The sequence below is a fragment of the Halobellus ordinarius genome (assembly GCF_031823395.1).
In the GTDB taxonomy this organism is placed as follows: domain Archaea; phylum Halobacteriota; class Halobacteria; order Halobacteriales; family Haloferacaceae; genus Haloquadratum; species Haloquadratum ordinarius.
The window spans coordinates 503,536-559,158 of sequence record NZ_JAVQKJ010000002.1; the positions used below are offsets into that span (position 1 = coordinate 503,536).

Genomic DNA, 55,623 nt, shown 5'->3' on the forward strand with positions numbered 1-55,623 from the left:
GACGAGGCGCTGCTCGTCTCGACGCCGACCCGCGATGCGCTCGGCGACACCGACAAGACGCGACAGGTAGCGGATCGACTCAACGTGACTGTGGCGGGCGCCGCGCTCACCCGCGCTGATCCGTCGGCCGTCGACGACGATGCCGTGGTTGAACTGCTCGACGCCGCGGTCCTGGCGACGATTCCCGACGCGCCGATCGTCGCCCGCGCGTCGGACGCCGGCGAACCGCTCACGACCTTCGCACCGGGGAGCGAGGCGGCAGCCGCCTTCCGCTCGCTCGCCGCCGCGCTCACTGGCGAGAGCGTGGAATCCGACTCAGTTCCCGAGACCGGGACTGAATCGGCCGCGGCCGATGCCGAAAGCGAACCGGAATCGACGGAGTCGCCCGATGTCGAAGCGGCGGGGGCGTCGGCAGAGTCCGACGCACCTGGTGAATCGACGGGATCCGAACCTGCGGCCGCTGATGCTTCGGCTTCGGAAGACCCGGGTTCGGACGCTTCGGCGTCAGAAGAGCCCGCGTCGGAGGTAGATCCGAATGAGGATATCGTCGTTGCGGGCACCCACGAAGAGGACCTGCCGCCGGACGCCACCGCACCGGAAGACGAGGCAGGTGCTGAAGAGTCTCCGCCTGAGCCGGGTTCCGACGCCGAGGACGACGAAGACGCGGAACCCGCCGCCCCGGACGCGGAGCCAGCTTCCGAGGAGTCCACTGCCGACAGCGACGAAACGACAGAGGATATCGCGGCCGAGACTGACGACGATTCCGCAGCCGAGACTGACGACACGGCATCAGGCGAGGAGCTCATCAGTGCCGCCGCCGAGGCATCTGCTGTCACCGAGGCACCGGAAGACGAGGATCCGCTCGTCGAACCCGCCGACCCCGCCGAGGTGATGGCAGACGATCCGGGCGTCGGGGGTGCCGAGAGCGGTGTTTACACCACGTCGCTTGAGGATGCGGAATCGTCGGAGACCCCCGAATCTGACGATGTCGATGGCGAAGAGTCCGACCCCGATGACGAGTCTCCGGACGCTGAGACCGATTCCGGCGAGACCGACGACGACGCCGAAGCAGAGGCGGACGCGGACAACGGCGACGGTAAAAAGAAGAAAGGCCTGTTCAGCCGGTTTTTCGGTTGACACCTCGACGCGACGAAGCGGGAGCTTCTTTTATCCGGGTGTGGTGAGTCGTCGATATGGCAGCGAAAGATACGCGCGTTCCTTTCTGGTGGCTCGTGCTGTTCCTCATTTTGGCGATCGGCGCCGGTGTCGGAGCAGTGATGGCGGTCGGCGGTGATCTGATGGGAAGTATTGTCCTTCCCCTCGTGTAGCACCTGGCTGGAAAGCGCAACCGCTGAATCCGCCTACATCGATTCGGGAGCTTCGATCCCGAGTACGTCGAGTGCGTTCGCGACAGTGTGCCGGGACGCTTCGACCAGCGCCAGCCGCGCGGCCGCGACCGCCTCGTCGTCGGCGTTGAGCACCGAACACTCCCGATAGAAGGTGTTGAAGATCTCGGCGAACTCGCGGGCGAACGTCGCGACGACGTGCGGTTCCAGGTCCGCGGCGCTTTCTTCGATGACGCCAGGGAACCGCGCGATCTCGCGGAGGAGCGCGCGTTCGGCGTCGGTGTCGAGGACCGAGACGTCGACCACGGGCTCGATTCCGGCCTCGGCCGCCTCGCCTTCGATACCACAACAGCGTGCGTGAACGTACTGGACGTACGGGGCCGACTGCGCCTCGAAGTCGAGCGCGCGTTCCCACTCGAAGGTGATCCCCTTCGTCGGCTGCTTCGAGACGATATCGTAGCGGACGGCGCCGATCCCGACCTGCCGAGCGATGCGGTCGATGTCGTCCTCGTCGAGTTCGTCGTTCCGGATGCGCGACCCCAGCCGTGCTTCGACCTCCTCGCGGGCCCGACGGACCGACTCCTCCAGGAGGTCGTCGAGGTCGACGCCGGTCCCCTCGCGGGTCGACATTCCGCCCTCGGGGAGGTTGACCCACGAGTAGAAGGTCTGTCTGAGCTGGGCTGTGTCGTTGCCCAGGATCTCCAGCGCCGCTTCGAGCTGTTCCGCCTGGAGCTTGTGGTCTTCACCCAGCACCGTGACCGCCTCGTCGAAGTTCGCGAACTTCCACTCGTGGTGGGCCAGATCCCGGGTCGTATACAGCGTGGTGCCGTCCGAGCGCAGGAACACGAGGTTCTTCTCCAGCCCGAACGCCGAGAGATCCAGCTGCCAGGCCTCGTCCTCGTAGACGGCGTGCTCCGAGTCTTTCAGCCGCTGGACGACCTCGTCGGCGTCGCCGTTGCGGATGAATTTCGTCTCCTTGACGAAGCGATCGAACTCCGCGGGCAGTCGCCCGAGAGACTCCTGCATCCCTTCGAGGACCTGATCGACCACGGCAGCGACGCGCTCGAAGGTCTCCTCATCGCCCGACTCCAGTCCCTGCATAATGTCGGCGATCTCCGCTTCTGCGGCCTCGACTGCCGCCTCGTCGGCCGAGTCGAGGAAGGCGTTCCCCTTCCGATAGTAGCGCACGAGGTCGTAGTCGGCGCCTTCCCGTTCCGGCTCTGGGAGATCCGACTCCTCGAACGTCTCGTAGGCCCACGTGAAGACGGCCACCTGCCGCCCGGCGTCGTTGACGTAGTAGTGCGTCTCGACGTCGTTGCCGGCGTACTCCAGCAGGCGGGCGACCGCGTCACCGTAGATCGGGTTCCGGGCGCGACCGACGTGGACCGGGCCGGTCGGGTTCGCGCTCGTGTGTTCGACGACCACCGACTTCCCCGTCGCGGGGAGCGTCCCGTATGTCTCCTCGCGGGCCGTCGTCAGCGTGTCTGCGTAGTACGCCTCGGAGACGTAGAAGTTCACGTACGGACCCTGCGTGTCGACGCGGGCGACGTAGTCGTACGCTCCGGTGTCGATCTCGGCGGCGAGGTCCTCGGCGACCGCGGGTGGCGCTGCGCCGACGACGCCGGCCAGTCGGAACGCGACGCTCGACGCCAGCGTCGCCGGGACGTCCTCGGGCGGTTCCTCGACACCCAGGTCGTCGACCGGGAGGTCGAGGGCGGTCAGCGCCGCCTCGACCGCCGTCTCGACCTCCGAGCGGAAGGCTCTGAACATACTCCTCGTTCCGGAACGCCAACTAAAGGCCTTTCCGAACCACGCCGTCCGTTTTTGTTTTAATTTTACCACCGCCTTCCTCCTCAGGTGCCCGAAGCCGGAGTATGGACATCGCTCACGGTGTCTATCCGTCGTTCTCGCTATCCGGGATCGACACCGACGCTTTTAGGCTCCAGAGATCACAGATTCGAGATAGGTCCTGTACTCGTTACTCTCCGAGTGGTCCCGCCCACCTTCGTCTCAATTCTGATATGCGTTCCATAGCCGTTATCCTTAACACGGCCCCGGAACTACCCTCTCGTAATGTCAGAATCTGCAGTCTCCGCCGTCGGCAGTGACGAACTGACGGCACTGAAGTTCGTGGCTCTCGAGGGCGCCCGATCGGGCCCGGTCAAGATCTCCTGTTCCGGGCTCGCCGAGCGGCTCGACGCCTCGAACCAGACCGCTTCGCGCCGTCTGCAACGACTCGAAGACGCGGGCCATCTCGACCGGGACGTCGTCGCCGATGGGCAGTGGGTATCGCTGACCGAGTCCGGCGAGGCGGCGCTCCACCGCGAGTACTCACACTACCGTCGGATCTTCGAGGGGACCGATCCCTCGACGGTGGAACTGACCGGGACGCTCACGAGCGGGATGGGCGAGGGCCGCCACTACATCTCCCTGCCGGGCTATATGGAGCAGTTCGAAGAGCGGCTCGGCTACGAGCCGTTCCCCGGCACGTTCAACGTCGACCTCGACGAGGAGAGCGTCCGGGCCCGTTCGGCGATGTCGTCGCTTTCGGGCGTCGCGATCGACGGCTGGGAGGACGACGACCGGACGTTCGGCCCGGCCACCTGCTACGCTGCGACTGTTGCCGACGGGGAGACCGTCGCGGAACCGACGCACATCATCGTGCCCGAACGCACCCACCACGACGAGACGCAACTCGAGATCATCGCCCCCGTGCGGCTCCGGGACGAACTCGCCGTCGAGGACGGCGACGAGGTCACCATCTGCGTGGAGGCGGTTCGATGACGCGAACGACGACTGACGTCGCGGTCGACTCCGGGGCCGACGACGCTGTCGAGCGCGTGATTGCCGCGTTCGGTGCGGGGGAGCCGGTGCTGATCCACGACGCCGCCGACCGCGAGGGCGAAACGGACATCGTCTACCCCGCGGGCGCGGTCGATTCCGAAGCTGTCGCCCGACTCCGCCGTGACGCGGGCGGGCTGATCTGTACTGCCGTCTCCGACCCCGTAGCGGAAGCCGTGGGCCTGCCGTTCCTCGAAGACGAAATCGATCACCCGGCGGCAGCGGATCACGACCTCACCTACGACGACCGCTCCTCGTTTTCCCTGCCGGTGAACCACCGCGAGACGTTCACGGGGATCACCGACGACGACCGGGCGCTCACGATCCGGCAGCTGGCTGCCGCAGCCCAGACAGCCCGAACCCCCGGCGTCGAGTACGACTCCTCGGACTTCGCCGCTGAATTCCGGACGCCCGGCCACGTCCACGTCCTCCGTGGCGCGCCCGGACTGCTTGCGGACCGCCGTGGCCACACTGAACTTGGGTTGGCGCTCGCGGACGCTGCCGACCTGCCACCTGCGGTGGTCGTCTGCGAGATGCTCGACGCCGATTCCGGAGGTGCTCGGACGCCCACGAGCGCACGCGAGTACGCCCGCCGCAACGACCTCGTCTACGTCGAGGGCGCAGACCTCATCGAGCGACTCGGCTAACCCCATTGTCGCTTCCCGCTGTCCCCCCGTCGCCGCCCCCTTGCTGCCCGGTACACCGCCCGAGACGCTCCTGTAGGGTTTTATACCCCGGGCGGTAAATCTGGGCGTATGGGATTCGACGAGATGGACGTCGACACGATCTGGCAGGACGGTTCGTTCGTCGACTGGGACGACGCGACGGTCCACGTTCTCACACACGGTCTGCACTACGGCACTGGCGTCTTCGAGGGCGTCCGCTGTTACGACACCGAAAACGGGCCGGCGATCTTCCGCTGGGACGAACACCTCGACCGCTTCTATCAGTCGACGAAGCCGTACGATATGGAACTCCCGTACTCCCGGGAGGAACTCACCGAGGCGACGCTTGAGTTGCTCCGCCGACAGGAACTCGAGTCGTGCTACATCCGCCCGGTCGCGTTCTACGGTTACGGCTCGCTCGGCGTCAGCCCCAAGGAAAACCCGGTGAACGTCGCGATCGCGGCGTGGCCGTGGGGCGCGTACCTCGGCGAGGAAGCGCTGGAGAACGGCGTCGAGGTGATGATCTCCTCGTGGCGCAAGCACGCCTCCAGCCAGATCCCGACGAACGCGAAGACGACCGGCCTCTACGTCAACTCGCTTCTGGCCGGCGAGGAGGCCCGCCGGAACGGCTACACCGAAGCGATCGTCCTGAACAAGGAGGGCAACGTCGCCGAGGGCCCCGGCGAGAACATCTTCCTCGTCCGCGACGGGGAGATCTACACGCCCGGCCTCTCCGAGAGCATCCTCGACGGCATCACCCGCCAGACCGTGATCGAACTCGCCCGCGAGCGCGGCTACACGGTCCACGATCAGGCGGTCATCTCCCGCGGCGAACTCAACACCGCCGACGAGCTGTTCTTCTCCGGCACCGCCGCGGAGGTGACGCCGATTCGGAAGGTCGACAACGTCGTCATCGGCGACGGTTCGCGCGGCCCGGTCACCGAGGAGCTCCAGCAGGCCTTCTTCGATCTCGTCGAGCGGCGGACCGACGCCCACGACGAGTGGTTCACGTACGTCTAGGAACCCACCTTTTTGCTGCGTCGGGTGCGCCTGCGGCGCACCCTCCTTGCAAAAATCTGGACCAAAAAACTCCCGCTCGCTCGGCCTGCGGCCTCGCTCGCGGTACAATTCGGTGAAACAACAGTTGATCGGAACAGCGATGCGTACAAATTAGCGCCGTACGACGGCGAAACACGACTCGTCTGCGACTCCAAGTGTGAGGCTGCGACTCGATTTCAACGGCGGCTTTCGCGGCTTGCTATGCGTCGGTCGACGCTCAGTCCTCCGAGCGCGTGTCGATATCGATCGGCGACGGACGCTCCTCGTCGCCGAAACCCGCCGATAGCACCCGGGTCAGTGCCTCCTCGACGGTCTCGTCGGTCTCGACGATGTCGTCGGGGTCGACTTCCATCACGAACCCCGTGGTGATGTTCGGCGCGGTGGGCATAAACAGGACGACGCGGCCGTCCTCGGTGATCTTTCCCGTCTTGAACGCCGTCATCCGCATCCCGCTCCAGGGTTCGATCTTCACCGGCTTCTGGAGGTCGTCAGTTCCCGAAACGGCGGTCTCGACGGCCAGTTTCGAGGCGTTGTATAGCACCCGAATCAACGGGACACGGTTCATCGCGGCGTCGAGGTACGTCTCGAACAACCGGCCGACGGTCGTCCGCATCAGGTAGCCGACCGAGAGCACGAGCATCACGAAGACGAGGACGGCGACGAAGAAGCCGAACGGCTCGGCCAGCCGTCGGATGACCGGGAGGTCGACGATCTGCGAGTAGAGGTAGTTCAGAACGAACAGAATGACGAGGATCGGCGTCAGGACGACGAGCCCGCTGGCGAAATCGCGCCTCCACGAAGACATTTGTCAGGCGATACGTTCCCCGCTGGGATTAAAGTGACCGCTTTCCCGACAGTCGTGCGGCGAGACCGGCCACACTTTTGTCGCCGCCGCGGGACGGGCGAGTATGGTCTTCGATCTCGTTGCTGTCGCGTTCTGGGTGATGCTCCCCGCCTACGTGCCGAACAACATTGCGGTGCTGGCTGGCGGGGGCGCTCCGATCGACGGCGGCCGGACGATGGGCGGCCGTCGCCTGCTCGGTGACGGGAAAACGTGGCGTGGGACCGCGGTCGGCACTCTTGGCGGGGTGGCGCTCGCACAGCTCCTGAACTACGTCGAACCCGTCGTCGCCGATGCGATCGGTGTCCCCGTCCCCGCGTTCCCGCTCGCTGCCGCCGTCGGGCTCGCCCTCGGTGCGATGCTCGGTGATGTCGGCGCCTCCTTCGTCAAACGTCGTACGGGGCGAAAGCGCGGCGCGGCCTTTCCTGTCGTCGACCAGCTCGACTTCGTCGTCGGCGCGCTCGCGTGTGCTGCCCTTTTCGCTCCCGGGTGGTTTCTGGCGACGTTCACGCTGCCCGTCGTCGCCGTCGTCGTCGTTCTCACGCCCGTGCTCCACGTCGCGACGAACGGCATCGCGTACGTGTTGGGCCTGAAAGACGAGCCGTACTAACCAATCTTTATCTGCCCCGGGTCGCGCTGCGTGCGATCGGAAACTCCACTCGGATACCGCACACGCGACGCCGTTTTGCGGTTGTGCCGGTAGTCGAATACCGACAACTCAGAGCGGGAGCAAGGCGGAAGCCCACCCCTTTAGGAGTGGGTAGCTGACGCCTCCCCTGGCGGGACTGCGATCTCGATGACCGTACCGGTCGGATCGTTGTCGCTGAACCGCACTCTGCCGCCGAGGAGCTCGGCCCCCCACTTGATTATCCAGAGCCCGATCCCGCTGCCGTGTTTGAGCGACGATTCGGCACCAGCAGAAAGCACAGACAGTTCGTATTCGGATATCCCCGGCCCGTTGTCCCGGATCTCGACGGTGACCTGCTCGTCCGTGACGCCGGTGACAATTTCGATTCTGGGGTCGTCGCTGTCGTTGTGCTCGGCCGCGTTTTCGATGGCGTTCAGAAGTACCGAATCGAGGACGCTGTTGACCGACGCGTCCCGACCAGCACGTCGGTACTCGACTGTCACGTCCGGGAACCGCGATCTGGCCTCCCTGACACACTCTTCGCCGATCGTGTGCAACGATCGGAAATCGGATTCCTCCCGGGCCCGACTGAAGAGCCTGATCGCCTCGCGTCCTTTCTGCCCCAACTCGTCGATTCGGAGTACGCTTTCTTTCATTCGCTCCGCGTTCTCGCCCGACAGGTCATCGGCGTATCCGAGCAGCAGGTTCGTCTCCGTTTTGATGTTGTGGCGGAGGACGCGATTGAGGACCTCCAGGCGCTGTTCCTGTCGCAGAAACTCGGTGATCTCTTTGAACGTCACGACACGCCCGATCGTTTTTCCCCGGTCGGACGTGATCGGGGTGACTTCGACCTCGAAACTACGTTCACCCGACCGGGTCTCGACCCTGAGGAAGTCGCCGAACGATCCGGACTCGGGAAATTCCTCGTAGTCCGGGATCGTTTTCGGCGCCGGCGACCCGAGTACTTCGTCTCTCGTCTCCTGGAGCATTTCGAGCGCCGGTTCGTTGATGTCGATCACGGTATCACCGATGTCGAGGACGATCACACCCTCTTGAACTCCATCGAACACCAGCTTTCGGGCTCTGTTGTTCGGCGCCGGATTCGTCCGCAACAGGTCGAAATGCCGGAGCGCGAACAGGTAGATGACGCCGGAAAACGAGAAGGCGATCGGCGTCGGATCGATGGGCGTGGCGAGAATATCCGCGAGATACCCCAGGTTCGTGGCCCACGGGGCGATGAGCGCGCCGATGAGGGCGTACGCCTGTTTTCGAAACGTGAACATCTGGCTCAAAACCAGTTCGAGCAACAGGACGCCGCCCGCAGCACCCACCAGATACGTGTAGATCGCCACGATCCAATACCAGACACCACCGTTCTCGTTTTGGATGGTGCCGGCGTCTATAGAGCCGGTGATTCCGATTCGCAACAGGTCCTGATACGGCCCGAGAGCGACGAGGACGACTGTCACGACCGGAATCGCGGCGAGCGCCGCCACGTATCGCGGATACATATACCGATCCCGACCGGTGTACTCCAGCGCGAAGAGGATCCACCCGAGCGGGACTGCCACGACGCCGACCCACATTGCGTGCATCCAGAACAATTTCGCCTCGACAGTCGGTGCCTGGAGTCGGAAAATAAGCGTAATCGACCAGAATACCTGCCCACTCAATAGCAGCACGAGCGCTCTCGCTCCCGGCTTCGATCCTTCCCTCCACGCCAGGATGGCCGAGGCGGAGCCAAGCACGACCGAAAGGAGTAGCGAGAGGAGCAACGGGATTGGTTCCGACACAGTCTTCCAATTTTCCTCTTTGTATACGAAACTTCTGTCACCGAAAAAACAACTTGCGTGGGTGACCGCGAAAAATTGTTTCGGAGACAGCTAGGCGAAGAGCACAACCAGGAGTCCGCCGGCGACAACGACGTGGTTCATCTCGCCCAGCAGTTCCAGTCGACGGTAGTTCTCGCTGCGCCCGACGCGACTATTGAGGAGGACTGCAAGTGCGCGGCCGACGAGGAGGACGGAAGCGAAGAGCGCCGGCAGGTGTCCACCGACGTACGCCCAGATCACGACGAGCACCGACAGGGAGTTGATCACGTACAACAGGTGTCGAGTCCGCCGGATGCCCACGACCGTCGGGAACGTCGCGACACCGTTTCGAGCGTCGTCGCCGATGTCGCGGACGTTCGGGATCTCCGTATTGGCGAAGATGTCGATGAAGAAGTAGACGGCGAGCACGACGACGACAGGGGTGATCGTGGCCCCGGCGAACACGATGGGCAGGAAGACCATCGCTGTCGCCCACGCCAGCGCGACGAGAGTCGAGTTGAGGATGAAGACCGTCTTCAGCCGCTTGATCGGTACACTCGAGGATCCGGGCAGATCCACGGCATACAGGACCCACGTCGCGCCGGGAATCAAGGTGATCGCGAGTGCGAGCGGGCCACCGAGCGTGGAGATCGCGATTGCGAGTCCGTACGCCCCTGCGGACGAAATCGAGAGCAAACGCCTGTGCCGGCCGATGAAGGCGCTTCTATCGGACGTCGCTTCAGGGTCGTACTTCACATCGCTGATTCTGTCGCCGACGTACACGCCGTAGGCGACCAGTCCGACGACGACGGGCGCTGGATTCGGTGACAGCGAGAGCATCACCATCGTAATGAGCGTTCCAGCGACGCCCATCCCCACAATATCGAGTTGCGTGAAGATGCATACTTGTTTGATTCGTTGCCCCAGGCCGGAAGACGGCCAAAAACTTTGCCGATTTACGGTGGACGCCCCACCGGAGTTTATCGGTGACTCTGGTGTTTCACTTGACATAACTTCGGAATGGCACCCCGAGAGAACACGCGCTGTCCTCCCTCGGACGCCAAATACGGTTTATAGCCACCTGATAATAAACATCAACTGAAAATATCGGTTTGGTGACGACGGCTGGCAAGTCACCATTACCCCCGGACACCGGACACCTGCCGTCTCCGACGGTGGTGGTCGACCCTATAGTAGCGTTTGCAAGTCTTCACTCATCAGATCGCACGACTGCGTGCGATCGAATGAGCAATAAGTTGCAAACGCTACTATAGCGTGGACCGTCGTTTGCCTCGATGGGCCGCTGATTCACGATACCCGCCGCCGTTCCGGCAACCTGGGAGGTGTCCTTGGCGTGCTGCTTTCTCTCCGATGCGCTTCACGACGCTCCGGCTACAATCCCGTGTTGAACCGTCCCGTTTAAGCGCCTTCCGCGCGCTCGCTCACTTAATGACCAACGACGAACTCATCGCGGCGCTGCGCGACGCCGACGCGATCCAGTTCGGGGAGTTCGAACTCTCACACGGCGGCACCTCCGAATACTACGTCGACAAGTACCTCTTCGAGACCGATCCGGGCTGTCTCCGCCTGATCGCCGAGGCGTTTGCGGCGAAACTGTCGGGTGAAAAGCTCGCCGGCGTCGCCCTCGGCGCGGTCCCGCTCGTCGCCGTCACGAGCGCCGAGACCGACACGCCGTACGTCATCGCGCGGAAGGAAGCCAAAGAGTACGGGACCGGCAACCGGATCGAGGGCCGACTTTCGGCGGGTGAGGAGGTCGTCGTCTTGGAGGACATCGCCACGACAGGCAAGAGCGCGCTCGACGCCGTCGAGGCGCTTCGGGACGCGGGCGCCGTCGTCGACCGCGTGTTAGTCGTCGTCGATCGACAGGAGGGCGCACGCGAACGACTCGCGGAGGCCGACGTCGAACTCGACGCGCTCGTGACCGCCGCGGATCTCCTCGACGATACGGACGCGGAGGGCGCCTGACTCCGGCGTTTCACTGTCTGCCTCGGAGCTTCCCGACTACAATCCACGTTCGTGGTACTTTTGCCGAGTATACGTATCGATATATTCATACTTGCGTAACATCGCACATCGAAATATGAACAGAGCGGAGAAAGCGGCCCTCCAGTTGCAGGCGGTTGCAGTCCTGCGGATGCTCAAAGAGACGCGCACGTACGACCAACTCGCGGAGTTGACCGGTCTCCCCGCCGGCGATCTCAACCGGTACGTCAACGGTCACGTGCTCCCGGGCGCCGAGCGTGCCCGCGAGGTCGTTACCGGCGTCGGCCGCGACGCCCTCGCCTCGGAACTCCGCGACCGCGTCGAGTTCGACGACGGTGGCTATCTCGACAACTCGAGTGTCGTCTTCGATCAGTCGTTTCTGGACCTCGTCGCGCCCGTGGCGGCCAACTCGCTGGGATTCGAGCGCCCTGACGTCGTCCTGACCGCCGCGACCGACGGGATCACCCTCGGCGCCGCGATGGCGAGTTACTTCGACGCCCGCGTCGCCTACGCCAAGAAATCGAAGGAGACGGCCGTCGAGGAGTTCATCGAATCGCGGCAGCGGCTCGCCTCCGGAATCGAACTGACGTACTACCTTCCCGAGCGGGCGCTCTCGGGCGGCGAGCGCGTGCTGGTCGTCGACGACCTCATCCGCTCCGGCGAGACCCAGGAGTTGCTTTTGGACATCGCTATCCAGGCGAACGCGGACGTCGCGGGCGTCTTCGCGCTGATCGCCGTCGGCGACGACGGCATCGCGCGGGCCCGCGAACGCACCGACGCACCCGTCGGCGCGCTCTCGACGTTCGAGGCGTAATTCGCTGACCAGCCCCCTCGAGGCGTAATTCGCTGACCAGCCCCCTCGAGGCGTAATTCGCTGACCAGCCCCCTCGAGGCGCAGGTCGGCGACGTCCGCACAGTCGATGGAAACGTTTATCGACCGGATGTGTGATGTGCCGACGTATATAATGGGACTTTCGGACTCCCTGGGTGGATACTTCGACGTTCAGGCGCACGATTCGTCGGTCAGAACTGAACTGCTCGCCGGGCTGACGACGTTCCTGACGATGTCCTACATCGTCGTCGTCAACCCGGCGATCCTGGCGCAGGCCATCTCGATCGAGGGCATACCCTCGGGCGAGATCCAGTCGATGCTCGCGGTCGTGACGATCATCGCGGCGGCGACGGCGACGTTCGTGATGGCGGTGTACGCGAACCGCCCGTTCGCGCAGGCGCCCGGCCTCGGGCTGAACGCGTTCTTCGCGTTCACCGTCGTCGGCGCGCTCGGGATCCCCTGGCAGACCGCGCTCGCGGCGGTCGTCGTCGAGGGGATCCTCTTTATCATCCTCACGGCCGTCGGCGCCCGGGAGTACGTGATCGGGCTCTTTCCGGAACCGGTGAAGTTCGCCGTGGGGACCGGGATCGGGCTGTTCCTGGCGATCATCGGCCTCCAGGCGATGGGCGTCGTCGTCGACGACCCCGCGACCCTCATCTCGATGGGCTCGCTCGCGTCGAATCCGGTCGCGATCGTCTCGATCGTCGGCCTCTTTTTCACGTTCGTGCTCTACGCGCGGAACGTTCCCGGATCGATCATCATCGGCATCCTCGCGACGACCCTCCTCGGCTGGTGGATCACGGCGTTCGGCCCCGTCGCCCCGGACGCGGGACTCGTCGCTGGTGCGGCCACGGTCAGCTACGATATCACGCCGCTTGCGGGCGCATTCGTCTCCGGGTTCGCCGGCATCGAGGCGTTCACCTTCGCGCTCATCGTGTTCACGTTCTTCTTCGTGGACTTCTTCGACACCGCCGGCACGCTCGTCGGCGTCGGTCAGGCGGGGGACTTCCTCGACGAGGACGGGAACCTCCCCGGCATCGACCGGCCGCTTATGGCCGACGCGATCGGCACGACCGTCGGCGGGATGCTCGGGACCTCGACTGTCACCACGTACATCGAGTCGGCCTCGGGCGTCGAGGAGGGCGGTCGGACCGGCCTGACGGCGCTCACCATCGCGGCGCTGTTTGTCGCCTCGCTGGCGATCGTCCCGCTCGCGACGATCATCCCGCTGTACGCCTCCCACATTGCGCTGGTCGTGATCGGCGTCCTGATGCTCAAGAACGTCGTGGACCTCGACTGGGACGACATCACGAACGTGATCCCGGCGGGGCTGACGATCCTGGTGATGCCGTTCACGTACTCGATCGCCTACGGCATCGCCGCGGGCATCGTCTCCTACCCGCTCGTCAAACTCGCCGCCGGCGAGCGCGAGGACGTTCGGATCGGCCACTGGGTGCTGGCGGGTGCGTTCGTCCTCTACTTCGTGGTCCGGACGGGCGGCATCCTGACCGCGCAGGTGTAGCGCCGCGCTGCCGGCGCCGCTTCCCTTCCCCGGCGCATCGCTCTCCGCGGACCGCAAGAGATTCATCGATGACCCGCTCATCATTCGGGTGTGACTCTTCCGCCCCTCTCCCGCGCGAACGCGGTTCGGCTCCTGGCACTCGTCGTCGTCATCTCCCTCCTTGCGCCCTCAGTCGTCTCGGCGGTGACGTACGATCCCGCTGAGGACACGAGCCTCGAACAGGGGACGATCACGAGCCCAGCGAACGACTCGACGGTCGTCAGCGTCCAGGGCTTCACGTTCCAGGGGCAAACGAACGCGAAAAAGCCCGCCCGCCTCGTCTCGATCGGCCCGCGCGGGGACCTGGAGTGGATACACAACGACACCGTGGGCGGGAACGCCTGGTTCTTCGACGTCGATCCGTTGCCGAACGGGAACCTGCTCGTCTCCTCGCCGCGGGCGGGTGATACAGTCCTCTTCGAACTGGATCCAGACACCCAAGAACGCGTCTGGCAGGAGCGGTTCAATATGACCGACACCCACGACGTCGCATATCTCGGTGACGACCGCATCGCCATCGCGAACATGCGGGAGTGGAACGAATCGGCGGGCAGAAGCGACGACCGGGTCGTCATCTACAACCGTTCGAGCGGGGAGTTCACCTGGGAGTGGTACTTCCGGAACCACTACCCCGAAGACACCGACGGCGGCTACAGCGAGGACTGGACCCACGTCAACGACGTCGACCCGGTCGGCGACGATCGGCTCCTGCTTTCGCCGCGGAACTTCGATCAGGCCATCGTCGTCGATATCGAATCCAAGGAGATCGTCGAACGCCTCGGCAGCGACGGCGATTACTCCGTGATGCGCGAACAGCACAACCCCGACTGGCTGGAAAGCGAGAACGGAACGCCGACGATCCTGGTCGCCGACAGCGAGAACAACCGCGTCGTCGAATACGCGAAGGAGGACGGCGAGTGGGTTCGGACGTGGGAGGTCGGCTCGGAGACGCTCACCTGGCCACGGGACGCCGACAGACTCCCCAACGGCAACACTCTCGTGACCGACACGCTCAACCACCGCGTGATGGAGATCACGCCGACGGGCGAGGTCGTCTGGGAGTACTACGCGACCTGGGGGCCGTACGACGCCGAACGGATCGGGACCGGGCCGGAGTCCTCCGGCCCCACGATCCGCGATCTCAACAAAAGCGGTTCCTACGCCATCACCGGGAGTGCGAACCTCACTGCCGGGGGGAACGGCAGCGTCGGCTTCGCGGGCCGGGTCCGCGCCACGTTCGCGGGGACGCCGCTCGAGGGGCCGATGCACGAGTTTGCGACCCGCTGGGCGCACGTGACGCCGTGGATCCGTCCGGTCTGGATGTCCGGCTGGGACTTCGCGTGGGCCATCACCGCGGGACTCGCCGGAATCACCTGGGTCAGCGGCGAACTGATCGCGGGGCGGCGACGGATCGTGGCCGGCGTCAGGCGACTGCTGGATCGCTGATAGACCGTCGGCTTTGCGGCACCTGAGGGTGCGCTGTGATGCGTCTCCGATGCACGCGACCGCGTGACTCTTTAGGCGGTATCGCGTACTGAGTGTGATGTCAGATCTCACTCTGTACGAACTCGAAAGCTGTCCGTACTGTGCGAAAGTTGTCAACAAACTCGAGGAACTCGACTTGGAGTACGAGTCGGTGAAGGTGCCGTCCGCGCACAGCGGCCGGACCGAAGTAAAGGAGATCAGCGGCCAGACCGGCGTTCCGGTCCTCGTCGACGAAGCCAACGGCGTCGAGGGGATGCCGGAGAGCGACGATATCGTCGAGTATCTCGAAGAAACCTACGGCGCCGCCGGGAACTGATCCGGTCGGCTACGGACTCTTTCGACACTCGCTATTTTAGGCCGGAACGACCCGGAGCGACACCGAGACAGACCCCGACACCTACGCCTCTGACGGCTCCTGCGAGCGATCGCGGATGAGTTCGCGGATCGCCTCGGGGTCGTCGATGGCGGCCAACTCCTCACAGCTGACGAGGGCGGTCCCCTCGACGGCGTCGCGCTTGGAGTCGTCCTCGGTGAAGTACACCGACCGCGTCTGTGTCACTTCCCCGAGCGAGGACATGATCCGAGCGCGTTTCTCGGCGCTCCGGGTGAACGCCGAGTGGCCGGTGAGCATCGGGGTGAAATCCCGGCGCCGGCCGTCGTCCTCGCTGACGGCTTTGAACGGGGCACGGGCCGTCGGGTGGACGGTGAACCCCGCCCGCGTCAGCACGTGGACCACGTGTTCGTCGTCGGAGTCGGGATCTGGATCGTCCGGCATCGGCTCCGCGTCCCGGACCTCTCCGGCGCCGTCCATCACTTCGACCGGGCTGGAAAAGGGCTGGTCGAACATCTCTTCGAGTTGGATCGCCACTTCGATGCTCGCGTTCATCCCGTCTTCGTACTTCGAGACAGTGCGCCGCGAGACGCCGAGTTCCGACGCCAGTTGGCCGAGACTCCAGCCACGTTCCTCGCGTTCGTCCGCGAGGAGGTCGCCGTCGATGTTGACGTAGAGGCCGCCCGGCGCGGCGTAGATGAGCGGCGGCACGCCCTCGACGAACAGGTCCAGCGCCGTATCGGGGTTGAACACCGGGACACCGTGGCGGAAGTACACAACGCCCGGTTTCAGGTCCTCGTCACGCGTTCGCAGTCCGACGACCATCGGCGTCGCGTTGAGGTAGGTTCCCAGCCGGCGCATCTCCTCGCCGGTCGTCCCGTCGAACGCGTCGATGTTCCCCAGGATCTTCAGGAGTACCAGGTCCTCACCGCGGCGCGCGGCGATATCAAAACTCTTCGGTCGGATCTCACAGCGGTCGCTGACGATGAACCCGGCGTCCTCGAGCATCGCCGTGACGTTTCCGACTAGCGCGGACCGCGACATACCCGAAAATACGCGATTCAGCCCATATATGCGTTGTGCCGTCGGGTTCGTCGGCTGAGTGACCAGTTCGACCCCGGTTTCGGCTCCACGCTCCCACTATCCCGAAAGCGGTTAGCCCACGCGTCGATTAGGGGATATCGATGGCGATCATCGGCCTCGACGACACCGACTCCCGCGAGCGAGGGATGTGTACGACGTACCTCGCGACGCGGGTCGCCGAGGCGATCGTCGACGACGGCGGGACGGTCGAGCGGCGGCTACTGGTACGGCTCAATCCGGCAGTCGAATACAAGACCCGGGGGAACGCGGCGCTTGCGCTCCACACAGACATCGATCCCGATCGGGCGCTGAATCTCGCCGCGGCCGAACTGGAGCCGCTGGCCGAAACCGACGATCCCCGGACGAGCCCGGGGGTCGTCGTCGCCGACGATCCGCCCGAGGCGGTCCCGCGGTCGGTCGCCGATTTCGCGCGGCGGGCGGTTACGGACCTCCTTGACCCCGCGGAGGCGACGGATCTGGCCGATACCGCCGGCTACCGCCACCGCGGCTGGGCTGGCGGCCGCGGGCGGATCGGCGCGCTCGCCGCCGTCGGCGCGTGGCGCGCGTTCGACGAGTGGACGCACGAACACATCGCCTACCGCGAGTTCGAGCGCTGCGGCTCTCCCCGCGACGTCGACGAAGCGTCGGTCTTCGCGGCCGCGGACGAGTGGTATCCGACCGCGTGGGACACGGTCGATCGGGTCGAACGGCAAGCGGTCTGCGTCCCCAACGCGCCCGGGCCGATCCTCCACGGCATCCGCGGCGACGATCCCGACACGGTTCGCGAACTGGCAGGGCGGGTCGAGAGCGAGCCAATCGAGCGGGCGGCCACGTTCGTGACGAACCAGGGCACCGACGCGCACCTCCGGGACGGCACTATCGGCGACCTCTCGGACGGTCGCGCCTACCGCGTCGACGGCACCGTCGTGACCGATCCCGAGACCAGAACCGGCGGCCACGTCTTCTTTACGCTCGCCGGGCGGGACTGCTCGGAGGAACGGGTCGACTGCGTCGCCTTCGAGCCGACAAAGCGGTTCCGCGAGCGCGTCCGGGCGCTCCGTCCCGGCGACGAGATCACCGCCTGTGGGGAGGTGAGCGACGGGACGGTGAAACTGGAGAAGTTCGCCGTCCGATCGCTACAGCGGACGGCGGAGACGACCCCCACCTGCGACGGGTGCGGCCGCTCGATGGAGAGCGCCGGACGCGGGCAGGGCTATCGCTGCCGGGACTGCGGGACGTCGGCGCCGGGACCCGAGACCGTTGAGGTCGACCGCGACCTCGAACGCGGGTGGTACGAGGTGCCGCCGTGTGCGCGCCGGCACATCGCGAAGCCGCTTGTCCGCGGCGGCTTCGACGCGCCGGTCCATCCCGAACGGTGAGTGGTCGCGGCTGTCCCTGCTCGCCCGTCTATTCTCGCTGCCGCCCGTCTATTCTCGCTGCCACCCGTCTATTCTTCGACTACCAGGATCTCCGTGTTCTCCCGCCGGTCGACGAACTGGCTCCCCGACGGCGGCTTCACGTCGACCACGAGCGTGCCGGTCTCCTGGTTTGCGCGCGTGTCGGCCTCGACAGTGACGGTCGCCACGCCATCGGCATCCGATTTCGCCGTCACCACCCCCGCCATCTCGGCGCTGCCGTCCTTGACGATCACGGTAGCCCCCTCCACCGGATCGCCGTCGTCGTCGACGACTCGCAGTTCGAGTTCGTGCTCGCCGGGTTCGACGACGTCCGGCGTTGGCTGGACGTCCAGTTCCGAAACGGCGAGCCCCTGTATCCCCGAGACCATATTCAGCATCACGCTCATCGTGGCGACGCCCACCACCAGTGCGATGACGAGTCTGATCGGCAGTCCTTCGATCGCCCGATCGTCCGCGGCGAACCGCCCGAGTTCTTCGAGCATACCGCCCGTGGTCCCGTCTCCGTATATAAACGCTCACCCGGACGTTTATCCGGGATGGAGCGGCCACACTCTTCGATGCACACCGAGGTCCTCGGACGACGCGATGCGGACTCCACAGCCGATTCCGACGCGCCGCTCGGGCGCTTCGGGAACCACCGCGCCCGTGACGGGAGCCCGGGAGCACCGGTCGGAATCGATCTCGACCGGCCGCACGCCGCGCTCGTCGTGGGCAAACGCGGCTACGGGAAGTCCTACACGCTCGGCGTCCTCGCGGAGGAGGCGGCGCGAGCCCGTGGGATTGCACCCGTCGTCGTCGATCCGATGGGTGTTTTCGCAGGCCTCGTAGCCGACGCAACGGGCGACCCCGTGCCTGCGCGGGTGATCGAGGCTCCCTCTGTCCGTGCGGATGCCATCCCGCCAGGCCGCTGGCCGCGTCTCGTCGGTGCCGACCCGGACGACGCGGTGGGCGCGCTCGTCTGGGACGCAGCCGCCGCGGCCGACACCCTCGCGGAGATGCGAACCGTCGTCGGGGACGCCGACGCTGCCGACGACGCCCGTCGCGCGGCCGATAACCGGCTCCGGCGGGCCGAATCCTGGGACGTCTTCGATCCCGACGGACTCGACGCACGATCGCTCGCCGGGGGCGCGGCGACCGTCCTCGACTGTTCCGGGCTCGACGACGCAGCCGCAAACGCGGTTGTTGCGGGCGTTGCGGCCGCGCTGTACGACGGGCGAGTCGACCGAGCCGATGGAACCTCTCCGCTGGAAACGGGGACAGACTCGAAAACGAAGGCCGACTCGTCCCGGGTCGACCGACTCCCGTGGCTCTTCGTCGACGAGGCGCACGTCTTTTTCGAGGGTGTCGCCGACGCAGCCCTCCGTACGATCCTCACTCGCGGGCGCGCGCCGGGCGTCTCACTCGTCACCGCTACGCAGCGGCCGAGTGCGCTCCCCTCGGTCGCCGTCTCGCAGTCGGATCTCCGCATCGTCCACCGGCTGACCGCCGGCCCGGACGTCCGCGCGCTCGCCTCGGCGGATCCGGCATACCTCGATGGCGACGTCACCGACGCGATGCCGACTGCGCCCGGCGAGGCACTGGTCGTCGACGACACTGCCGAGGCGGTTCGAACTGTTGCGGTTCGTGAACGCGACACGCCACACGGCGGAGCGAGTCCGCGGGCGTCGTCGGTGTCGCTTCCGCCGATCGAGCGCTGCCTCCGTGACTAACCTTCTCCTGTCGCGGCCCGCGCTTTTGCTCACGTCGAACAGGGGCGATAGGCGTAACTGGACGCTACTCGCCGCAAGCGGTCATTTACGAAGAACGTCCTCGGCCAACCGGGGGGATATGGGGCGATCCGAGATCCCCGGATCGGTCGAACGACTGCAGTTCGCGGAGACGCGACTGTGGGCGGTCGCGGTCGCGTTCTTCGGAATCGGCGACATAGTGACGACCACGGTCGGACTCAGCATCGCCGGGGTGTACGAGGCGGGTGTCGTGACTGGCTTTCTCGTCGAACAGTACGGCTTGTTTTCGATGGTCGCCGTGAAGCTCGCCCTCCTCGCCGTGTTCTACCTGCTCTGGCGGTCGACGCCGCGGCCGCATCGGGTCGGTGTCCCGCTCGGACTGGCCCTCCTCGGCGTGATCGTGGTCTGGTGGAACCTCTCGGTGAAGGTCGCTGCACTCCACCTCTGATACTGACTGTTGTGACTTTTCACTCTCGACGTGAAAAAGTGGGAGTGATCAGTACCAGAACTGCAAGAGGGCGATCCCGAGAAGCCCTCCGACAGGAAGGGCGGTGAGTGCAGTCGGTGAGCCGACCCCGAGGAGGTCCATACCGAGCCACCCGATCGAGACCATCAGCGCCACGACGATCGCGACGCCGAGTTTGACGCCCGGCCGGCGGGGTGTTTCCCCGTGGTTCAAAAACGGATCGAGCGACGACGCTCTCGGGGCGAGTCTGACGGTGTTCTCGTCGGTGTCGAACTCGACGATTCCCAGGTCGTCGACCCGCTCGAGGTGACACTGAGACAGCCCCGTGTACACCCGCTTGTACTGTTTCGAGGAGAGTTCCTCGGGAGCCACGCCGTACTCCTCGGACGCGACGCGTGTCGCCAGTTCGCTAACGGACATTTCACCGCCGTGCCTCCGGAGGTGTGAGATCGTTGCCCGCCGTCTGCCATTCCGGAGGGCATCGAAGATTGCCTCCTTCGAGAGGTCGGCGGGCATTTCCCCAGTAGCGCGGGCTCGATCGACGTCGGTGCCCCACCCGCGTGGGATCGCCGCAGCCCGCTTTATGTTTCCCCTTCGCTCCGATCTGTGCGGTCTGGGGATCATTACCTCCAATACTATCTTTCCCCCGTATTGTCATGACGCTCATGTCAACAAGTGGCTGTCGAGTAGAAAGTTTCTTCTCCCTGTTAGCTACGCCGTAGTACCTCTCTAACTGCCCCCGTTTGTCGATGTGCTCTCGAATGAGTCCCCCGATCGCTCGATCGCTGGTCGGTCGCCCTCGTCGAGAGAGCAGTGCCTTCGGCACTGTCGGAGGGGAATCGTTCGACCCACGGAGAACCGTGCGCCGCTCTCTCACCGGTCGGCAGCAGCGAACAGATCGTACTCGTCGCCGAGAGCCAGCACGAACAGTCCGATCACCCCCAACGTGACCCAAAGCAGGTCAGAGATGGCGGCGAAGACGCCGACGTCAAAGACGCCCAGCAGGAGGAATCCGGCCAGGCCGACGGCCCCACCAGCCGTCATCCGATGGGCGTTCGTCTCGGTTTCGTCGTCGAGATACGGGAGGAGCTGGGCCGCACACTCCTGTAGCTCCACCGTACCGCGGTCCTTATCGTAGTTTACGACACCGACGTCGTCCATCATCGGGAGGTGATTCTGATAGAGACCGACGTACACGCGCTTGCGCTCGCCCGAGGAGAGTCCTTCCACCGTGGTCTCGTTTTCCTTGGCGGCGATGTACTCCGCGAGATCGCTGGTGGTCGCCGTCCCGCCGTGCTCCCGGAGGTAGGTTATCACGTCCCGTCTGCGGCGATTGTACAGGACCTCGAAGACGTGATCCGTCGTGAGTACGTTCTCCGTCCGAGACTCCGCTGCTTCCTGTTGGATCGACTTTCGCTCCGAATTGCGCCCCTGGCGCGTATCGTACACCTGTTGTTGCATCAGCATCCCTCCGACGTATCCGCGATAATACCAATGGTCTGAAAGTTAGGATGGTCATACGCCCCGGCCGAAAACCCGTATACACTGTTTACCAACGGGCGGTTTCGGACGGCTACGCGGTACGAGTCCGACGACGGATTCGCTGACGGCCCTCGCGGTCGAAAGGCGACACCGGGAACTCACCGAATTTCGTATCGAGCGATGCAATCGCTCCCACAGCAGGAGCAGGACTGTGCTTCGGTCTCGACCGGAGTGCCACAGCGACGACACTCCAGCACCAGCACGTAGTCCGCTTGGAACCTGTTTGTGACTCGACGGAGTGGGTGAAACATCGGCTTTACCTCCGTGCTACCGCAATCTCGTGTTCGGTGACGTACAGATACTCGAGCCGGGGAACGGTCGGTGACAGCGGGATCCGCTCGTCGACGATCGCCTCGTCGAAGTGGATCGCACTCGGTTTGCCGAGCGTCAGGTTCCCGGTCATCACCGCGCCGTAGAGTTCGCCGTGTTTGAGGTGGAACGTCCCGTCCCCTTGCGGCCCGGCCGGGGCGATGACGACCGCGGTCACGTTGGGGTTCTTCGAGGAGGAGCCGCCGAGCGATCCCTCGAAATCGCTCGGGCCGAAGACGACGAACTGCGTGGACCGCTGGCGGGGGGTATCGACGGTCCGCACGGAACCGCTTCGCTCGACGTAGAAGTGGAGCTTCGTCTTCCCCTCGGAGGGCGGGTTCACCGTGGTCTTCTTTTCGCTTCCGACGAACACCCTGACCTTGCCGTCGCCTTTGATACGGATGTTGCCGGACTTCTTGTTGCCGTGCAGTTTGACCCAGTTCTCGACGCCGAGGGTGATGTTCCCGTCGGTCGCGTTCAAGACGAGCGTCTCGTCTTCGAGTTCGACGTTCTCGAGGTAGTAGTCGCCGGGGTCGAGTTCGTTGGACTCGGACAGGTCGATCTCGTTATCGGTGACGACTTCCGTCGCGTCGTTGTCGTTGTCGCCTTCGAGTTCGTTTACCTTCTTCTGGACGAGTCCGTCGATCGGTGGAACCGGCGGGACGCCGGAAGTGTTGTTGCGGACCTCGCCGGTCACCGAGGAGTCGTCGTGTTCGTCCACCTGCTGTCCGGACGAGGCGTTCCCGTCGATCTGTGCGTCGCCCGATTCGATGCGGATGTCGTCGTCCGCCTCGGCGTCGCCCTCGATCCGAGAGCCGCCGTACATCGAGATTTTACCTGCTGATTTGACCCGGCCGTCGCCGTGTCGGGTCTCCTCGTAGGTCCCGTTCGAGGAGTTGTAGCTGTCGATGTAGGAGCCGCTCCCTTCGATCCGTATCTGGCCGGGGCCGGACGTCGCTACGACGCCGGCTTCCGGCGAATAGTCCACCGGGAGCGCCAGGAAGAGCATCGTGACTTCCTCGGCCTGGTCGTTGTACTGGACGATCGTGTTCGTCCGCTCTTCGAAGAACTGTCCCCAGGCCTCGTAGTACCGGCTCCGGATCTTGACCTCGATGAGGGAGTTTTCGACCCTGTTATCAAGCCCGGCACTGGCGTTCGGGTACCGCTGCTCCGACGGCCCGGAACGGGAGAGTTGGACCTCGCTGTGGATGCTCCCCGAGCGGTCGCTTTCGACGACGTGCATCGTGAGCGTCTTCCCCGTGAAACTGACCTCCGGGGGCGAGACCATCACCGAGCCGTTTCCGTCACTCCGCCAGACGCCGCCGCTCTGATAGGCGACGGTGGTGTCGCCGTTCTCGTAGGAGACGGTCCCGAGGGAAGTGTTCATCACCTCGGTGCGACTCCCGTCGTCGAGGCTGTCGATTGACACGACCGTGATCCGCCCGCGGTCGGGGTCGGCATCGAGCGTGCCGCTGTTCCCCTTGAGGCCGAGATCGATCGTCTGGCTGGACGTACTTCCGGTTGCCACGCGCTCGGTCGCGGAATCAAACTGTGTCAGCGACCGCTCGGCCTGCCCTACCTCGGCGGCCTCCTGGCTCCCGTCGAGTTGGGCGCCGGCGACCAGGACGATCGTCGCGACGCTCACCATCACGATTCCGAAGAGCAGGGCCACGGCTACCACCTCCGAGGTGGATCGATCGTCGGTCGAGAATCCCTCGCTGGATAGTCGTGTCATACGAATGTTAGGGTCTGAACGTCGCGAGGACCTGTTCGTCGTCCGCTCCTCGCCAGACGACGGTGAGCCGATCGACGTCGGTGGTGTTCAGATCGAGCGGATCGCCGCCGGCATCGACGACAGTCGTTTGTTCGCCCGTGACGAGGTCGCTGTCGAGTTCGTACTCCGTCCCGTCGGTATCGCGGATCACGATCTCCTCCGTCGAGAGCTCGGCACCGCCCTCGTGGATCACGACGACTTCGTCTCCGACAACGTCGAACGACAGCGTCGCCCGGGGTGCGTCGGCCGGGCCGACTCCCAGTCCCAACACGACGGCCCCGACGACCGCCGCGAGAATCACGGTGATTCCGATGAGCAGTGTGACACCGATGATGGGTGCAACCGCTCGTTCACTGGGATACTGTCGGTCCGTGCGGTTTCTAGATCTGTCCATGTGTGCCTTCCTGTCCGTGGCTCGCGCGGTCGACCTCTTCCAGGGCGTGGTTCGCAGGGCCGATCCCTCCGCGGCGTGGTTTGCAGGGTCGATCCCTCCTCGGCGTGGTTCGCAGGGTCGACCTCCTCCGCGGCGTGGTTTGCAGGGTCGACCTCCTCCTCGGCCTGGTTCGCTCGCTCGATCCCCCTCCTCGGGGATGCTGTCTGGAGAACAGGGGTCGTGATAGGTTCGTAATTCAGATTATACCGTCGTTTAGTCAGCTCCTACGACGCCTCACTCGCTGACTATTCGACGAGTGACTAACTCAGGAACCGTGCTCAGAGCCCCGTGTGAAATACTGGGGTGAGAAGCACGCTCAGCGCCGTTTGGTTCGTGAGCGGGCCCTTTCTCGGTCTATTTTCGGGCGGTTAAAATGCCCCTTACAAAGCAATGGTAGTCGATATTGAAGCGAGATGACAGCAGTCGACAATCGGTCGATCCGTCGTCGGCCCCCGGCGAACGGACGAGCCCGACCACTGCGGCTCATCGGGGGGTGTCGTCGATGAGTGGGGAGACGGTCGATCCCCAGACGACCGGCGTCACCGACGCTCCCGGAGACGACGATGCCCCCGGAGACGCCGACGCTCCCGGAGAAGACGGTGACGTCGATACTCCAGACGACGGTGACGTCGATACTCCCGTCGAACCCGGCACCTACACGTGGAAAGAGTTTATGCGCGAGCACGGTCACGGCCACGAGGTCGAAGCCGTCTACCGGGATATCGAGTCCGACGATCGGTGGAGTCTCGGGTTCTCCTGGACGAGCGGGGACGATAAGTCCGTTCCGGGACCGGACGACTGGGGGCGCGTCGAGTTCGATCCGGCGCTGTACCTCGGACACCCCCCAGCGCAGTTCCGGGAACGGCTCGGACACTCCGCACGAAAAGGAACCGAATTCCACCGCGAGTTCGGCCGCTGGATCGACGAGACGCCGGTGACGAAAGACGAGTACACCTGGGAACACTTCAAGTGGGAGTATTACTACGACGCGGACGGTCACCTCCCGCGTACCGAGGAGGGTGAAGTCGAGCCGTTCGATTCCGAGGAGTTCCTCGGATTCGATCCCGAGGTTATCGAAGCGGCGCTCTCCGAAGGGTCGCAGAAGGCGGGGGAAATCCCCGAGATAGAGGAGCGACGGACGGTGAACGTCGCCCCCGAACTCGACGAGAACGGGTTCTTCTCCACCGCAGCCGGGCATACGACCCTCGTCAACCGGTACGATCTGGAGAAGCACGTCCCGATGGACAAGAAGCGACACTTCGTCGAGGAGGAACGATACTGGGTGGACAAGCCCCGAGCGTTCGTGATCATCTTCCACTCGACGAAGGAAAACGAGAAGAAGTACTACGTGATCGAACCGTACCTCAACGAGATCGAGACGGATCTCATCGAGTTCTTCTCGGAAAAGCTCCGGACGAGCATCAAATACTCCGATGACGACGTCGTGGTCAGAGGGACAGACGAAGACCGCTCTGAGGTGCTCAAATCGGAGACCAAGTGGCTGATGGATCGCTACGAACTGCGGAAGTCGGTAATGGATACCGACGGCGGCTCCGATCGGTCCGTCCTGAACCGACTGCGCCGACTCGACCGCGGCGAGATCCTCGATCAACTGCATCGCCGCGAGGATGTCGTCTCGGAGCTGAAACGCCTGCAGCTCGGAAACGCGGTCGACGAACTGAAAACGGCCCTCCGGACAGTCGGGACGTCCGACCCGACAGCCGACGAACCGACGCAACTCGACGGGATCGCCGCCCGTCCCGAACCCGCGGTCCTCGCTGAGGACTCGGGGTGGCTCACCGAGTATCAGGTCGAGAAGATCCTCCACCGGATCCAGCGGGACTTCATCGGCTACGAGCGGATCGACCCGATCAAACACGACATCAACGTCGAAGACATCTCCTGTGACGGGTACAACTCCCCGACGTTCGTCTACCATACCGACTACGAGAACCTGATCACGAACGTCGAGCACGGCGAGGACCAACTCGACAACTTCGTCATCAAACTCGCCCAGCGCTCGGGGAAAGGCATCTCGAAACGCCAGCCGCAGGTCGACGCAACCCTCCCCGACGGCTCCCGCGCGCAGTTGACGCTCGGGAAGGAAGTCTCGGACCACGGAACGAACTACACGATCCGACAGTTCAAGGACGTCCCCTTTACGCCGGTCGATCTGATCAACTGGAAGACCTTCTCGCTGGACGAGATGGCGTTCCTGTGGCTCTGCATCGAGAGTAACAAGAGCCTGATCTTTGCCGGCGGGACGGCGTCGGGGAAGACGACGTCTTTGAACGCAGTGTCGCTTTTCATCCCCTCGAACGCGAAGATCGTCTCCATCGAGGACACCCGCGAGGTCGAACTCCCACAGCGCAACTGGGTCGCGTCGGTCACCCGTCCCTCGTTCAGTCAGGACGACGTCGGCGACGTCGACGAGTTCGACCTCCTGGAGGCCGCGCTCCGGCAACGGCCGGACTACATCGTGATGGGCGAGGTTCGCGGCGAGGAGGGGCGGACGCTTTTCCAGGTGATGTCGACCGGCCACACCACCTACACGACCTTCCACGCCGACACGGTGGACGAGGTGCTCAAGCGCTTCACCACCGACCCGATCAACGTCTCGAAGACGCTCTTTACCGCCCTGGATCTGATCTCCGTTCAGACGCAGACGAAGGTCAAGGGCCAGAAGGTCCGGCGCAACAAGACCATCACGGAGATCAACGCCTACGACGCCGAAAACAACGAGATCAGCGTTCAGGACATCTTCCAGTGGCAGCCCGAACCCGACGAGTTCCGCCAGCAGGGAACGTCACAGAAGCTCCAGGAGATCGCGTTCGACCGCGGGTGGTCCAGAGAGCAACTGGCGACGGAACTGCTCAAACGCCGGACCATCCTGGCGTACCTCATCGACAACGGACTCAACACGTACACGGAGGTCGCCGCGACGGTGCAGGCGTTCATCAACGATCCGGAGACCATCCTGACGCTGATCGCCAACGAACAACTCGAGGAGAGCCTCGCGGATCTCCGGGAGATGGAGTCGGTCCTGATCGACATCGACCCGAAAAAGGAGGCACTGGTGCCGCGTCCCGAGCCCGGACCGGACGTCCGGAGCGAGGCCGAGGCGGTGCTGGAGACGGCCGAGGAGCGAATCCTCGACGACTACCGCGGACGGGAGGCTGCAGACCTGGTCGACGCGCTCTCGACGGCCGTCCCGGCGGAGGACGTGACGGCGATGCCCGGTGCAGATCCTCGGATGCTGCCATCAGCGGACGAGACGGCTCAGAATCAGCTGACAGCGGCCGTCGGCGGCGACGGCTCCGACGGCCCCGAGACACCGCCGCTCCCGGCGGTCGAAGCGGACGAGACGGACAGTGTTTCGAACGAAACTGCGGACGGAGAGATCACGGAGCGTGACTGACAATGGAATACGCGTACGCAACCTGCATACTGAACGAATCGGGCGCGGAGATCAACGAAACGAACCTGACGGCGGTCCTGGAGGCCGCGGGCTGTGAGGTCCACGAGTCCAGAGTGAAGGCGCTCGTTGCTGCACTCGAGGACATCGAGATCGACTCCGCCGTCGATTTCGAGGACCTCGGATCCGGCCCAGCGCAAAACGGGGAGCCGACGGGAGGGGATCCGTCGAAACCCGCGGAATCCGATCTGAAGGACGCAAGCGGGATGGATCTGGTCCCGACGGAGGCGGGAGACGGTGTCGACGACACTGGCGGGTCGAACGGGGAGTTCGACGAGGAGGCCGGCGCGGTGGAGACGGACCTTGATGAGACTTTCGAAGAGCGCGACGACGCCTCCGCTGAGGAGTTCAATGGGGACTCCGCGGGGGACTCTGATGACGACTCCGCCGGGAACTCCGATGGCGGCTCTGCCGAGGACTCCGCCGAGGACTCCGACGTGTCGGTGGCCGTTCCCGTAGACGAGTACGCCGAGATGGCAGACGGCGGGACCGAGACCGAAACGGAAACCGAGTCCGACGAGGTGTAGCCGATGAGCCTGGCCCCAGTGAGAGGCCTCGCACGGGGCCGCCGGCGCCGAGTCGACCAACTCACAGACGCGTTCCGCCCCGTCTACGTCCGGCTGTTCGACGAGAACGACAGCTTCGTCGTCAACCTCCAGGACAAACTCGCCGAGGCCCGTATCGACCGGACGGTCGAACTGTACCTCTCGCAAGCGCTGGCGTTCGGAACGATTGCCGGGACCGTACTCTGGTTGCTTGGGGTCGCTGTCGGCCTCGCCGTGTTCGGCACGGGCCTCGTCGAGGTGGGTTCGATAACGAACATCGCGATTCCGAACAGAACCCTGATAGCGCTGATCGAAGCGATAAAAATACCGTTCTTCGTCCTCACGTCCGGGTTCCTGCTGGGAGGGCTGGGGTTCGCGGCGGTCTTCGGAGGATACGTCGCGCGTCCGTACAGTCAGGCCGCAAGCCGGAAACGCGAGATAAACACGCTCCTCCCCGACGCGGTTTCGTTTATGTACGCGCTCTCGATCGGCGGGATGAGTCAGATCGAGATCATCGAGACGATGGCGGAGGCCGACGACACCTACGGCGAGGTCTCGATGGAGTTCCGGACGATCCTCCAGGAGACCCGGTACTTCGATACGGACTACCGGACGGCGATCCGCAAGCGGGCGGCACAGACGCCGAGTTCGGAACTCAGTCAGTTTTTCACCGATATGCTGTCGATCATCGACAGCGGCGGAAGTATGACCGACTTCCTCAACGACAAGAAGGACATCCACTTCCGCCACGCGAAGGAAGAGCAAGAGCAGACCCTCGAGACGCTGGAACTGTTCACCGAGATGTACATCACCATCTCGCTTTTCCCGCTGCTCTTGATCGTCATCCTGGTCATCCTCGATATGATCGGGGGAGCGCAGACACTGCTCCTCTATGCGACCGTCTACGTCCTGATTCCCGGACTCGGACTCGCCTTCTTGGTCCTCGTCTCGACGGTCCGAACCGACGAGTACGGGAACGGCTACCTCTCTTTGGACGCCAACGTCAGCCAGTTCAATCTGGGACAGGACTCCGGCGCGCTGGGACTGGGACTGATCGACGAGTTCACCGGCCGCTTCCACATCTTCGATCGGATCGAACGGACCGAGGGGACGAACCTCGCAATCGAGGTTCTCAAGCGCCCGCACGTCTTCCTCCGGAACCACCCCTACTACACGCTGGCGATCACGGTCCCCGTGTCGGTCGTCTTGATCCTGGTCGCGATCCTGACCGATTCGGTTCCGGTCACGGTGAGCGGGATCGTCGCGCAGCCGGTCTGGTCGACAATCGTCTACGGGTACGCCCCGCTTTTCGTGATCTGTCTCCCCTTCACGATATTCTGGGAGTGGAACCTCCGGCGGCGCTACGCGGTGTTGAACGGGCTCTCGGAGAACCTCCGGAAACTGGCGAGCGCCAACGCGACGGGCCTCACCCTGCTTGAGTCGATCAAGGTCGTCGCGGACACGACCCCCGGAAAGCTCGGCGAGGAGTTCGCGACGATGTACTCGAAGAGCAACTACGGGATGCATCTCAAGGAGTCGCTGGTGGTGTTCAACAACAAGTACCACATTCCGCGGCTGGCCCGGACGGTGAAACTCGTCAGCAAGGCACAGGAGATCTCGAGTCAGATCTCCACTGTGCTGTCGACGGCGGCGAAGGCGACGGAGACTCAGGAGGACATCCAACGCGAACGAAAACAACGCGCGATGATGCAGGTCGCAATCATCATCATGACCTACCTGACGCTTCTCGGCGTGATGGTGCTCCTGAAAGCGCAGTTCATCGACGTGATGGCGAACGTCGCCGAGCAGTCCGGGAGTACCAACACCGCCGGTCAGGACTTCGGGATCTCGATGGATCTCGGCCTGCTGTCGCTCCTGTTCTTCCACGCGGTGACGATACAGGCGGTCCTGTCCGGCCTCATCTGCGGGTACATCCGCGACGCGAACCTGGCATCGGGCGCCAAGTACGTGATGTTCCTGCTCGTCGCAGCGCTCGGCGCGTGGATGGTGGTTGCGTGACTCGACCTGTCCCGCCTCGGGGCGGAGACCGCGGACAGACCCTCCCCGACTTCGCCGTCGGCATCGCGGTGTTCCTCCTCACTATCGCGTTCGTCTCCGTGTTCGTCCCGCAACTGATGGTGCCGTTCGACGGACAGGAGCGCCCCGTCGTGGCCGAGCGCTTCGCGAGTGACCTCACGGGCGACCGCCTGACCGAACCCGACTCGCGGTCGGAACTGAACGAATCCGACACGCGGGCGTTCTTCGAGCAGAACAAGACGGAAGCGCTGGAGCAGTTCGGCGTCGCCTCCTGGTACTCGCTGAACGTCACGCTCAGGGACGGTCCCGGCCGCGACGCCGACTCCGAGATTCTCTGTGTGGGATCGGACGACGAGTGGTGGATCACCAGGTGTGAAGCCGACGATGACCGCTTTGCGATCGGCGAGTCAGTCCCCCGCGACCGCTCGGTCGCGACCGCACAGCGGACGCTGTTTGCCGTCGAGACGGCGGAGAACCGGACCGAGTACGCGGTTCTCGAGGTGAGTATCTGGTAGTATGTCCGAGCGAGCCCAGGCGTTCACGCTGGAGGCGTTCGTGGCCGCGGTGCTCCTCATTGCGGCGATGACGTTTGCGCTACAGTCCGTCGCGATCGACGCGAACACGGCGAGTAGCGGAGGAGCCGAACTGCGCGGCCAACACGGCGGAATCGCCGAGGGCGTCCTGGACGGGGCCGTCGAGAGCGGCAGCCTGCAGTCGACGCTCCTGTACTGGGACGAGTCGAGCGAACGGTTCCTCGACGCCGACGAAGAGGAGGGATTCTACCTCTCGACGAACCCCAACACCACCTTCGGGCGAAATCTGGGCGGGATGCTCGACGATCACCGGATCCGGTACAACGTCGACCTCCACTACCGGGGGACGGACGGCGGACGAGAGACGCAACGGCTGGTCGAGTACGGGACGCCGAGCCAGGACGCCGTCAGGGTGACCGAGACCGTGACGCTGTACGACGACACCACGCTCGTCAGGCGGAACGAAAGCCGACGGGCAAACGTGACGCTCGAATCGGTCGAGTCCGACTTCTACGCGCCCGACGCGTCGGACGACAGCCCCGTGTACAACGTCATTCGCGTGGAGGTGGTCCTATGGCGGACGTAGCACGGGGCGAGCGGGCGCAGTTGCTGATCGTCTCCGCGATCGGCCTGGCGATCCTGCTCACCGCCCTGGCGTTGGCGCTGCATACGGCCGCCTCCGCCGGCACGCACGTCGCGGAGTCCGACAACGGTCTCCACGAGACGGAGGCCGCGATCGGGTACCAGGCCAGCGCCGAACGAGCCGTCGCCGGTCTGATGGCCGAAAACAACACGACCGAGAGTGACCTCCGGGCGGCAGTCGAAGACTGGAACGAACTGATAAGTGCCGAGTACGCCCGCGACGGAGTCGTGACTGACGTCTCGGTGGCGGACACGACCGTCGAGAACAGGATCGTCCAGGACGACACCCGAAACTTCACCGACCGAAGCGGCACGGAAAACTGGACCGTCGCGTCGAACGCCACCCAGGTCGAGGGGTACGAGATGGAACTCGAAGCGTCGGACCTGTCGTCGTCCGACGACTGTGCGGCCTCCGGCGAGTGCTTCACGCTCACCGTCGAAGACGACGACGGCGACGCCTGGCGGCTGTTCGCTTCTAACCCCTCGGAGAACGAAACTATCGAGATGACGGTCCAGACGGCGAACGGGAGCACCGACACCTGCACGGCGGAGGCGTCGTCGGCGCCGGTCAACGTGACCGATGGGGTGTTCACCGAGGAGTCCGGCGCCGAGTGTTCCTTCACCTCCTTCACCGAGGACGGCGAGGTGACCGGACCGTACACGCTGCGGTACGAGGGCACGACCAACGTCACCGGCACCTACACCCTCACCGTGACCGGCAACGTCGTCGAGGGATCGATCGAGGACGACGAGCGCTACGCGACGACCGGATCGCCGCGGATCCATCCCGACATCCGCTCGGCGAACGTCTCGATCAGCTACCGGTCGCCGGAGTTGACGTACCACGGGCAGATCCGGGTCGTTCCGGGTGAAACCGATGACTGATCGCGCCGTCTCCACGGCGATGGGGTACGCGCTCGTCCTGGGGATCGTCACCCTGCTGACGACCGGGTTAGTGATGGGATTCGCGCCGCTCGTCACCGGCCAGCAGGCCGACGCTACCCACTCGACGCTCGAGGTGCTGGGGAACGACCTCGCCGGCGACGTCGAGAGCGTCGACCATCTCGCCGCCGCGGCCGGATCCGACGGGACGGTGGTTCTCCGGTCGCGACTTCCTGAGCGGGTCGGCGGCAGCGGCTACCACATCGAGATCGACGAGGCCAACGAAACGGACGGGAACCAGCGATACGAGATTCGGCTCCGGAGTACGGACCCCGAGACGATCGCCACCGTGGGCTTCCGGACCCAGATCGAGGTCGACGACGACGCGACCGGAACGCTCGACGGCGGCCCGCTCGAGATCACCTACGACGGCGAGCGACTGGTGGTGAGAGAGGATGAGTGAGACCGACCGCGGCCAGAGCGAACTTCTCGGCTACTTCCTGATCTTCAACCTGGTCGTTCTCACTATCCTGCTGGTAGGGGCGACCGGAATCGTCGGGCTGGACAACGCGCAGGACTTCCAGCGGACGACGAGCGCACAACAGGGGGTTTCGGCGCTCGCAAACGACGTCGACGACGTCGCGAGACGCGGGGCGCCCAGCCGAACGACGGAGATCCGTCTCGCCGACGCGTCGCTATCTCTCGAACGGACGACCAATATCACCGTGCGGACCGACAACGCGTCGATCGAAAACGAGACCGTCCAGTTGCACTCGCTGGCGTACGACTCGGGATCCGGAACGAGGATCGTCTACAGCAGCGGAGCAGTCCTCAGAGCGGACGGGGAGAACTCGGTGATGGTTCGGGAGCCGAACTTCCTTTTGGGGAACGACACCGTGATCGTTCCGATCGTCACGCTGTCGCCGGCCGACGGTGACACTGTCGGCGGGGACACTACCGTTTCCGTCGAGACCGCGGACGCCGGCACGGAGGTCGTCGGCGCCGGGGAAGTGGATATGGTCACCATCGAGGTCACCTCCCCGCACGCGACCGCCTGGTACCGGTATCTCGACGACGACGCGGAGTGCGATCCACCCGACAGCGGGACTGTGACGTGCCGGATCGAAGCCGACCGGGTCTCCGTGACGGTCGACCGGATCGATGTTCGACTCGAATAGGCGCGGCTTCGCTCACCTGTGGAGCGCCCGCGCCGACGGTCGAATCCCCGCTCAGAAGTATTCTCGATGCGCGAAAGGAAGGGATGGTCGAATGCCACAATCGTTATACTCGCCCGTACTGAAAGAACAGTTCATAGCGATGTCTGGTCACGCTGTCGAGCTGAACGGCCGCGTCGACCAGTGGTGGTTCTGGTTCGCCGTCGCCCTGTTCCTCCTGATCCCGGTCGATCTGTTCACCACGCTACTGGCGGTAGGACGGTACGGCACCGGGGTCGAGGCGAATCCGGTGATGCGGTGGCTGCTAGAGCAGGGGCTTTTCGTGGGAACGGTCGCGAACCTCCTCGCCGTCGGGGTGGCGGTCTGGCTCTTTCACGTGGCGATCGATCGGGTCTCCCGGGTCTCGCCGTCGTATCGGTTCGCATGCATCCGTCTCGTCGACGTCTGGATCGGTCTCCTGATCGCCGTCGGACTCGTCGTCGTCGCCAACAACCTGCTCTCGCTCGTCTGATACTGATTACTTTCACTGTTTACCGCCGAGCGCCACCCCCGTTGACGGCACTCGGCGTGAAGAGACGAGAGCAATCGGCATAAATTTGTGAATCAGGCGATCTTCCGGCTCACGTCGATCGTGACGTCCGAGGTCAGGTCCAGTTCGATCGTCTCCGAGAGCGATCGCCAGCCGCGGGACTTTGGGATCGAGAGGCTGTTTTCGATGCTGCCGCCGCGGCGTTCCGTGATGAGCTCGAAGATGATGTCGGCGAGGTACTCGGTGCGGTCGCGCTGTGGCGGGACGTCGCGACCCTCCAGGCAGTGGAGGACCGTGAGGCCTCCCGTCTCGGTCGTTCGGGTCCTGAGCTCGTTCACGAACGCCCGATATTCGCTTTCGTCCCGTCGCTCGAGCGGATCGATCGGATCGACGATCAGCGTTGTCTGTTCCTCGATGTTTTCGACCACCGCTCGCGCGTCGGTCAGCGGGGAATCCCCGCCGAGTTCGTGAATCTCGATCTGATCGAGGGAGGCGTCGCTCCGTTCGAGCGTCCGCTCTACGTCCGCCGCCGTCCGTTCGGTGGTCAGGTACACCGTCTCCCTGACGGCGGCCATCTCGTGGAGGAACAGTTCGGACTGGCTGGCCGGCGCCGCCGACAGCGCGACGATCCGACCGGCGGGGATCCCGCCGCCGAACTTCCGGTCGAGCACGTCCATTCCCGTCGAGAGCGTCGAGACGGGGTCCGCCTCCGGCGACGTCTCGGTCTCCCAGTCTAGTTTGTGGTTCACGCCGCTCATCGTCCCATCGATACGGAAGCTTAAGATATTGTTATCGATCGGCTGCTCGGGTAATTCGCCGTATAACCGGGCTCAGTGGATCGGATCCGGTAAGGATCTACCGACGTCGAGGCCGGAGTCACGCGCTCTGCCGGAGACGGGCGAGAGAACTGCTGAAGCCCCGTTTCAGGACAAAAATTCTAGCTCAAAACCCGACTTTCAGGCGGTCTTTACCGATCGAACTCGACGGGACGGACGGTCTCATAATTCGAATTACAATACTGGTGTAGCGGGTGTCGTACAGGTAGCACCGACCTGGTGGCTGGTCGTCACGAGGGGCTGTGACGCCCGCGACGACGCACACAGGTGGTGTAGAAAAAATGATGAACGTACGAAAACTCCTAACCGACGAACGGGCCGTGTCACCGGTGGTCGGCGTCGCGCTGCTGATCGCCATCACGGTGATCCTCGCGGCTGTCATCGGCGGCGTCGTGCTCGGCCTCGGAACAAGTTCAGCTGAGGCACCACAAGCATCGCTGCAGTTCGAATCCGACGGTAGCTACCTGCTCATCTCACACGAGGGAGGCGACGAGCTCAAATCGGACAACGTGGTCGTAAGAGGTGACGCCACCCCCGCCTTCGATACGGATCTCGCAGCTGGTGAGAGTCTGAACAAAACCTCCGTGACGCTGAACGCCAGTGAAGAAGTCAGCGTCGTCTGGCAGGATCCCAACAGCAACGACGAGGCGGTTATCGGCACCTTCGAGTACAGCGGCTAAGCCGGCTCACGGGCCTCCTCCGTCCCGGTTCCCCTTCACGATTCTTTCGGTCGCGGTGGAGACGTCGAGTCGGTAGTCCGTTTGCGACACGTCCCGCTCGGGGGTGCAAATCGGGACGCCCGAGGCGGTCGCGGCGCCCATCCGCACTCCGACTGATCACGGGACCGAAACCGACGAGTAGCCCCTCGCTCGATACAGCAGTGATGGCAGACAGGCTCGTGCCGGTGCTCGTCGCGGTCGGCGGCTTCGTCGGCGCAATCTCGCGCTATGCTGTCGGTCTGCTCGTTGCTGGCTCGGCTGGAACGCTCGCAGTCAACGTCGCCGGGAGTTTCGTCCTCGCTGCCGTGATCGGCGTCGTCCGCTCGTCGCGGCTTCGCCTGTTCCTCGCGACCGGATTGCTCTCCTCGTTTACGACCTACAGCACGTTCGCCGTCGAGACGGCAACACGTGCACCACTGCCGGCGCTCGCGAACGTCGGCGCCACCTACGCGCTCGGGTTCGCCGCGGCGTTCGCGGGTCTCGAAGTCGGGAGGCGGTATGCGTGACGCCCGCGCTTTTCGGCTCGTCCCTGCTGGCGTCGGTCATCCGCGTCTTCGGATCGCTTCCGACGCCGCTCCTCGTCGGCTTCGGCGGGGCTGCGGGCGCGCTCTGCCGGTACGCGGTCGACGTCGCCCTCGACGGCGGCCGGCCGAGCACCTTCGCGGTCAACGTCCTCGGCAGCATCGCGCTCGGAGCGCTCGTCGCCGCTTCACCGGCCGAACCGACGCTCGCGTTCGCCGGGACCGGATTCTGCGGCGCGTTCACCACGTTCTCTTCGTTCGCGGTCAACGTCGCGGACGCGGCCGCGGACGGTCGATACGGCGTCGCCGCCGCGGACGCTGCCGGCACGCTTGTGACGGCGCTTTTCGGCGTCGGCATCGGGGGACTGATCGCCGGGCTGTGACCGTCCGCAGATTCCCCTGCGGATGCGACCACTGCCCGAGTCACTTCGAGACCGGCCACAACCTCCTTTTCCGACGAGTCGTAACGACCCGTATGCGCGTCGAGTGTCCCTACTGCGGTGTCGAGGTCGACGTCACGAGTCTGACGTCCCACGTCCGCCGGATGGAGGGCGAGGGACACGGCGCCTCCGGGACGGTCCCGACAGAGCGCGTCGACAGCCCCTGGAACATCCGCATCGAGACCCGGCCGGCCGAGGCGCGCGCCGACCGGGGGACGGGCCTCGACGCGGAGTACGTCGAAGAGCGGATCCGCCGCGGCCGATGTCCCGGCTGCGACCTGGGCGTCGTGGGGCTGAAGGGCGGCGACGGCTGGCTCTCCAGCGGCCGCCGTCGACTGGCGTGTCCGAACTGCGGGTGGGAGAGCCCCGAGTGGGTCACGGTCGAGGACTGAACTCCGGTTGGTCGCACCCTGCGTACTTGCCGTTCGATTTCAACGCTGTCGCTCGGCGACGAAACACCTCGCTGGTGGGTGAAAATCAAAGCGCCCGAGGCGGGATTTGTACCCTGCCCAGACGTTCCTGCTCGCTCACTCCGTTCGCTGCGCGGGCGTGCGACTGCTGGTGTTCAAATCCCTCATATCTGTCGTTAGATTTTCACCAGTGTCGCTCGGCGACGAAACGCCTCGCTGAAGGTTGAAAATCAAAGCGCCCGAGGCGGGATTTGAACCACGGTCGTTCCGCTTCGCTCTACTCCCTGATTCAAATCCAACGTTCGTCGCACACCGATTTCACGAGTGAGTCGCGGAGACGAGACTCCGCGACGTGTGAAATCGGAGAAGCGCCCGAGGCGGGATTTGAACCCGCGTCACGACCGTGACAGGGTCGTATGATGGGCCACTACACCACCCGGGCAGACAACGGAGCACAGAAACGCCCGAGGCGGGATTTGAACCCGCGTCACGACCGTGACAGGGTCGTATGATGGGCCACTACACCACCCGGGCTTGCTCCACTTCTCCGTTGCCCGGTGGCATAATTAAGACTTGCCATCTGGCGGCAGCGGAATCGCCCGCGCCGTCCCGTGGCTGTGGTGCGGCGTCGGGACGAGAATCGGATGAGGCGAGGAGAGAAGACCCGCGTCGTCGAAGACTCGAAAAGAGATTCCGGTTTAGTCGTCGGCCGGAGCCGCGGCGGATGCTTCTTCGGCGGCCGCTTTCTCTTCGGCCTCTTCCTCTTCCTTTTTGTTTTTGATCTTCTTCATCCGGAAGATCTCCTCGCGTTCCTGCTCTTCGAGTTTCTGCTCGATGTACTCTTTGTTCTCGTACAGGTCGGGGAGCAGTTTGAACTCGAGGGCGTTGACCCGCCGCTTTGTGGTCTCGATCTCCTTGAGGATCTTCTTCATCGCGGTTTCGACCTCCGCGGCGAGGATGATCGTCTCCAGCAGTTCCTCGTAGGCGTCGGCGGCCTCGTCGATCCGCGCCGAGGAGCCCAGCAGTCCGTAGCCGCGCTGGTCGAGATTCTTCCGAACGCGCGAGGACTCGATCTGCGGGACGACGACGCCCATAATGTTCTTCGATTGGGTCGTGATCTCCGGGTGCTCCTTCAACGCGGCAGCGGCACCGCGGACGGCGACGTCGCCCTCCATCGCCCGCGCCATGTTGATCTTCTCCTGGGCGGTCTCGTACTCCTCGTTCAGTTCCGAGCGGACGTCCTGGGCCTGATCGAGGATATCCATGAACTCCATAATGAGGCCGTCACGCTTCTGTTCGAGCGTGTCGTGGCCCCGCTCCGATAGCTGGATGCGATCCTCGATCGCCATCAGGTTCTTGCGGGTCGGTTTGACGTCTTCGGCCATTACCGGTCGGTTGTGGGCGGGGCCTGTTAACCTTTTATTTATTGCCGGCAAACCGCGCTAAGCCGGCGTTCTCCGCGCCGTCCATCCACGTCACGATCGCCACGTGGGGGAGGGTCAGCACCGAGATGAACACCAGATACAGCGCCGCGAGCGTCCGGACCTCGGCGCCGCTCCCGACGCCGCCGGCGATCGCTACGCCACCCAGGAGGACGATCGAGACGGCCGTCAGGGGTGCAGCGTCCCGCCCCGTCCGGAACAGCGCGGCGAGGGTCCCGGCCTCGGCGAAGGCTTGCCGTGCACCGTCGTCGACAAGTATCAACCGCGCGATATGCCGCAGCGAGTGCCACACGCAGAAGTAGATTCCCACTGCAAGAAGCGGCGGGACGAGCAGGAAGAACGCCCACAACAGGGCCATTTCGGCGGCGTCGCGTCGCCAGCCGTCGTCGGCCGCCCGCCGTCGACCGGCGATGAGAGTTCCAACGGTCACGAGGGCGAAGCCGACGCCGAGCGCCGCACGAACGTCGACTGAGAGCAGCCACGACGCGCCCAGGTCGCCGCCGAACAGCGCGACCCACGCATCGACGACCTCCCGGTACCGTCCCGGAAACCGCAATACTGGGACGAGCATCGGTAGTCCGCCCCGAACCACAAGCGTCCCGAGGCGTACGCCGGCGCCATCCAGATGGGTGCTCCCAAGCGCGTCGAGGAGGTACAGGTCGCCCTGCCCCCAGTGGAGCCAGGTCAGCGCCACGAACAGGCCCGCGGAGGCGGCGGGGGCCAGTGCCCACAGCGCAGCGTACCCGACGCCGAGGACGAGATAGACCGCTCCGACGCCGAGCAACCACCGTACGGTCGGCCGTTCCCCCGCGGCACGGGCCGGCGCCAAGTGGTCGACGGCGCCGTGCGGAAGCCCGAAGACGAGCAGGCTGGCCGCCAGCGGCACGTACCGCACCCAGGGTGGATACGAGACCGAAAGCCCCGTTATCGTCGCGACCGCCGCACCGAGCGTCAGTACACCGATGACGAGCCAGGCGGGACGGCAGGCCACTGCGGCCAGGAGCGCCTGCGCGTCGAACCCGCGGTTCGATCCGGCTTCCAGGCTACGGATGCTTCGACCGGCCACGGCCTCCTCTGACGGCGACCCGTCCATTCTGTCACACCTCGCGGTCGGTCCACGATCGGAGCCGCGGGATCGACCGCCGTTCGCCGTCGGGGGCCAGCCACCGGTCGGTCACCCAGCCGTAGAGAACGAGTCCCTGCACGACGAACAGGTTCGTCACGAGGAAAAACAGCCCCTCCTCGATCGGCAGTCCGGCGACGTAGATTCCGGTGGTGTACTCCGGCGAGAGGATCCAGATCCCGTATTCGATGGCGATCCGGTCGACGATACTGAGATACAGCGTCGGGACCGCGACCCCGAGGGCGACGAGACGACGGCGAGCCACAAGCTGCGGCGCGCCGACGGCCCACTGGAGCGCCAGGACCGGCGCTGCCCACGCGAGAATCGCCCCGAGGTAGAACGTCGCCGCCGTGCCGAGCAGCCACAAGCCGCCGATGCCGATCCCGGCGGCGAGGACGACGGCCGCGATTCGACTCCTGATCGGGCGGGTTACCGACGGCCACGTCGCCGGCAGCGACAGATGCGCCAGCCACAGCGCCGTCACCCACGGCTGCACGAGGATGAACAGGTACTCGCCGATCGGCGCGTAGCCGAGGGTGGCGAGCGTCGAGCCGTCGCCGTACCGCCACACGCCGCGGGCGATGAGGTAGTTGTCCCACGGCGTCGTGTACGCCAGCGCGATGACGGTGATGATCGCGACGCCGACCCAGTAGGAGTGTCGGCCCGTCGAACGGACCGTCGAGAGGCCGTCGAGCCGCGAACGGCTCACGAACCCGGTCGCGATCAGAAACATCGCTATCGGCACCAGAAAGGCGAGGTGAAATTGCAGGTAGGTCAGCTGGGATGTCATTGGATACTCTCCAGGGTCCCCACGCTTTTGTTGTTCGGGCCGACGGCCGAAAAAGTGCGGGAACGAGTCGGGTGTGGTTTCGCGTCGATCCGTTCGATTAGTCTGCTGCCTCGGCGTCGCCGACAGCCGAGCCGGCGGCGTCGAGGACCTCGCGGCTCGACAGCAGGATGATACCGAAGCCGACCTTCGCGACCAGGTCGAGCACCATAAAGCCGGCCGTCTCGATGTACAGGCTGACGAGTTGGAGCCCCTCAGTGCCGATGAGCCACCAGACCGGGTACACAAGCCAGATCACGACGATCAGCGTCCGGAGCGTGCTGAACGTCGAGGCCGCATCACCCGACAGCCGGCTGGCCTTGTCCCCGAGCGAGCCGTACAGCATGTACAGCAACACGAGCAGGAAGCCGGTGGAGACGCCCCACCAGATCAGCCGGCGTGCGCCCTCCGAGAGCGCGCCCGGACCGGCCGACAGCGTCGCCACGACGCCCGTCCCGATCATCAGCATGTCGAGACCGACGAGCGACGCCAGCTCGTTGCGGTTCGCCCCGGCGAGCAAGCCGAGGTCGATGAGCAAGAGCGGCGTCGTGAAGAACCAGTCCGTGTACCGGGCCCAGTAGATCGGCAGCTCTTCGCCACCGACCATCACGTTCGTGAGCCCGAAGCCCAACGCCATCGCGAGATAGTTGGTGAACGCGATCGCGGTGATGAATATCGTGACGATATAGAACTCCTGTCGCCGTCTGTTTGTTTCGCCCCAGCCCCTGGCGATGAAGTACAGCATCCCCAGGAACATTCCGAGCGTTCCGATCCACAGCCAAATTCCTTCACTTCCGGGTTGCGGCATAGTACATTCGTACCTAATAGCGTAACGAGAATAAATGACGTACCCAACTGGTTAGGTATTCCGCCGCCGTCTCTTCCTTCGCGGAGCCGCCGGGGTGTCGCCGGGCCGCCACTACCGAAGTGTGTTCAGGGGCCGTCCTGTTCGAGGATCGCGCCCACCAGCTTCTGCTGTGCGGCCCGCAGGTGCTGGTGAAACGTCGACCGGGAGACGCCCATCGTCTCGGCGATCTCCTCGCCGGTTTTTTCGTGCGGCCACTCGAAGTAGCCCGAGCTGTAGGCTCTCACCAGCGCGGCGTGTTGCCGGTCAGTCAGACGGGCTTTCAGATCGGCGACGAACTCCCGGTGCGTTTCGTTCCGCTGCTCGCGGCGCCGGTAGCCGGTCAGTTCCACGCGCTCGAACGCGTCGGTCGCGGCGTCGGCAAGCGACTGCGCCATCGTCTCACGGCCGACTTCGACCGTGACCTGCGCGATCCCGTCTTCGACCTCGATGTTCCGGAGCTCCCCGCCGTAGTCGGAGAGCAACGTCCGGAGCGTCGAGCCGGTGATCGACAGTTCCAGCACTGATCCTTCCTCGTCGGCGAGAACGGTGTGGATCTCGATCCCGCCGTCGGCCGCATCTGCCGCCGCTCGGACGGCGTCCTCGTCGATAGTCGCCCCCGCCCCCGTCTCGAAGAGCATCGTCGGTTCCCGCCGGTCGCCGACGCTGCCGGCGTACTGCAGTCGACACCCGAGCGCGGAGGCGAACCCGACCAGCGGATGGTCGCCGATCGCGAGCCGGACTTCGATCCGCTCTTGGCTCTGGAGCGTCCGCTGGCTTTCCAGCGCGTTGATCCCCGTCGCGACTGTCCGGCCGAGAGCCGTCAGGACCGCGCGCTCGTGGCTATCGAACTCCCCGTCCTTGCGGGCGTAGACGCCGATCATCCCGTACATCACGTCCCCGTAGTGTAGCGGGACCGCAGCGACCGCACTCAGCGGATCTTCTACCCCGTCGTCGATCGGTTCGATGTGGACGTATCGATCGTCCAGGGTTTCTCGAACCGCTGCCGCGGTTGCGCTCGCCGAATCCTTGCTTTGCTCCCCCGCTTCGTGCTCCCGAGAGCCGTCTGCCGTCCCATCAGCGGTCGATTCGTCCGACGGCTCTGTCGAGCGGGCGGAGAACTGACAGTCCCTGACGTCGCAGTCTGTCTCGCCGGCGACCACCTCCGGGATGATCGCGTCCGCGGCCGGATCGTACGTGCCGATCCACGCCCCGGCGTACGTCTCGCCGACGATTTCGGCGACCTGCTCTTCGAGATCCCGTCGAGAGTCCGCGCGAGTCACGGCCTCTGTCACGTCTGCGACGACCCCGTCGAGCCGTTCCAGGAGGTGTTCCTGGACCGTCAGCTCCCGTTCGATCCGCGACGCACGGCGCTTTGCTGCGCGCTCGGCCCGCTTTCGCCGCGTGATGTCCCGCTGGAACCCGACGTAGTTGACGACGGTGCCGTCCTCGTCGCGGAGCGGCGCGATCGTCACCTCGTTCCAGAACAGCTCCCCGTCCTTCCGGTAGTTCCGGATCTCCACCGACGTCGCACGCCCCGCTTCGATGGCCGCCCGCATCTCTGCGACGGGCGCTTCACGCGTGTCGTCGCCCTGCAGGAACCGGCAGTTCCGGCCGATCGCGTACTCGGGAGAGTAACCGGTGACCCGCTCGAACGCCGCGTTGACGTACACGAGCGGCATATCCGGTGCCGTCGCGTCGGCGATGGTGATCCCGACCGGCGCCTCGTCCATCGCCCGGGTCTTCAGCGCCTCGTCGACGGCATCCGTGCTCGCCGACGCCGTCGGCGAGTCGGACTCGATTCGCGACGTCCGTTCCGCGTCCGCCGCCTCGCCGATCTCCGGCTTCCCGCGCTGTGCCATAGACCTAACTCCGGCCGGAGATACAAAACAGATGTGGCCACCGGGGCTGAGCTCCGGAAAAACAGGCCATCGGCGGCGCTAAAGGGTTTTTCGAGGGCTGTGATCGGAAAAGAGGCCCGGCGCTCGGCAATTAGTCGGCCGTCGCTTCGGTCTCGGTCGCTTCGCCTTCGTCCTCGCGGTAGTGCTGCTCGATGAACTCCTCGTCGACCCGGTTGAGTTCGGATTTCGGCAGCATCGACAGGAGGTCCCAGCCGATCTCGAGGGTCTCCTCGAGCGGACGGTTGGTGTCGAAGCCCTGGTCGATGAACTCCGCCTCGAATCGGTCGGCGAAGTCGAGGTACTTGTTGTCACGTTCCGACAGCGCCTCGCGACCGACGATGTTCACCAGGTCCCGAAGGTCCTCGCCCTCGGCGTAGGCGGCGTACATCTGGTCGGAGACGTCGGCGTGGTCCGCGCGGGTGAGGCCCTCGCCGATCCCGTCGTCCATCAGCCGCGAGAGGCTGGGCAGGACGTTCACCGGGGGTTGCAGCCCCTGGCTGTTGAGGTCGGGGTCGACGTAGATCTGCCCCTCGGTGATGTAGCCGGTCAGGTCCGGGATCGGGTGCGTGTCGTCGTCACCGGGCATCGTGAGGATCGGAATCTGCGTGACCGATCCCTCACGGCCCTGGATCCGGCCGGCGCGCTCGTAGAGCTGCGCCAGGTCCGTGTACATGTATCCGGGGTACCCACGTCGGCCGGGCACCTCCTCGCGAGCCGCGCCGATCTCCCGGAGCGCCTCGCAGTAGTTGGTCATGTCCGTCAGGATGACGAGGACGTGATACCCCTTGTCGAAGGCGAGGTACTCCGCGGTGGTCAGGACCATCCGCGGGGTGACCGTCCGCTCGACGGCGGGGTCGTCCGCGAGGTTCATGAAGACGACGGAGCGTTCCAGCGCGCCCGTGCGCTCGAAGTCGTCCATGAACTCGTTTGCCTCCTCGGCGGTGATCCCCATCGCGCCGAAGATGACGGCGAACTCCGATCCCTCGTCGTCGTCGCCTTCCTCCTCTTCGGGGACGCTCGCCTGCCGGGCGATCTGCATCGCCAGTTCGCTGTGCGGCTGGCCCGAACTGGAGAAGATCGGGAGCTTCTGGCCGCGAACGAGCGTGTTCATCCCGTCGATCGCGGAGACGCCCGTCTCGATGAACTCCTCGGGGTACTCCCGGGAGTAGGGGTTGATCGCCGCGCCGACGATGTCGCGTCGCTCGTCCGGAACGATGTCCGGCCCGCCGTCGATCGGCCGGCCGGAGCCGTCGAGCACCCGCCCGAGGAGGTCCTCGGTGACGGGCATCTTCATCGTCTCATCGAGGAAGCGAACCGACGCGTTCTGGTCGATACCACTCGTGCCCTCGAACACCTGGATGGCCACGAGGCCGTCGGAGGATTCGAGGACCTGTCCGCGCAGCGTCTCCCCCTGTGCCGTCTCGATCTCGACGATCTCGTCGTAGCCGATGGCCTCGTCGACCTCGGCGAACACCAGCGGGCCGCTGATCTCGGTGATTGTCTGGTACTCTTTCATATTAGTAGAGATTCCGGAGCTGGTCGGTGATCTCGGCTTTGAGATCCTCGACGTACGTCTCGTAGTCGTCCTGGACGCCGATCCGGTTGATGTCCGGGGCGGCGTCGATGTCGATGATCTCCTCGATCGGGACGCCCGCGTCGAGCGCGTCGAACGCCTCGTCGTTGAGCGTCTTGATCGTCGTCAGCATCAGGTACGTCTTCTCCGGCGGACAGTAGGTGTCGACCGGGTGGAACGCGTTCTGCTGGAGGTACGCCTCGCGCAGGTAGCGGGCGACCTCCAGGGTCAGCTGCTGGTCCTCGGGGAGGGCGTCCTTCCCGACGAGCTGGACGATCTCCTGCAGTTCCGTCTCCTCGTCGAGGACGTCGATTGCCCACTGTCGGACCTCCGGCCAGTCCTCGGCGACCTCCTCTTGGAACCACGGGTCGAGTTGATCCCGGTACAGGGAGTACGACTCGTTCCAGTTGATCGACGGGAAGTGCCGCCGTTCGGCAAGATCCGCATCGAGCGCCCAGAACGTCTTGACGATGCGCAGCGTGTTCTGGGTGACCGGCTCCGAGAAGTCGCCGCCGGGCGGCGACACCGCGCCGATGGCGGACACCGATCCCTCGGTGCCATTGATGTTCTCGAAGTAGCCAGCGCGCTCGTAGAACTGTGCGAGCCGTGCGGCGAGATACGCGGGGTAGCCCTCCTCGCCGGGCATCTCCTCCAGCCGCGAGGAGATTTCGCGCATCGCCTCGGCCCACCGTGAGGTGGAGTCGGCCATCAGTGCCACGTCGTAGCCCATATCGCGGTAGAACTCCGCGATGGTGATTCCCGTGTAGACACAGGATTCACGCGCGGCGACGGGCATATTCGACGTGTTCGCGATCAGCGACGTCCGGGCCATCAACGGGTTCCCCGTCGAGGGGTCCTCGAGTTCGGGGAAGTCGTCGATGACTTCGGTCATCTCGTTGCCGCGCTCGCCGCAGCCGACGTAGATGATGATGTCGGCGTCGGCGTACTTCGCGAGCTGGTGCTGGGTGACGGTCTTCCCGGAGCCGAACGGCCCCGGAATCGCGGCCGTCCCGCCCTTCGCGATCGGGAAGAGGCCATCGAGAATGCGCTGCCCGGAGACCAGCGGCGTCCGCGGGGTCTTCTTCTCGACGGTCGGCCGGGCCTCGCGGACCGGCCACTCCTGCCGCATCTTGATCTCTTCGCCGGAATCGAGTTCGACGACCGTCTCCTCGACGGTGTACGATCCCGAGTTGATGTCGACGACCTCGCCGCCCTCGTAGTCGGGCGGCACCATCACCTTGTGGTCGATGGTGATCGTCTCCTCGACGGTCCCGACGACGTCGCCGGGCTCGACGGCGTCGCCCTCCTCGACTTCGGGCTCGAACTCCCACTGTTTGTCGAGTTCGATCCCCGGCGCGTCGACGCCGCGGTCGAGATACGGGCTGCCCATCTTGTCTTCGAGGATGTCCAGCGGCCGCTGGACGCCGTCGTAGATGGTGTCCAGCAGCCCCGGACCCAGGTCGACGGTCAGCGGCTCGCCCGTGTTCTCGACGGGTTCGCCGGGACTGATCCCCGAGGTCTCTTCGTACACCTGTACCGTCGTGATATCGTGTTCGATCTCGATGACTTCGCCCATCAGGCCCTCGTGGCCGACGTAGACGACGTCGTTCATCCGGGCGTCGAGATCGCGGGCGGTCACGACGGGACCACTCACGCTCGCAATAACACCGTCCTCGCGGACGGTTTGTGCTGTCTGACTCATGTATTAGTTGTCCTCCTCCATCAGGTCGATGCCGATGGCTCGCTTGATCTGGTCGCGGAGGCCGCCGGCGCCCGCGCCGCCGCCGAGGGTCACGAGCGTCGGCTCGATGCTCGTCTCGGCGGTTTCGCGGACGTCCCGCGAGAGATATTCGAGGTCGTCGTTGTACATCACGACGATACCGACGTCCTCGTCTTCGAACACTGCGGTGACGGCCTCGTCGAGCTGTTCGTCCTTTGCATCGTCGGGAACGGTCTCGAACTTCCGGACGCCCGCGAGGCGGAACCCGGTCGTGAAGTCCGGGCTCCCGACGACGGCGATCTCCTGGCTCATATGTTCACCAGCTCCTCCTGGATCTGTTCTTCCGACAGCCCCGCCTCGCGACCGCGCGCGATCGCGCGGATGTTGTCGACCTCCCGCTCCTTCGCGAGGATGTACGAGACGATCGGCGTGATCGAAAGCGGGAACACGTTCCCGAGTGCGCTCGTGTACTCCAGCAGGATCTCGTCGAGCGCCCGCTCGAAGCCGATGAGGCTCTCTGCGGCCTCGAGTTCGTCGAGCGCCTCGGAGAGTTCATCGCCGTACTTCGACTCGCGGATCGCGGCCACGAGTTCGTCGCGGTTCTGCGAGAGCGTCGCGAGTTCGCTCGCCGTAAACAGCGAGCCGCCGTCGATGTAGTACTCGGCGGGGTCGATATCGGCGCCGCTCTGTGCCAGCCGCAAGGCGTTCCGGGCGTTCCGGAAGTCGATCTCCGCCTCGAGGAACTCCCGGTACTGCGCCGTCGCTTCGTCGACCGCGAGATCCTCGAGGAGGTGCTCGTAGTACGTTCGATCGACGGCGTTCTCGAGCGGGACGAGGACACCGGTCTCCTCGTAGTCATCGTACGCCTCCTCGAGGCCGTCGCCGAACATCGTTCCCGAGAGCCGTTCGACGACGTCTTCGATGCTCGGCGAGTCGAGCAGTTGATCGAGCAGTTCCTCGTCGAACTCGCCGGCGCGGATGAGGTCGTCCTCGATTGCCTCCCGTTCGGCCTCCGAGTAGAGGCCGCGGATGACCGTCTTGATGTTCCAGGCGTCGAACTTCCGGAGGTAGCGGGCGATGAGGTCGTACAGCCGACCGTCGGCCCACCGGAGGAGGTCCTCGAACTGCTTTGCGAGGTTCCGGTTGAGCGCGTACTCGATCAGATCGACGCCCGAGTGTCGGGCACCGAGCGCGTTGATCTCGGCCTCGTAGTCGGACTCCTCCATGAAACGGGCGATCTCGGCCGGCCCCATCCGAATCAGCTTGCGGTACTCCTCGTCCCCGTACAGGGCGCTCCGACGCGCCCCGACGCGGGCCGTCACGTACTCGGGGTTGGAACCGCCGGCTGTGCTCATTGGTCGAACAGGATCTCGCTCACGCTCTTGAGGTTGTCCTCCCAGACGCCTTCCAGAACGGAGTCGAAGGTGTTGTTCACCCGAACGCGGGAGTCGGCCCCCTCGACGACGACGCCGCCGAGACAGTCGTACTCCCCGGCGTACTCGAAGCCGTCGAACTCGGTGACGAGCGCTTCGAGCAGCTCCGCGTCGTCGGCGCGGCCGTACACCGACACGGCCTCTTCGTCTTCGAATTCGGGGACGGCCGCTTCGAGCAGTGCCCGCGTGAGCTCCTCGCGCGTCTCATCGGGGAGCTCGACGAGCTCCTCTTCGACGCCCGAACGGACGTCTTCGAGGACGTCGCGGCGGGCCTCGAGCCGCTCCTGTTTGGCTTCGAGCTTCGCGCTGGAGAGCGCCTGCTCGCGCTCCTGTTCGATCCGGCGTTCGACGTCGGCCTCGCGAGCCTCGCGCAGCTCCTCGGCGTCCGCCTCGGCCGTCTCGATGATCTCCTCGGCGCGGCGCTCACCCTGCTCGCGTATTTCGTCCGCACGCGCGCGGGCTTCGTCTCGGATGTCTTCGACGACGTTGTCCAAACTCATAGGTGGAAAGGGCGGGGGCGGTTAGACCAGGAATACGACGACCAGCGCGAGGATAACGAGCGTCTCCGGGAGGACGGTCAGGATGAGACCGTTCACGAAGAGGTCGTTGTCTTCCGCGATGGCGCCCATCGCGGCGGCGCCGATACCGCGCTCGGCGTACCCTGCGCCGAAGGCGGCGAGGCCGACCGCGAGTGCGGCGGCGGCGGACGGTTCAAGAGCCGGGGCAGCTGACTGCGACTGCTGTAGGAGTGCTTCGAACATTGTTTTGCGTTGGTTGACCGGATAGTCGTCTCCGAACGTGCGTAATTGAACAGACGCGTCTCATAAAGCTTCCCAAACGGGCTCGGCGGATCTGGACGGAAGCGGCCGCACTCGGCGATATTCGCCGTTTGCGAACGTTGGGCACACCCCTGTCCGACCCGCGGGCGGTGCCGAGCAACGGGCCGGTCTCTCGGTTCCTCACTCACCGATAGCGAGATTCCGAGCGGCCGAATCCCGGCCGCGAAACGCGTCGGACCGCCGAAAGCCGCCAGCCGCGGCACAGAACGCGCGATCCGATCAGTCCTCGGTGGTGAAGCGTCGCTCGTAGCCGAACGGCTCGTACTCGCGGCCGCCGCCGTCGAAGAACTTGTTGAAGAACTCGACGTACTCGAGACGCACCGCCTGCAGGCCGGCGCTCGTGACGCCGAGCGCGAGCACGAGCAGGTGCCCGAGCACGAGCACGAGGAGGCCGATCAGGATCGTGGCGGCGTCGCCGTGGACGAGTCCGCCGAACATGATCTCGGTCACCTCGTAGCCGTGGTAGCTCAGCGTCTCTCCCTGTCCGAGCGCGGCCACCGCCTCGGCGTTCGGCATCCCGCCGAGACCGAAGTGCCACCCGCCGTGGCTGTCGACGTACACGCCGAAGAAGAGGAGATTGACCGTGAAGGCCATCCCCGCCTTCGCGAGCAGCACCGCGGCGATCCGGGTGTATGAGAGGACGTTCACGAGCACGTTCAGGAACTCGACGGCCTCGATCGGCTCGCCGACGACGAGGAGGATCAGGCCCACGGCGAAGACCGCGAGGCCGACCCACCCGACGACCGCCGAGAAGCCGCCGAAGCCGATCGGCAGGACGCCCTGGGCGGTGAAGGTGGTGTAGATGAACTCCGGCGCCGTCCCGCGGACGACGTCAGAGAAGATCCACACCCACAGGCCGTTCATCATCAGGAGCCACGAGCCGTTCTCGTAGACCGCGTGTTTCAGATCGTGGAGTTCGCGGTCCTCGAGGAAGCCGAAGATCCACGCCACGTTGAGATGGAAGATTCCGATAAGCAGGCTCACCACCAGCCAGCCGCGCGCCCAGTCGACGCCCTCCGGTGAGAGACCCTTCTCGATCGGGGCGTGGCTCAGGCCGACGACGCCCTCCCAGAAGTACGTCGCGATGACGTGGAGGCCGAACAGTTCGCCGTAGAGGACGCCGAAGAGCATCGTGAAGATCCCGGCCGCAAGCGTCACGCCGCCCATACTCCGGAACGCCGGACGGTCGGCGAAGCTGGTGTAGAGGTAGTAGCCGATCGCCGTGTAGATGATGCCGTATCCGAGATCACCGATCATAAAGCCGAAAAAGGCCGGGAACGTCAGGAACAGAATAACCGTCGGGTCGAACTCGTAGTAGTTCGGTCGGTTGACCGCCTTGACCAGGATCTCGAAGGGTTCGACCGCTCCGGGGTTGTCCTGGACGGTCGGCGGTTCGTCGTCGGCCATCACGACCGGACTACCGCCGTCGGCGCGGGCCGCCCCCGCGGTGCCGCCGTCGGTCGCCGCGGTCGCCGACGAGCCAGCCCCCTCTTCGGGGAACGACTCGCGAACGTTGTCGGTGCCGTCGCGGGAGAACGTCGCGCGTTCGAGTTCCTCGACCTCGACGCGGTCGCCGACCGCATCGGCGATCGCGGCCTCGAACTCGTCGTACCGCTCGCTCGGGATCCAGCCCTCGGCGATGAAGGCGTTCTCGGTCGTCGCAAACGACAGCGGTGCCTCGGTCTTCTGGACGTCGATCGAGAGCTTCTCCTCGGCCGCAAGCAGGAAGCCGGCGGCCTCCCGCCGTTCGTCTTCGAGTTCGCTCTCGACGGTCGTGAGCTTCGATTCGAGCTGTCGTTTCTCGTATTCGAGCTCCTCGGCGTACTCGGTGGGGCTTCCCTCCGCGTCCGGCACGTCGATGGAGGCGAAGTCCGCACCGACGAGCGCGTCGTCGAGTGCCGAGTCGTCTGCGTCCTCGGCCGGCCGCGCGAAGACGGCCATCGTGTCGTCCCCGGCGAAGATCTCGTACTCCTGGAGGTCATCGCTGTCGGCGACTGCGCGCTCGATGGCCTCGCGGTCGCCGCTCCCGACGGCGACGGTCAGCGAGTCGTAGCCCGACAGCAGGTCCAGGTCGATTCCCAGATCGACGAAGGGATCGAGCGCGTCGAGCCGCTCTTCGATGTCTCTGATCTCCCCCCGAAGGCCGGCCTTCCGGTCGTCGAGTTCGTTCACTCGGGTCCGGATCTCTTCGAGTTCCTCCTGGACCGCGTCGTCGGTGACGATCCGAGTCGGTCCGGCGTCCTCGGCGTCGACGTCGAGGATGCTCTCAAGCGAGCGGACCGTGACGAGCCGATCGGAGGACTCCTCGGCACCCTCGGTCGGGTTCCCCGGCTCGAACCCCTCCCAGGAGCCGTCGTATTCGGTGACGTGCAGCAGGTTCAGTTCGTGTACTGCCTCGACGACGGGCTCCATCACCGTTTTTGCGCCCGTCACCGAGACCTTGCTCATCTGCTCAGGTCTGAGCATGTACCGCCTCCTCGAACCTGCTGATCGCGTACTCGACGGCCTCCTCGGTGTTTTCTTCGGCCGCCGCGATCAGTTCTTCCCGAGCCTCGCGACCCTCCTCGAGGCGTTTCTCGCGCTCGGTTTCGATCTCCTCGCGGGCCTCGGCGAGCCGTTCTTGCTCGTACTCGTCGGCCTCAGCTTCTGCTTCTGCGCGGATCTCCTCGGCCTCGCGACGAGCCTCCTCGATGCGCTCGTCGCGCTCTTCCTCGGCCTCCGCGATGATGTCGTCGGCCTCGGATTCGACCGTTTTGATCCGTTCGAGAACCTCTGGTCTCGGCATACTCGTATCACCGAAACGTAGCGGAAGCGCCGTATAAGGTGTTTGCGGAACACGTCCGCCAGCGCCGAGCAAAATGCCCACTCTTTCGATCTCGACACGACTGTCTCTTCGGGCTGTGGCCCCACAGGGGCCCAGACGGGGGTGGATCCGCAGCGTTATGATTCTCCCGTTCCAAGCCCCGATCGATGGGTGTCCTCGAAGACAAGGCCAACGCGCGGTTGTTCTACAAGTACCTCTCGCAGGTGTACGACCGGATCAACCCGTTCATCTGGAACGAGGAGATGCGCGACGAGGCACTGGAGTGGTTCGGCCTCAAGTCGGGCGATCGCGTTCTCGACGTCGGCTGCGGGACCGGATTCGCCACCGAGGGGTTGCTTCGCTACACCGACAACGTCCACGGGCTCGACCAGAGCCCCCACCAACTCGAAAAGGCGTTCGACAAGTTCGGCACCCGCGATCGGGTGCGCTTTTACCGCGGCGACGCCGAGCGGCTCCCCTTCGCCGACAACTCCTTCGATGCCCTCTGGTCGTCCGGATCGATCGAATACTGGCCGAACCCGGTCGACGCGCTCGCGGAGTTCCGGCGGGTCGTCGAACCCGGCGGGCGCGTCCTCGTCGTCGGCCCGGATTACCCCAAGAACCCGCTGTTCCAGCAACTCGCAGACGCGATTATGCTGTTCTACGACGAGACGGAGGCCCAGCGGATGTTCGAGGAGGCGGGCTTCGTCGACATCGAACACCACATCCAGCAGGCGTATCCGTGGAGCCCCAAGGCGATCACGACTATCGCGCGCGCACCCGACGACGAGTGAAAGGGCGTGTGGGTGACTCACCCAGCGCCGCACGTGCGTGATTCAAGCCGTTGAGCACCGCACGTGCGTGATTCAAGCCCGTGAGCGCCGCAAACGGCTGATCATCCCGCGATCCCTCGTACCTGGCCAACCCGGCGACCATCGGCGTACACCGCAACCGACACCACGTCTCCGGGCGACAGCGTCGGATCGTTCGTCGCTGCGATCCGAAACGCGCCCGACTCTCCCGCCGACCAGCGGCCGTCGCTCGCGACGTTGAACGGTCCCGTCGGCCCGCCGCGAAAGCCTTCCGCCGCGAAGAACGGCACCGGCGGCTGGTGATCGAGGCGCTCTCCGTTGATTTTCACGACGAGCCGAACGTCGTCCATCCGGAGCGTCGGCCCCGCCTCGTGCGTCAGCGCGACCTCGTCGCCGTCGAGGCGGAGCGAGAGCGCGACCATCCCGTCTGGATCTGCTGGCCCGCCACCGCCGATCTGGTCGGTTTCAGTCGCCTCCGCGACTGCCTCTGCGCCGGCGGCGACGGCGCTCCCCAGGGTGACGCCGACGAGGAGGAGGACGACGACACCGATCGCCGGCGCGGCCGCGCGTGCTGTCACGGGCCGTCTGGTCGCGGCATCGGATAAGAACGTCCGGACCCGGTGCTCCGGGGCCGAGCATACTGATTACTCTCACTTGTTACCGCCGAGCGCCATCCCCGCCTTCGGCGCTCGGCGGGAAGAGACGAGCGTAATCAGTACAGTGGGACGCAGTTCTTCGCCAGTCTCACCCGGTCGGCGTCGGCGACACCGTCTCAGTGCCGTCCGACTCCGAACTCCCGTTTACTGTTCCGTAGACCAGCGGCGTCGCCGTCGGCTCGACGGTCAACAGGACCACCGAACTGCCGTCGATCGCGGTCACCTCGTAGGTGCCGGCCGGCGCCAGCGTCCACAGCGAGCCGTCCGAACCGGTCGTCCCGACGACGGAACTGCGGCCGCCGGCGGGGCCGACGGTGATCTGGGCGTCCACCGGGTCGTCAGTGTCGGTGCTGTTGAGCTGGAGCCGAACGGGCCCGCCGGGGTACGTCCGGTACGCGGTCAGCCGGAGTCCGTCTTTGACCGCCGACGTCGGCGATCCCGTCGAGACCTGGTCCAGCGGCCGGTACTGGTACTCCTTGAAGACGCGGCGGCTTCCGCTGTCGACGAAGGAGACGAGGCGACCACGTTCGTGTTCGATGGTGACGCGCGCGCTGTCGCTGTCGGGGTTACCGAGCGTGTCGTCGCGGAGCCGCTGCGCTGTGATCGTCGGATACGCCGCTTCGGTCGCGTTGACTGCGTCCCCGAGAGAGAACCCACCGTCGTTCGTGCCCCTGAGCGGCCCCCGGTACGTTTCACGGACGTACGTCCCGTCGCGGATGACGCCCAGCGTGATGCTGTTATCGCCCGACTGGACGAAGAAGCGCGCCGACTTGACCTCGCCGCGCAGGACTGCCGCCGCGTGCCCGCGGATCGGCCCGGTCAGCGTGTTCAGTTCCAGTTCGATGTTCCCGAAGCGCGACGAGGAGATACTGAACTCCGGCGTCGACCCCGAAAGCGACTGGAGTCGCGCGCGCCGCCGTTCCAGTTCCCGCGCCTCGGCGTCGATCAGCGCCAGATCGTACAGGAGCCGTCGGGGAGAGGTCTCCCCGCGGCCGTACGATGCGATGACCCCCCGCTGTTCGGCACGCAGCGAGACGATTCGCTGTTCGATGGCGCTGACCTCCTGAAGCAGGTACTGCTGGCGGACTTCCGTGGTTTCCGCGGACTCGATCCGCTCGACGATGCTCTCGGTTGCGAGACGGGTGTCTGTCGTCGTCGTCGAGAAGGAGAGCCCGCTGCCGAGTTCGACGTACTCGGTTTCGAGTGTACTCCGATCCGTCGCCTCGTTCGGGATGCCCAGGACGTTGATTTTCGACCCGTTCACGTTCGGGTCGTCGGTCTGTGCCGGTGTCGCGGCCGGCGTCGCTGACACGGCTGGCGCCGTCGGCTGGGCCCTGTCGCTGTCGGCGGCGTCCGGGACGGCACCGGCGACCGCCGAGAGCACAAGGAGGAGGGCGAGTGCGATCGGGACGGCACGCATACGGGAAATCTTTGACGGGCCGGTATTAAAAACGCCGTCATCGATCCTGTGGGCTGTTCGGAAAAGGAACCGACGGAGTCGCGTCGACATCGGACCGATGGAAAGCGTTTTGAGCGTTCCACGTGCAGTCCTCGTCAAATGCGGATGCCCGCGCTCGTGGCTGCCCTCCTCCTCTTCGTCGCCGCCGTCGCACCAGCCTCTGCGCTCGCTGTGGGCGCTGGAGCCGGGGCGGGAGCTGCTGCCGACGGCGCTGTCGCGTCGCCAGTGTTCCCCGCTGCAGACGGACCGGCCGCGCTTGACGGGTCGGCTGTCCGTGCGCAGGTGGACGAGGAGACGCCGCCGCGGACGACCGTGGAAATCTCGCTGCAACCAGATCGGAGCGCACGATGGCGCATCGAGACACACTACGCTCTCGATTCCGCGAACGAGACGGAGGCCTTCCGAACGATCGCCGAGCGCTACGAGGCGGGCGAGGCTGACGCGGGACCTGACGCCACGCTCTTCAGATCTCTCAACCGACGCGCCAGCGAGGCGACCGGACGAGAGATGGCGATCCAGAACGTCACGTACCACGGTTCACTCGACGAGGCGGCCGGTCGCGGGACGCTCGCGCTCACGTTCCGGTGGACGAACTTCCTGCGGCGCGGCGACAACGAGACGCTCGTCCTCGACGACGTGTTCCGGCTCCCCACAGCCGAGAGCGACGAACGCCGCACGTGGCTGTCGGTGTTCGACGCCGACCAGGAGATCCTCATCCGGCCGCCGGACGGCTACACAGTGACGGGCACGAGCATCGCCGTCCAGCAGCAGGAGAGCGCGATCGTCCTCGCAGAGCCCAGCGACTTCGAGGGCGAGCGGGAACTCCGCGTCACCTACACGACGGTCGGCCCCGCCGAGCAACTCCCGATCGGCGTCCTCGCCGGCGGCGGGTTGATCCTGCTCGCGGCACTTCTCGGCGGCGCGTGGCTGCTCCGCGGACGGGACGACCTCCCGGGCGGCGCGTCCACCACGGTATCGAACGGCGACAGCGGGACGCCGGCGTCGTCGAATGGGGCGGCGGAAGGTAACGAATCTCTGGCCGAAGGATCCGCTGGGGGGACTGAGGCGGCGGCAGCGGTTGGTGGTTCCGCTCCGGACGACGCTCCCGAGACGGGAGGCGGTGCCGCCTCGGGAATCGATCCCTCTCTCCTCTCCGACGAGGAGCGCGTCGAACGCCTGCTGTCGCAGAACAACGGCCGGATGAAGCAGGCGACGATCGTCGACGAGACCGGGTGGTCGGACGCGAAGGTCTCGCAGTTGCTGTCGACGATGGCCGAAGAGGGGCGGATCAA

At 65.1% G+C, this 55,623-nt stretch carries 54 protein-coding genes, 2 tRNA genes and 1 pseudogene (2 of these 57 cut by a window edge); 29 read left to right on the forward strand and 28 right to left on the reverse strand.

The window, feature by feature from the left end; genetic code table 11:
- On the forward strand, window positions 1-1,137 hold the 3' portion of the coding sequence (gene minD / locus RJT48_RS02840) for a cell division ATPase MinD (RefSeq protein ID WP_311170708.1). It extends 399 nt beyond the left edge of the window; the window shows 1,137 of its 1,536 coding nt (coding positions 400-1,536); the start codon falls outside the window, past its left edge; its stop codon occupies window positions 1,135-1,137.
- A gap of 56 nt (window positions 1,138-1,193) precedes the next feature.
- Complete coding sequence (locus tag RJT48_RS02845; protein ID WP_311170709.1) at window positions 1,194-1,328, forward strand: hypothetical protein; 135 nt, start codon at window positions 1,194-1,196, stop codon at window positions 1,326-1,328.
- Window positions 1,329-1,361: 33 nt separating this feature from the next.
- Here the strand turns inward: RJT48_RS02845 and argS are convergent, their stop codons facing one another.
- Window positions 1,362-3,116, reverse strand: coding sequence for an arginine--tRNA ligase (gene argS / locus RJT48_RS02850; RefSeq protein ID WP_311170710.1), 1,755 nt, complete (start codon window positions 3,114-3,116; stop codon window positions 1,362-1,364).
- 303 nt (window positions 3,117-3,419) lie between these two features.
- On the opposite strand from argS, the gene RJT48_RS02855 reads away from it, so the two are divergent.
- The 3 genes from RJT48_RS02855 (at window position 3,420) to RJT48_RS02865 (ending at window position 5,872) form a co-directional block, all read left to right on the forward strand.
- Window positions 3,420-4,130, forward strand: coding sequence for a DUF120 domain-containing protein (locus RJT48_RS02855; protein ID WP_311170711.1), 711 nt, complete (start codon window positions 3,420-3,422; stop codon window positions 4,128-4,130).
- On the forward strand, window positions 4,127-4,834 hold the full coding sequence (gene ribB, locus RJT48_RS02860; protein ID WP_311170712.1) for a 3,4-dihydroxy-2-butanone-4-phosphate synthase: 708 nt from the start codon (window positions 4,127-4,129) through the stop codon (window positions 4,832-4,834). The genes RJT48_RS02855 and ribB overlap by 4 nt, the downstream gene beginning before the upstream one ends.
- A 108-nt stretch (window positions 4,835-4,942) precedes the next feature.
- Window positions 4,943-5,872, forward strand: coding sequence for a branched-chain amino acid transaminase (locus tag RJT48_RS02865; RefSeq protein WP_311170713.1), 930 nt, complete (start codon window positions 4,943-4,945; stop codon window positions 5,870-5,872).
- Window positions 5,873-6,128: 256 nt separating this feature from the next.
- On the opposite strand, the gene RJT48_RS02870 is transcribed toward RJT48_RS02865, so the two are convergent.
- Window positions 6,129-6,716: a DUF502 domain-containing protein gene (locus RJT48_RS02870; protein ID WP_311170714.1), complete on the reverse strand. Its 588-nt coding sequence runs from the start codon at window positions 6,714-6,716 to the stop codon at window positions 6,129-6,131.
- Between the two features lie 103 nt (window positions 6,717-6,819).
- On the opposite strand from RJT48_RS02870, the gene RJT48_RS02875 reads away from it, so the two are divergent.
- Window positions 6,820-7,362 (forward strand): CDP-2,3-bis-(O-geranylgeranyl)-sn-glycerol synthase, encoded by a 543-nt coding sequence (locus tag RJT48_RS02875; protein WP_311170715.1) that lies wholly within the window; start codon window positions 6,820-6,822, stop codon window positions 7,360-7,362.
- A 140-nt stretch (window positions 7,363-7,502) separates the two neighbouring features.
- Here the strand turns inward: RJT48_RS02875 and RJT48_RS02880 are convergent, their stop codons facing one another.
- Both RJT48_RS02880 and RJT48_RS02885 read right to left on the reverse strand, forming a co-directional pair.
- Window positions 7,503-9,173 (reverse strand): histidine kinase N-terminal 7TM domain-containing protein, encoded by a 1,671-nt coding sequence (locus RJT48_RS02880; RefSeq protein ID WP_311170716.1) that lies wholly within the window; start codon window positions 9,171-9,173, stop codon window positions 7,503-7,505.
- 90 nt (window positions 9,174-9,263) lie between these two features.
- The gene (locus tag RJT48_RS02885; protein ID WP_311170717.1) at window positions 9,264-10,064 is read right to left on the reverse strand and encodes a UbiA family prenyltransferase; all 801 of its coding nucleotides are present in this window, start codon (window positions 10,062-10,064) and stop codon (window positions 9,264-9,266) included.
- Window positions 10,065-10,640: 576 nt separating this feature from the next.
- Here RJT48_RS02885 and pyrE point away from each other — a divergent pair.
- From pyrE to RJT48_RS02910, 5 genes are all read left to right on the forward strand, one after another.
- Window positions 10,641-11,177, forward strand: a complete 537-nt coding sequence (gene pyrE / locus RJT48_RS02890; RefSeq protein ID WP_311170718.1) for an orotate phosphoribosyltransferase — start codon at window positions 10,641-10,643, stop codon at window positions 11,175-11,177.
- Window positions 11,178-11,292: 115 nt separating this feature from the next.
- A complete protein-coding gene (locus RJT48_RS02895) occupies window positions 11,293-12,009 on the forward strand; it encodes a phosphoribosyltransferase family protein (protein WP_311170719.1) in 717 nt (238 codons plus the stop codon).
- Window positions 12,010-12,160: 151 nt separating this feature from the next.
- Complete coding sequence (locus tag RJT48_RS02900; RefSeq protein ID WP_311170720.1) at window positions 12,161-13,549, forward strand: NCS2 family permease; 1,389 nt, start codon at window positions 12,161-12,163, stop codon at window positions 13,547-13,549.
- Window positions 13,550-13,639: 90 nt separating this feature from the next.
- The gene (locus tag RJT48_RS02905) at window positions 13,640-15,034 is read left to right on the forward strand and encodes an aryl-sulfate sulfotransferase (RefSeq protein ID WP_311170721.1); all 1,395 of its coding nucleotides are present in this window, start codon (window positions 13,640-13,642) and stop codon (window positions 15,032-15,034) included.
- A gap of 97 nt (window positions 15,035-15,131) precedes the next feature.
- Entirely contained in the window at window positions 15,132-15,389 is a 258-nt protein-coding gene (locus RJT48_RS02910) for a glutathione S-transferase N-terminal domain-containing protein (protein WP_311170722.1), read from the forward strand.
- An 81-nt stretch (window positions 15,390-15,470) separates the two neighbouring features.
- Here the strand turns inward: RJT48_RS02910 and RJT48_RS02915 are convergent, their stop codons facing one another.
- Window positions 15,471-16,448: a transcriptional regulator gene (locus tag RJT48_RS02915; RefSeq protein ID WP_311170723.1), complete on the reverse strand. Its 978-nt coding sequence runs from the start codon at window positions 16,446-16,448 to the stop codon at window positions 15,471-15,473.
- A gap of 140 nt (window positions 16,449-16,588) precedes the next feature.
- Between RJT48_RS02915 and RJT48_RS02920 the strand changes: the two genes are divergently transcribed.
- Window positions 16,589-17,866 (forward strand): TiaS agmantine-binding domain-containing protein, encoded by a 1,278-nt coding sequence (locus RJT48_RS02920; RefSeq protein WP_311170724.1) that lies wholly within the window; start codon window positions 16,589-16,591, stop codon window positions 17,864-17,866.
- Between the two features lie 68 nt (window positions 17,867-17,934).
- Here the strand turns inward: RJT48_RS02920 and RJT48_RS02925 are convergent, their stop codons facing one another.
- Window positions 17,935-18,387 (reverse strand): carboxypeptidase-like regulatory domain-containing protein, encoded by a 453-nt coding sequence (locus tag RJT48_RS02925; RefSeq protein ID WP_311170725.1) that lies wholly within the window; start codon window positions 18,385-18,387, stop codon window positions 17,935-17,937.
- Between the two features lie 75 nt (window positions 18,388-18,462).
- On the opposite strand from RJT48_RS02925, the gene RJT48_RS02930 reads away from it, so the two are divergent.
- Complete coding sequence (locus RJT48_RS02930) at window positions 18,463-19,614, forward strand: ATP-binding protein (RefSeq protein ID WP_311170726.1); 1,152 nt, start codon at window positions 18,463-18,465, stop codon at window positions 19,612-19,614.
- Window positions 19,615-19,732: 118 nt separating this feature from the next.
- The gene (locus RJT48_RS02935) at window positions 19,733-20,080 is read left to right on the forward strand and encodes a DUF5658 family protein (protein WP_311170727.1); all 348 of its coding nucleotides are present in this window, start codon (window positions 19,733-19,735) and stop codon (window positions 20,078-20,080) included.
- A gap of 48 nt (window positions 20,081-20,128) precedes the next feature.
- Here the strand turns inward: RJT48_RS02935 and RJT48_RS02940 are convergent, their stop codons facing one another.
- The 4 genes from RJT48_RS02940 to RJT48_RS02955 form a co-directional block, all read right to left on the reverse strand.
- Window positions 20,129-20,722 carry a DUF7344 domain-containing protein gene (locus RJT48_RS02940; protein WP_425604694.1) on the reverse strand — a complete coding sequence of 198 codons (594 nt, stop codon included), beginning with the start codon at window positions 20,720-20,722 and terminating at the stop codon, window positions 20,129-20,131.
- Window positions 20,723-20,971: 249 nt separating this feature from the next.
- Complete coding sequence (locus RJT48_RS02945) at window positions 20,972-21,559, reverse strand: DUF7344 domain-containing protein (RefSeq protein WP_311170729.1); 588 nt, start codon at window positions 21,557-21,559, stop codon at window positions 20,972-20,974.
- Window positions 21,560-21,896: 337 nt separating this feature from the next.
- Window positions 21,897-23,684 (reverse strand): DUF7289 family protein, encoded by a 1,788-nt coding sequence (locus RJT48_RS02950; RefSeq protein ID WP_311170730.1) that lies wholly within the window; start codon window positions 23,682-23,684, stop codon window positions 21,897-21,899.
- 7 nt (window positions 23,685-23,691) lie between these two features.
- Entirely contained in the window at window positions 23,692-24,117 is a 426-nt protein-coding gene (locus RJT48_RS02955) for a type IV pilin domain-containing protein (protein WP_311170731.1), read from the reverse strand.
- A 541-nt stretch (window positions 24,118-24,658) separates the two neighbouring features.
- On the opposite strand from RJT48_RS02955, the gene RJT48_RS02960 reads away from it, so the two are divergent.
- The 9 genes and pseudogenes from RJT48_RS02960 (at window position 24,659) to RJT48_RS03000 (ending at window position 33,956) form a co-directional block, all read left to right on the forward strand.
- Entirely contained in the window at window positions 24,659-27,574 is a 2,916-nt protein-coding gene (locus RJT48_RS02960) for a type II/IV secretion system ATPase subunit (RefSeq protein ID WP_311170732.1), read from the forward strand.
- Between the two features lie 2 nt (window positions 27,575-27,576).
- A pseudogene (locus tag RJT48_RS20740) lies at window positions 27,577-27,915 on the forward strand (50S ribosomal protein L12); the annotation flags it as partial.
- Between the two features lie 246 nt (window positions 27,916-28,161).
- Window positions 28,162-30,195, forward strand: a complete 2,034-nt coding sequence (locus tag RJT48_RS02970; protein WP_311170733.1) for a type II secretion system F family protein — start codon at window positions 28,162-28,164, stop codon at window positions 30,193-30,195.
- A complete protein-coding gene (locus RJT48_RS02975) occupies window positions 30,192-30,728 on the forward strand; it encodes a DUF7287 family protein (RefSeq protein WP_311170734.1) in 537 nt (178 codons plus the stop codon). The genes RJT48_RS02970 and RJT48_RS02975 overlap by 4 nt, the downstream gene beginning before the upstream one ends.
- A gap of 1 nt (window position 30,729) precedes the next feature.
- Window positions 30,730-31,332: a DUF7288 family protein gene (locus tag RJT48_RS02980; protein ID WP_311170735.1), complete on the forward strand. Its 603-nt coding sequence runs from the start codon at window positions 30,730-30,732 to the stop codon at window positions 31,330-31,332.
- The gene (locus RJT48_RS02985; protein WP_311170736.1) at window positions 31,320-32,273 is read left to right on the forward strand and encodes a hypothetical protein; all 954 of its coding nucleotides are present in this window, start codon (window positions 31,320-31,322) and stop codon (window positions 32,271-32,273) included. The genes RJT48_RS02980 and RJT48_RS02985 overlap by 13 nt, the downstream gene beginning before the upstream one ends.
- Entirely contained in the window at window positions 32,266-32,733 is a 468-nt protein-coding gene (locus RJT48_RS02990; RefSeq protein WP_311170737.1) for a DUF7266 family protein, read from the forward strand. Before RJT48_RS02985 ends, RJT48_RS02990 begins: the two co-directional genes overlap by 8 nt.
- Window positions 32,726-33,448, forward strand: a complete 723-nt coding sequence (locus RJT48_RS02995; protein ID WP_311170738.1) for a DUF7289 family protein — start codon at window positions 32,726-32,728, stop codon at window positions 33,446-33,448. The genes RJT48_RS02990 and RJT48_RS02995 overlap by 8 nt, the downstream gene beginning before the upstream one ends.
- Window positions 33,449-33,539: 91 nt before the next feature.
- Window positions 33,540-33,956 carry a DUF5658 family protein gene (locus RJT48_RS03000; protein ID WP_311170739.1) on the forward strand — a complete coding sequence of 139 codons (417 nt, stop codon included), beginning with the start codon at window positions 33,540-33,542 and terminating at the stop codon, window positions 33,954-33,956.
- A gap of 92 nt (window positions 33,957-34,048) precedes the next feature.
- Here RJT48_RS03000 and RJT48_RS03005 read toward each other — a convergent pair whose 3' ends face one another.
- Window positions 34,049-34,732 (reverse strand): RAD55 family ATPase, encoded by a 684-nt coding sequence (locus RJT48_RS03005; RefSeq protein ID WP_311170740.1) that lies wholly within the window; start codon window positions 34,730-34,732, stop codon window positions 34,049-34,051.
- A 362-nt stretch (window positions 34,733-35,094) separates the two neighbouring features.
- Here RJT48_RS03005 and RJT48_RS03010 point away from each other — a divergent pair, with 362 nt between their 5' ends.
- From RJT48_RS03010 to RJT48_RS03025, 4 genes are all read left to right on the forward strand, one after another.
- On the forward strand, window positions 35,095-35,490 hold the full coding sequence (locus RJT48_RS03010) for a type IV pilin N-terminal domain-containing protein (RefSeq protein ID WP_311170741.1): 396 nt from the start codon (window positions 35,095-35,097) through the stop codon (window positions 35,488-35,490).
- Window positions 35,491-35,693: 203 nt separating this feature from the next.
- Window positions 35,694-36,035, forward strand: a complete 342-nt coding sequence (locus tag RJT48_RS03015) for a CrcB family protein (protein WP_311170742.1) — start codon at window positions 35,694-35,696, stop codon at window positions 36,033-36,035.
- The gene (locus RJT48_RS03020; protein ID WP_311170743.1) at window positions 36,032-36,433 is read left to right on the forward strand and encodes a fluoride efflux transporter FluC; all 402 of its coding nucleotides are present in this window, start codon (window positions 36,032-36,034) and stop codon (window positions 36,431-36,433) included. The genes RJT48_RS03015 and RJT48_RS03020 overlap by 4 nt, the downstream gene beginning before the upstream one ends.
- Before the next feature lie 92 nt (window positions 36,434-36,525).
- Entirely contained in the window at window positions 36,526-36,882 is a 357-nt protein-coding gene (locus tag RJT48_RS03025; protein WP_311170744.1) for a hypothetical protein, read from the forward strand.
- A gap of 387 nt (window positions 36,883-37,269) precedes the next feature.
- On the opposite strand, the gene RJT48_RS03030 is transcribed toward RJT48_RS03025, so the two are convergent.
- The 15 genes from RJT48_RS03030 to ahaH form a co-directional block, all read right to left on the reverse strand.
- Window positions 37,270-37,342, reverse strand: a tRNA-Asp gene (locus RJT48_RS03030).
- A 19-nt stretch (window positions 37,343-37,361) separates the two neighbouring features.
- A tRNA-Asp gene (locus RJT48_RS03035) sits at window positions 37,362-37,434 on the reverse strand.
- 164 nt (window positions 37,435-37,598) lie between these two features.
- Window positions 37,599-38,285 (reverse strand): V-type ATP synthase subunit D, encoded by a 687-nt coding sequence (locus RJT48_RS03040; protein WP_311170745.1) that lies wholly within the window; start codon window positions 38,283-38,285, stop codon window positions 37,599-37,601.
- Window positions 38,286-38,319: 34 nt separating this feature from the next.
- Entirely contained in the window at window positions 38,320-39,435 is a 1,116-nt protein-coding gene (locus RJT48_RS03045) for a Brp/Blh family beta-carotene 15,15'-dioxygenase (RefSeq protein WP_311170746.1), read from the reverse strand.
- A 4-nt stretch (window positions 39,436-39,439) separates the two neighbouring features.
- Complete coding sequence (locus RJT48_RS03050) at window positions 39,440-40,255, reverse strand: lycopene cyclase domain-containing protein (protein WP_311170747.1); 816 nt, start codon at window positions 40,253-40,255, stop codon at window positions 39,440-39,442.
- Between the two features lie 97 nt (window positions 40,256-40,352).
- The gene (locus RJT48_RS03055) at window positions 40,353-41,099 is read right to left on the reverse strand and encodes a bacteriorhodopsin (RefSeq protein WP_311170748.1); all 747 of its coding nucleotides are present in this window, start codon (window positions 41,097-41,099) and stop codon (window positions 40,353-40,355) included.
- Window positions 41,100-41,224: 125 nt separating this feature from the next.
- Window positions 41,225-42,997, reverse strand: coding sequence for a PAS domain-containing protein (locus RJT48_RS03060; RefSeq protein WP_311170749.1), 1,773 nt, complete (start codon window positions 42,995-42,997; stop codon window positions 41,225-41,227).
- Window positions 42,998-43,127: 130 nt separating this feature from the next.
- Window positions 43,128-44,552, reverse strand: a complete 1,425-nt coding sequence (locus RJT48_RS03065) for a V-type ATP synthase subunit B (RefSeq protein ID WP_311170750.1) — start codon at window positions 44,550-44,552, stop codon at window positions 43,128-43,130.
- A gap of 1 nt (window position 44,553) precedes the next feature.
- Entirely contained in the window at window positions 44,554-46,311 is a 1,758-nt protein-coding gene (locus tag RJT48_RS03070; RefSeq protein WP_311170751.1) for an ATP synthase subunit A, read from the reverse strand.
- A gap of 3 nt (window positions 46,312-46,314) precedes the next feature.
- Window positions 46,315-46,641 carry a V-type ATP synthase subunit F gene (locus tag RJT48_RS03075; RefSeq protein WP_311170752.1) on the reverse strand — a complete coding sequence of 109 codons (327 nt, stop codon included), beginning with the start codon at window positions 46,639-46,641 and terminating at the stop codon, window positions 46,315-46,317.
- On the reverse strand, window positions 46,638-47,684 hold the full coding sequence (locus RJT48_RS03080) for a V-type ATP synthase subunit C (protein ID WP_311170753.1): 1,047 nt from the start codon (window positions 47,682-47,684) through the stop codon (window positions 46,638-46,640). The genes RJT48_RS03075 and RJT48_RS03080 overlap by 4 nt, the downstream gene beginning before the upstream one ends.
- Window positions 47,681-48,262: a V-type ATP synthase subunit E gene (locus RJT48_RS03085; RefSeq protein ID WP_311170754.1), complete on the reverse strand. Its 582-nt coding sequence runs from the start codon at window positions 48,260-48,262 to the stop codon at window positions 47,681-47,683. Before RJT48_RS03085 ends, RJT48_RS03080 begins: the two co-directional genes overlap by 4 nt.
- A 21-nt stretch (window positions 48,263-48,283) precedes the next feature.
- Entirely contained in the window at window positions 48,284-48,523 is a 240-nt protein-coding gene (locus tag RJT48_RS03090; RefSeq protein WP_311170755.1) for a hypothetical protein, read from the reverse strand.
- Between the two features lie 297 nt (window positions 48,524-48,820).
- Window positions 48,821-51,067: a V-type ATP synthase subunit I gene (locus RJT48_RS03095; RefSeq protein ID WP_311170756.1), complete on the reverse strand. Its 2,247-nt coding sequence runs from the start codon at window positions 51,065-51,067 to the stop codon at window positions 48,821-48,823.
- Entirely contained in the window at window positions 51,054-51,386 is a 333-nt protein-coding gene (gene ahaH, locus RJT48_RS03100; protein ID WP_311170757.1) for an ATP synthase archaeal subunit H, read from the reverse strand. The genes RJT48_RS03095 and ahaH overlap by 14 nt, the downstream gene beginning before the upstream one ends.
- 185 nt (window positions 51,387-51,571) lie before the next feature.
- Here ahaH and RJT48_RS03105 point away from each other — a divergent pair, with 185 nt between their 5' ends.
- Complete coding sequence (locus tag RJT48_RS03105; protein ID WP_311170758.1) at window positions 51,572-52,198, forward strand: methyltransferase domain-containing protein; 627 nt, start codon at window positions 51,572-51,574, stop codon at window positions 52,196-52,198.
- Between the two features lie 101 nt (window positions 52,199-52,299).
- Here RJT48_RS03105 and RJT48_RS03110 read toward each other — a convergent pair whose 3' ends face one another.
- The gene (locus RJT48_RS03110; protein WP_311170759.1) at window positions 52,300-52,794 is read right to left on the reverse strand and encodes a type IV pilin; all 495 of its coding nucleotides are present in this window, start codon (window positions 52,792-52,794) and stop codon (window positions 52,300-52,302) included.
- A 166-nt stretch (window positions 52,795-52,960) separates the two neighbouring features.
- On the reverse strand, window positions 52,961-54,292 hold the full coding sequence (locus tag RJT48_RS03115) for a DUF7096 domain-containing protein (protein ID WP_311170760.1): 1,332 nt from the start codon (window positions 54,290-54,292) through the stop codon (window positions 52,961-52,963).
- A gap of 138 nt (window positions 54,293-54,430) precedes the next feature.
- Between RJT48_RS03115 and RJT48_RS03120 the strand changes: the two genes are divergently transcribed.
- On the forward strand, window positions 54,431-55,623 hold the 5' portion of the coding sequence (locus RJT48_RS03120) for a helix-turn-helix transcriptional regulator (protein ID WP_311170761.1). Its footprint extends 79 nt past the window's final position; the window shows 1,193 of its 1,272 coding nt (coding positions 1-1,193); its start codon is at window positions 54,431-54,433; its stop codon lies beyond the right edge, outside the window.

What these genes read in the sequence shown, in the direction of transcription:
- RJT48_RS02845 (WP_311170709.1), top strand. Translation starts at nt 1,194, where the DNA reads ATGGCAGCGAAAGATACGCGCGTTCCTTTCTGGTGGCTCGTGCTGTTC.
- argS (WP_311170710.1), bottom strand. Translation starts at nt 3,116, where the DNA reads ATGTTCAGAGCCTTCCGCTCGGAGGTCGAGACGGCGGTCGAGGCGGCG.
- RJT48_RS02855 (WP_311170711.1), top strand. Translation starts at nt 3,420, where the DNA reads ATGTCAGAATCTGCAGTCTCCGCCGTCGGCAGTGACGAACTGACGGCA.
- ribB (WP_311170712.1), top strand. Translation starts at nt 4,127, where the DNA reads ATGACGCGAACGACGACTGACGTCGCGGTCGACTCCGGGGCCGACGAC.
- RJT48_RS02865 (WP_311170713.1), top strand. Translation starts at nt 4,943, where the DNA reads ATGGGATTCGACGAGATGGACGTCGACACGATCTGGCAGGACGGTTCG.
- RJT48_RS02870 (WP_311170714.1), bottom strand. Translation starts at nt 6,716, where the DNA reads ATGTCTTCGTGGAGGCGCGATTTCGCCAGCGGGCTCGTCGTCCTGACG.
- RJT48_RS02875 (WP_311170715.1), top strand. Translation starts at nt 6,820, where the DNA reads ATGGTCTTCGATCTCGTTGCTGTCGCGTTCTGGGTGATGCTCCCCGCC.
- RJT48_RS02885 (WP_311170717.1), bottom strand. Translation starts at nt 10,064, where the DNA reads ATGGGCGTCGCTGGAACGCTCATTACGATGGTGATGCTCTCGCTGTCA.
- pyrE (WP_311170718.1), top strand. Translation starts at nt 10,641, where the DNA reads ATGACCAACGACGAACTCATCGCGGCGCTGCGCGACGCCGACGCGATC.
- RJT48_RS02895 (WP_311170719.1), top strand. Translation starts at nt 11,293, where the DNA reads ATGAACAGAGCGGAGAAAGCGGCCCTCCAGTTGCAGGCGGTTGCAGTC.
- RJT48_RS02900 (WP_311170720.1), top strand. Translation starts at nt 12,161, where the DNA reads ATGGGACTTTCGGACTCCCTGGGTGGATACTTCGACGTTCAGGCGCAC.
- RJT48_RS02910 (WP_311170722.1), top strand. Translation starts at nt 15,132, where the DNA reads ATGTCAGATCTCACTCTGTACGAACTCGAAAGCTGTCCGTACTGTGCG.
- RJT48_RS02915 (WP_311170723.1), bottom strand. Translation starts at nt 16,448, where the DNA reads ATGTCGCGGTCCGCGCTAGTCGGAAACGTCACGGCGATGCTCGAGGAC.
- RJT48_RS02920 (WP_311170724.1), top strand. Translation starts at nt 16,589, where the DNA reads ATGGCGATCATCGGCCTCGACGACACCGACTCCCGCGAGCGAGGGATG.
- RJT48_RS02925 (WP_311170725.1), bottom strand. Translation starts at nt 18,387, where the DNA reads ATGCTCGAAGAACTCGGGCGGTTCGCCGCGGACGATCGGGCGATCGAA.
- RJT48_RS02930 (WP_311170726.1), top strand. Translation starts at nt 18,463, where the DNA reads ATGCACACCGAGGTCCTCGGACGACGCGATGCGGACTCCACAGCCGAT.
- RJT48_RS02935 (WP_311170727.1), top strand. Translation starts at nt 19,733, where the DNA reads ATGGGGCGATCCGAGATCCCCGGATCGGTCGAACGACTGCAGTTCGCG.
- RJT48_RS02940 (WP_425604694.1), bottom strand. Translation starts at nt 20,722, where the DNA reads ATGATCCCCAGACCGCACAGATCGGAGCGAAGGGGAAACATAAAGCGG.
- RJT48_RS02945 (WP_311170729.1), bottom strand. Translation starts at nt 21,559, where the DNA reads ATGCAACAACAGGTGTACGATACGCGCCAGGGGCGCAATTCGGAGCGA.
- RJT48_RS02950 (WP_311170730.1), bottom strand. Translation starts at nt 23,684, where the DNA reads ATGACACGACTATCCAGCGAGGGATTCTCGACCGACGATCGATCCACC.
- RJT48_RS02955 (WP_311170731.1), bottom strand. Translation starts at nt 24,117, where the DNA reads ATGGACAGATCTAGAAACCGCACGGACCGACAGTATCCCAGTGAACGA.
- RJT48_RS02960 (WP_311170732.1), top strand. Translation starts at nt 24,659, where the DNA reads ATGAGTGGGGAGACGGTCGATCCCCAGACGACCGGCGTCACCGACGCT.
- RJT48_RS02970 (WP_311170733.1), top strand. Translation starts at nt 28,162, where the DNA reads ATGAGCCTGGCCCCAGTGAGAGGCCTCGCACGGGGCCGCCGGCGCCGA.
- RJT48_RS02980 (WP_311170735.1), top strand. Translation starts at nt 30,730, where the DNA reads ATGTCCGAGCGAGCCCAGGCGTTCACGCTGGAGGCGTTCGTGGCCGCG.
- RJT48_RS02985 (WP_311170736.1), top strand. Translation starts at nt 31,320, where the DNA reads ATGGCGGACGTAGCACGGGGCGAGCGGGCGCAGTTGCTGATCGTCTCC.
- RJT48_RS02990 (WP_311170737.1), top strand. Translation starts at nt 32,266, where the DNA reads ATGACTGATCGCGCCGTCTCCACGGCGATGGGGTACGCGCTCGTCCTG.
- RJT48_RS02995 (WP_311170738.1), top strand. Translation starts at nt 32,726, where the DNA reads ATGAGTGAGACCGACCGCGGCCAGAGCGAACTTCTCGGCTACTTCCTG.
- RJT48_RS03000 (WP_311170739.1), top strand. Translation starts at nt 33,540, where the DNA reads ATGCCACAATCGTTATACTCGCCCGTACTGAAAGAACAGTTCATAGCG.
- RJT48_RS03005 (WP_311170740.1), bottom strand. Translation starts at nt 34,732, where the DNA reads ATGAGCGGCGTGAACCACAAACTAGACTGGGAGACCGAGACGTCGCCG.
- RJT48_RS03010 (WP_311170741.1), top strand. Translation starts at nt 35,095, where the DNA reads ATGAACGTACGAAAACTCCTAACCGACGAACGGGCCGTGTCACCGGTG.
- RJT48_RS03015 (WP_311170742.1), top strand. Translation starts at nt 35,694, where the DNA reads ATGGCAGACAGGCTCGTGCCGGTGCTCGTCGCGGTCGGCGGCTTCGTC.
- RJT48_RS03025 (WP_311170744.1), top strand. Translation starts at nt 36,526, where the DNA reads ATGCGCGTCGAGTGTCCCTACTGCGGTGTCGAGGTCGACGTCACGAGT.
- RJT48_RS03040 (WP_311170745.1), bottom strand. Translation starts at nt 38,285, where the DNA reads ATGGCCGAAGACGTCAAACCGACCCGCAAGAACCTGATGGCGATCGAG.
- RJT48_RS03045 (WP_311170746.1), bottom strand. Translation starts at nt 39,435, where the DNA reads ATGGACGGGTCGCCGTCAGAGGAGGCCGTGGCCGGTCGAAGCATCCGT.
- RJT48_RS03050 (WP_311170747.1), bottom strand. Translation starts at nt 40,255, where the DNA reads ATGACATCCCAGCTGACCTACCTGCAATTTCACCTCGCCTTTCTGGTG.
- RJT48_RS03055 (WP_311170748.1), bottom strand. Translation starts at nt 41,099, where the DNA reads ATGCCGCAACCCGGAAGTGAAGGAATTTGGCTGTGGATCGGAACGCTC.
- RJT48_RS03060 (WP_311170749.1), bottom strand. Translation starts at nt 42,997, where the DNA reads ATGGCACAGCGCGGGAAGCCGGAGATCGGCGAGGCGGCGGACGCGGAA.
- RJT48_RS03065 (WP_311170750.1), bottom strand. Translation starts at nt 44,552, where the DNA reads ATGAAAGAGTACCAGACAATCACCGAGATCAGCGGCCCGCTGGTGTTC.
- RJT48_RS03070 (WP_311170751.1), bottom strand. Translation starts at nt 46,311, where the DNA reads ATGAGTCAGACAGCACAAACCGTCCGCGAGGACGGTGTTATTGCGAGC.
- RJT48_RS03075 (WP_311170752.1), bottom strand. Translation starts at nt 46,641, where the DNA reads ATGAGCCAGGAGATCGCCGTCGTCGGGAGCCCGGACTTCACGACCGGG.
- RJT48_RS03080 (WP_311170753.1), bottom strand. Translation starts at nt 47,684, where the DNA reads ATGAGCACAGCCGGCGGTTCCAACCCCGAGTACGTGACGGCCCGCGTC.
- RJT48_RS03085 (WP_311170754.1), bottom strand. Translation starts at nt 48,262, where the DNA reads ATGAGTTTGGACAACGTCGTCGAAGACATCCGAGACGAAGCCCGCGCG.
- RJT48_RS03090 (WP_311170755.1), bottom strand. Translation starts at nt 48,523, where the DNA reads ATGTTCGAAGCACTCCTACAGCAGTCGCAGTCAGCTGCCCCGGCTCTT.
- RJT48_RS03095 (WP_311170756.1), bottom strand. Translation starts at nt 51,067, where the DNA reads ATGCTCAGACCTGAGCAGATGAGCAAGGTCTCGGTGACGGGCGCAAAA.
- ahaH (WP_311170757.1), bottom strand. Translation starts at nt 51,386, where the DNA reads ATGCCGAGACCAGAGGTTCTCGAACGGATCAAAACGGTCGAATCCGAG.
- RJT48_RS03105 (WP_311170758.1), top strand. Translation starts at nt 51,572, where the DNA reads ATGGGTGTCCTCGAAGACAAGGCCAACGCGCGGTTGTTCTACAAGTAC.
- RJT48_RS03115 (WP_311170760.1), bottom strand. Translation starts at nt 54,292, where the DNA reads ATGCGTGCCGTCCCGATCGCACTCGCCCTCCTCCTTGTGCTCTCGGCG.